Here is a 57,671-nt window from a genome sequence, read left to right on the forward strand (position 1 = left end):
TCTTTTTGGCAGTCAAAAGAAAACCAAACCGCTCGCGCAAATTCAGTGCCAATCACATGTGGTTGGGAGCATAATGTTCCTGGAATGTGAAAATGAGTGCCATTTGGCTAACGCCCAAGCGGCTAATGGGATTTTACCCAATCATTCCTGCCTCCTTGCTTAGCCAATGACGTTCACCTTGGCTGGGCATTCGCAAGTTCAAGCCCAACCTTTTCGCCAAGATGGCAACCTTGATGAGTTCCGTATCGAATCACAGTCTCGCAGCAAGACAAGCGAGCGGACAAGCCAGCGGACATGGCTTCGGGACGATCACAGGGGTATTCACTCCGTGTGTGTTGACGATCCTTGGCGTGATCATGTTTTTGCGTTTTGGATTTGTCGTTGGCCAAGCGGGCGTGGTGGGGACGATTGCGATCGTTCTGTTCAGCAACGCGATCACACTCCTGACGACGCTTTCGCTCTCGGCGATTGCGACCAACACCAAAGTCGAAGGGGGCGGTGCCTACTTTCTGATCAGCCGTAGTTTGGGGGCGGAATTTGGGGGCGCGATCGGGCTCGTCTTCTTCGCCGCCCAAGCGTTGTCGGTCGCCATGTATGTGATTGGATTCACCGAGGCGCTGCTCACTTATTTACCGGAGGGGATTTCACCCACGCTGGTGGCCTCGCTGACAAACGTGGCGGTGTTTGGCTGCGTTGCGATCGGCGCCGGTTGGACGCTGAAGATCCAGTTTCTAATTTTGGCGTCAGTGTTGGTTTCATTGCTTTCGTTTTACGCGGGCGCCTGGAATGCATTTGACCTCGAAACCTTGGCCCGCAACCGAGGTCCCGGTTTCACCGGTGGAGAGACGTTTTGGACGATGTTTGCCTTGTTTTTTCCGGCCGTCACCGGGATCATGGCAGGGGCCAACATGTCGGGCGACTTGCGCAATCCGGCACGCTCGATTCCGCTGGGAACCTTGACCGCGGTCTTTGTCACCGGGTTGATCTATTTATCCGAAGCGATTTTGATTGGAGGTTGCCGTGACCGCGAAGCGTTGATCACGAACAATCTTGTCCTCTCGGACATCGCCCTGATGCCGGTGTTGATTGCGGCGGGGGTCTTTGCCGCCACGATTTCATCAGCGTTGGGCAGCATGATGGGAGCGCCGCGGATTCTGCAATCCCTGGCTCGCGACCGCCTGTTCCGCACCCTGGAGCCCTTGGGCGTGGGCTCGGGAAGCAATTCCGAACCGCGACGTGCCATTTTGGTGACGTTTCTGATTTCGCAAGCCGGCATCCTGCTGGCCGATCTCAATTCGATTGCGCCGTTGATCACGATGGCGTTTTTAGTCACGTACGGGTTATTGAACCTGGCCACGTTCTACGAATCGATTACCAAAAATCCGAGCTATCGACCCCAGTTCAAATTTTGCCACTGGACAACCTCGCTTGCCGGAGCGATCGGCTGCGGCGTGGTGATGTTGTTGATCGATTGGCGATGGGCGTTTGTTTCCATTGCTCTGTTTGCGGCACTGCATTGGTACCTTTCGAAGATCGATTTGTCGGCGGATTGGGGAAACGTCAATAGCGGCTTGTTGTTTGAACGTACACGCAAAAATTTATTAAAACTCGAAGGTGAGCTTTACCACCCCAAAAATTGGCGACCGTTTGTGTTGGCGCTTAGCGGAACTGGGTTTTCCCGTCCCCATCTCGTGGTCTTTGGTTCCTGGTTGACGTCAAAAACAGGCGTTTTGACACTGGGTCAAGTGATCCCCGGCGAGTTGGACGACCGCCACCAACGCCGCATTTCACAAGAAAGGCTGCTGCACACAATGATCGGCGAGCATGATTTGAACGCCTTTCCTGCGGTGGTCGTGGCCAGCGATTATGTGTCTGGGGTGGAAGCCTTGGTGCAATGCCAGGGGCTGGGGCGATTGCGGCCCAACGTGGTGCTGCTTGGGTGTCCCCTTTCGGTCGACCGCATGAAGACATTCGGCGGCTTGCTGCGGAATCTGAAAGGGCTCTCTAGGAGTGTGGTGGTGTTGCGCCGCACCGACGATCCCGACGACGATTGGCAGCCCCCGAGTGGTACCGTGGACGTGTGGTGGCGAGGTCGTGCGAACGGGGAACTGATGGTCTTGCTGGCTCATCTGTTATTGCAAAACGAGCATTGGCGAGGACGGGAACTGCGTTTGCTACGGGTCGTCGATAACAAAGCGGGAATCGAAGAGGTCCGAAAGCACTTGGATGGACTGCTCAAAGAGGCACGAATTCCCGGTGTCACGAAGGTGGTTGTTTCGAAGGATTCCGAGTTGGCGATCCAGACGACCAGCCGCAATGCCGCGTTTGTGTTTCTGGGCATGCAGCCCCCGAATCCTGGCGATGAAGAAGCGTTTTTCTATCGAACCGAAAAGTTAGCAGGCGGGATGTCGCGAGTCGCGTTCGTCCAAAGTGCTGGAGGAATGAGGCTAGAGTCCTAAGTGATGACCGAGCAAACCACGATCAACGAAGATTCCACCATCAATGCGTTTTTGATTCACGCTGCGATGTTATTGCATCGCTACGGAACTCCATCGCACCGTCTCGAACGCGTGATGTCGCACGTGGCTTCGTCCTTGGGCGTGGAAGCGGTGTTTCTTTACACTCCCACGGCGTTGGTGATATCGATCAAGAACGGAGAGGCTGAAAACACCGTGGTGCGTCGTGTGGAAACCCGTGAGATGCACGTTGATAAGCTGTTTCAGGCCGATGATATCTTGGCCAAACTTGAACGCAAGCAAATCACGCTCAAGATCGCTGCGACGCGATTGCGTGAGATTGATCAGGCCTCAGCCACGTATCCGTTTTGGGTTTCCGCCATCGCATGTGCGATCGGTTGTGGTGCAATCGCCGCGCTGTTTCGCGGCTCGCCGGCCGAGGTTTTGGCGGCGGCGGTGATTGGAATGCTGACGGCCGTGATCGAGCGGATCGCCGATCGTTACAGCCGTGAAGCCAGCTTGATTCATCCTGCTGCCGGGTTCGTTGCCGCGATCTTGTCCCTCGCCTATGCGCGTTTTATTGTGCCGATCGATGACCGTTTGGTCACCCTAGCGGGACTGATTGTGTTGATCCCTGGACTGACCTTGACGGTCGCGTTAACGGAGCTCGCCGTCGGCCATCTGTCGGCGGGAGTGGCCCGCTTGGCTGGCGCCGTGGTAACCTTGTTCACGCTGTTGTTGGGAGCTGCGATCGCTTGGCAATTCGCACAAGAGTGGCGAGATATTCCTGAAAAGATCATTGCCCCGGAGTCTTGGATGCAATGGATTGCCCTGCTGGTCGCTCCGATCGCGTTTGCAATCATCTTTCAAGCCCGTTTGCCTCAATGGCCGGTGATCTTCGCCGTTTCAATGCTCGGGATTCTGGTCAGCCGATCGGTCGGTCCCAAGTTTGGTGCCGAAGTCGCATCCTTCTCGGCAGCGCTGGCGGTGGGATGTGGCAGCAACCTGTATGCTCGCATGAGAGGTCGTCCGGCATTGATCGCAATGACTCCCGCCATGATCGTCCTGGTACCCGGTTCGTTCGGTTACCGATCTCTGATTGCGATGTTGGATCATGAAACGATCGCGGGAATTGAGATTGCTTTCTATACCATCATGATTGCCATGTGTTTGGTGGGCGGATTGCTGATGTCGAACGCGGTCGTGCCGCCCCGACGAGTCCTGTGACGTCGCTGGCGTGCTAATCCTGGGGGCGGATCCTGTGGCGATCATCGCAGCTGGAAAGCCGCTCTCGAACTTCATCACTCGCCGAGTACTACGCCCCAATGTCGATGGACGATTTGCCTAAAGACCCCGCTTCGTCGCACAAGCCGATGCGCTGGGGCACGCTTGTCGAAGCGTATCAGCAAGCCGTCTATTGGTGTGAATTGCCCGAGCAATACGTTGCGATCCGAATCGGTCAAATGCATCCAACGCTTGATTCCGCACTGGCTCAACACGCGATTCACGACTGGGCTTACATCACCGCCTACAACCCATTTTCACAGCGGAGCACTCCGCAGCAAAATCGTGCAATGAACCGGCAACTCGCGGATGATCTCGGTCGGCGTGGTTACACGTATTGGCGCGGCAGCGGAATCGACCTGGCAGGTGCTTGGCCGCCGGAGGCCAGTTTTCTCGTGCTTGGGATCGATCGGGTTGTCGCTTGTGATTTAGCCCGAACGTACGACCAAAACGCCATCGTCGCCGGTCACATCGGAGAAGCAGCTGAGCTGATCGTGCTCTCGAACCCATCATCGCCCCACTCGGCTTAAGCGACGATCGGTGCGCTGTTGATTGCCCTCGTCGTTGCCTCAGTCGCGATAGCCACGACATTGATTGGCCCACGGCTTGTACGCCCTCCTTTATCCCGCACATCTCACGACGAATGGTTTTCGATCCGATCCCGATAGGGATTGAGGACCTTAGCCGTAGGTAAACGAAGCGCCCCCTGGGGAAAGCGAGAGTGCGAAATCGATTTCGACCCTGAAGGGGTCGTAGCCCAGTTGTCTGTGACCCCTTCAGGGTCAATTCAGAGGTTAGTTTAGGTTTTCCGGTGGTGTTCGCTACGCTCAAACCACCGGCTAATTGCTAAAATCCCTAGCGGGATTGGACTAAAAAAGGAAGTGTTAGATAAAGAGGGCGTAAGCCGTGGGGAAATCTTTCGTCGCTATCACGACGGAAGATGTGGGTAAAGACAAGCGGACCATGCCTCCCCGACGAGGCTGCGCCCGTCGACCCTCCCCAAACTTCGTTGGGGGAGGGTAAAGACATCGGTCGAGGCCGCCCGACTTTGCCGTGCTCACTCCACCGGAACCAACTGGGCGTCCACGCCGAGCGTTCCCTTCGCAGCCGATCCGCTATGGTCCAACACGAAGGGACCAAATTGGCGATCGAGGTGCATTAGCAATACGGTATCCGGCTCGGGAGCGAGTCGTCGTAGCGGTTTAAAGTCGGACGAGTAAATCGCCTGCTTCGTCACTCGGACTTCATCGATCTTGCCCAGGAAGGCTCGAGTCGGTTGCCCCTGAGTATCGGGATCGGCTCCGATGAACAATGGCAGCTTGTTTGTCGTGCGTTTCCCGGTCGCTTTCTTGGTGCCTACCAACGTTCCGTTGATATACAACTTCACTGCCGATCCGTCGTAGACGCCGGCCAAGTGCGACCATTGATCCACTGGCAAGACGTCCGTCGCCTTGGCGCTGTGATAGCGGTCAGCCAAGTGAACATCAAATTGAGGGACCCCTTCGTCCATAAAGAAGGCGAATTCGCTCCGCTGTGTTTTTGCGATCAAACCGCGGTGGCCAGCCACTTGGGCTGGATTGACCCATGCTTCCAAGGTGAACGGCCCATCGGGCAATGCCAATTCCGAGGAATCAATGCGGACGGTCGAACGCTCTCCCGTCACTTCCAAGCATCGATTCTCTTTGCCAGTGAAGTAGTCCGCCGGGACGGCGGATAATTTCATCGCCACCGGGGTCGAGCTGGGAGGCAAGTTGATTCGTGTCGATTTGCCGACGTAGTGCAAATCCAATCGCAAGCGTGGGTTGGTTAATTCGGTTTCGAGGTCGACGCTGCGTTGCAACGCGAACGTGAGCTGCTTGGTTTCACCAGGCGGGATCGTCAAGTGTTGATGATCAAGCGTCGCAACCCAGTCGCGGTTGACGGGATCGAGCGATGCTGTGGCATCGATGGGTTGCTGCGACGTATTGCTCAGCGAGAAGACAAGTTCGCCCGTAGCGGATCCATCCATTTGCAACGTCAAACTATTGTCAACCTCGACGGGCCGGATGCTTCGAGCCTTGTTCACATCGGCAAGAAACTCAGGGGTGAACTCCTTAGGATCGATCACCGATCCCACGGGCAACGCCGCCACCGTGACGCTCTCTTTTCGCACCGTCACGACGTTTAAATGATGCAAGTATCCAGCCCCGGGAATGTCAGCCGACAAATGGCCGCCCGTCGTTGCCAGCGTGTAGTAAGCAATGCCGTCCTTGGGGCCATCAAAACGCATTTGATGAATGTGCCCCGCAAACACAGCGCTGACATTGCCCGCATCCTTTAACATCGCATGGACTTCGTCCCAATTGCCCTCGCCATAACCTCGGCCGATCCAGCGTGGGTGATGCAGAAAAACGAAGACGTGCTCCAGACCTTTGTGCTTTTCAAGTGACTGCTTCAGAAAATCAAGTTGCTCAGGACTCATCTTTTGTAGACGAGGTTCACTAAACCCCTTCTGGTTCGTGGCGTCGTCTCCTTCGTCGCTGTAAAGCACGATGAAGCCAGCTCGCTTGTGCTGGAATGTGTACCACAGTGGGCCGAAGTGCTTTTCGTAATTCAATTCATGATGACCTTCGGGAGCTTTCCCGGTGCCTCGCCAATAGACGTCATGATTGCCGGCAACGGGAAACCATTGCATCTTCAACCGATTCATGATGTCCTTGTACTCTTGCATCTGATCGAGCCACTGAGGCGCTTCGTTATAGCCTTGGATCAAATCGCCTACGGTCATGACCAAATCGGGGTCGAGCAAGTTGGTGTCGGCAACCGCTTGATCGAGCACCTTCAAGCCTGCCGGAACACCACCGGTGCGGTCACCATAAACGACAAAGTGGAAGACATCCTCCTCTTTGGCGAGCGGCAAAACGCGTCCCGCTTCACGCGTGGTGAAAAATTTAGGCGAGTCGTCGTGGGCATGTTTGTGATCGTGACCGTGAGGGCCTTCATGAGCAAAGGTGCTCGCCACGATCATGCACATCAAAGCACAAGCTGAGCTGTTTACAAAAAATCGGAACATGGGGGATCGTCGTGGGGGGAAGGGGGAGGAAATGAAAAGGGGAACGGTGGGGCATCAATGAACCGTTCCATAATACTTTAAACCGAGGTCGTACATCGGCGTTTCCCCAGGAGTGGCTTGGTGCGTCCGTCACGGTCTCGCCGAGGGGATGTTGGCGAGAGAGCAAAATCAGCGTTCTGGTGGATGTTCCGAAGGCACCGCTGCCCACGGAGGCCGCATTCCAATGGAACGCCTTGACCGTGCGTTTAGGTAGGCCGTGCTTCGGAACAGGATGGGCTTCGGAGTAGGCTGGCCTTCGGAGTAGGGCAGGGCAGGGCAGGGCGATAACGCGCGTTGCGGGGTTACAAGGAAGCCTTCGTCGAGCCGTCGCTGCGAAGGTCAAAATCGAATTGCGTTTGCGAGCTCGACACATTCACTTTCAATTCGGATTGCTTGTTATAGGTCGCGGGAAAACGCTCCGTCGGTTTGGCATTGGGAGCGTTCGACTCGCTCTCACTCTCGCCATCGTCTCCCTCGTCGCCTCGTTCTCCGGTACTGGCAACGGTGCTGATGCGAACGGTCTTTAGACCTTTGGTCACCCCGTTGACTTGGCTATTGAACTTCAACTCGTAGTAACCCGTTTCATCGGTGGTACCATAGGAAAACGTGCGGTCATCTGCTTCAAAAAAGACGACGGCACCTTCGATGGGCGTTCCGTCGATCGCGACCGTTCCCGAGACGGGAACTAATCCGATGTTGGAGTAGTCCGCGTGGAGCGCGTTGTTGCACCCCAGAGTGGACAAGGCGAGCACGATGCACAACGTCGTCACGATCGCCGTGGCTTGTAGGTGAGGTTTCATGGTTGTATTTCGCAATGCTAGATAGGGAAACGCTAAATTGGGAAACGCTAAGTAGGGACGTGCTCAGTAGGGACGTTGGACGTAGAGGCCGATTGCCTCTGCGTTCCGAGGGGGTGTTTGTGATGCAACCGCAGGGCAGGGGCGAATGGTGATTAGAATTCGCTGACGACCTCGCCACCGTTTCTGGATCCCAGAGCGTTGTAAGTTTGCATGTCGATCGAATCGGAAAGGAAGCGAACCGCACCATCGCCCATTGAAAAATGAGCTCCGCCGATGTGGTAACTACCAAAGGAGAGTTCCATCATGTAGCCGCTGGTCGTCGGGGCGGTGCGAATCGCGTTGATCTTTGCGATCGTCGTGCCGACGACCTCCGAGAACTCGGTTCCGCCGGTACCGCCATCGCAGCGACACGGATCGGTCTGAGGCGAACCGATGTACCAGTAATCCATCCCCTGGCCGTCTTTGCCAAAATTAGGATCGGTGTACGATTCGCCGACCATGATCGTGTTGGAGGTTCCGTCGATGATGTCGCGAAACTTGGTTTTGCTACAGGCATAAAAAATGCCGTCTTGGATGAGGTGCTCAAGCGACTTGGTCCCAGCCGCGGCGGTACTCGCATCGTCCGAACTCGATTCGGTTCCAGCGCTGCCTCGGTAACTTCCCGGAACTCGCTCGGCGATCCCGTTGAAGTCCATCTGCTCGGGAAGCGCCATGCTTGGGCATCGATAGGTACCGATCACAGTACTAACCGCTGCTTGATTCGGAGAGCCATCGGCACCCCAATTCCCAAGACCACTCTCTTGGAAAATCAGAGTTTGATACAGATTGGCTTGTTCAATTTGAGGAAGAATATGACCGCTCCACGTCATTCCACGAGTATCCCAGCCATAGGGGAAGACGCGAAATGTATCGTGGTAGGTATGCAGCCCCAAACCGATTTGTTTTAGATTGTTACCGCACGACATTCGTCGCGCTGCTTCGCGGGCGGATTGCACGGCGGGAAGCAGCAAGCCAACCAAGATACCAATGATCGCGATCACGACCAAAAGTTCGACCAGAGTGAATGCACCGCGGGGCGAACGGGGCGAACGGGGTGAGCGATTGGCGGTGGTTCGATTCCACAGCATGTTTTCGATTCCGTATTGGGATACTTCGATAAAAACGAGTCAGCTGCTGAGTTGCAACTTTTGGGTTTCTGATTCCGATCACAGTGAAGTGATCGGCGGGAGAATAGAGAAACGCGATGAGGTTTTCGTCAACGAAATGTGAAGGATTGATGTGGCTGGTCGCAACGATCGGTGATCCCCCCGACAGCGAAAAAGGGGGCAAAATCAAGTGCGATTCCAGGCCACGCTAAGCAGAATGCTAGGTGGAAATTGTGCCCGATAGCAGGCCGTTGGTTTCTATCGAGGGGGAGCCGAAACGCCAAAGATATTTTGCGTTTTTTACGCCCGACTGAGCCTCATCGCTGAAATGGAGGGGCGACGGCAAAACGCAAACTTCAAAACGCAGTGGGGGGGCACTTTCCGCGTCGATCGAGCGTGCTCGCGATGCTCAAGTTGGAACCCGTCGTCATCAGCGACGTCATCAGCGTCGTCATCAGCGACGAACGACAGCGTCGAGCACGTCATCGATCTCTCGCAGCGTGGCATCGTCGAGCTCGACTCCGACGGCGGCAACGTTCTGGTGAATTTGCTGCGGATGCGTGGCGCCGATGATGGCCGAGCTGACACATTCCTGCTTGAGCACCCAGGCCAGCGCTAGCTGAGACATCGACAACGAAAGTCGCTCAGCGATGGGGCGAAGGCGTTGGACCGACTCCAGTACGCGATCCTCGGTGAATCGCCGGATCCCTCTCGCTGCGGCTCGCGAGTTGCTCGGGGGACGCTCGTTCGGCGTATACTTTCCCGTCAAAACCCCTTGCGCCAAGGGAGACCACACAATCTGGCCGATGCCAAGTTTTTTGCACAGCGGAAAGACTTCGGGTTCCGGCTTGCGGTACAGCATCGAGTACTGCGGTTGGCTGGAAACGAAACGCTTCACGTGCTCGATGGCATTGGCGGACTTGATCCGTCGAGGCGACCATTCGCTGAACCCGATATACCGCGCCTTGCCCGCATCGACGACCTCACTCATCGCCCGCATCGTCTCTTCGAGCGGCGTGTCGTAATCGAAGCGATGGCATTGATACAAGTCAACATAATCGGTTCGCAATCGCTGCAGCGACGCATCGATTTGCTTATGTATCTGCGCGCGTGAGAGTCCCTGGTCGGTGTCGGACATGGGGAAATAGACCTTCGTCGCCAAGATGTACTGATCACGCTTGTAGGGTGACAGCAATTCTCCGAGCAAAGATTCTGCGGCGCCGCGGCCATACATGTTGGCGGTGTCAAAAAAGTTGATTCCCAGCTCAAAGGCGCTCTGGACACAGTCACGCGTTGCTTCGCGATCGACTGAGACGCCATACGTCAGCCACGATCCAAGTGCAATCTCCGAGACGTGAAGGTCGCTGTTACCGAGTTGTCGAAATCGCATTTACAAACCATTGCCTCCGCTTGTGTAAAGCAAAAGATGCACCGGTCCCGCGGCCGCAAAGGTCCATTCCGAACTGCGGGGGATCGACCTTCGGCTTAGACGCATTTTAATTTTGATGTAGCTACCGTCGCGGTCGCGGTGGACCACGTTCTGGCGAACGTAGCATGCGGTATGCTGGCCACGTCATTTTTCAAAATGCATCTCGACCCTAAACAAGGCACTCCTAATCTTAATCGTACTCTTATTCCCGTCTGCGCAAGCCCCGCTGGACCGTAACCAACCGAAGAAGATTAAGGTTAAGATTGAGATTAGGATTACGATTAAGAAACAAAAGAAGGCAAAGCCATGCGACCGTTTCGATCCGAGAAACGGGATATCGTCATTCAACTGAAATCGTCAGTTGCGTTGAGATGCATCCGTGTCAACGTGGCGTGAATCCGCAGGCTCATCGTCCTTCTTCTCCAAGATTCTCGCTTGTTTAAGCCCTAGATGCGATTGACGCCGGACTCTTTCACCCGCTCGTTCGCGACGTCCTTCAATGTCGCGTAGATCGTGCCGTCATACTCGGTACAGATGGGAGGCAAGGGGCGGCGTTGCCAATAGTTGACTAATAACGTCAATCGCAATTCCTCCGCTTCCTGTTCCGCCTTCGGGTTGGGGATGACACCATGGCGCAGCGTTCCGGGGAAAACGACATAGTGATTGGGCACGGCGTCCACTGATTTTCCGAATTCCGCTTTTTCGGGAATCATTGACTTGCCATCGGGTGCCAGGACTTGATCGAGAATCAGGGTGGGACTCGATGGAAACGAATTCAGATAAAGAACGCTGGAGAGAATCGGATGAATGGATTGATCGGTTTTTTTCTTCAGAGCCAGATCTTGGTCAAAGTGCAATCGCAATTCTTTGCCATAACCCAACCGTCCTAGCCACCATTCCATGCCAATGCATTGTGGACCAGGGTCCACCTGTTCTAAGAGTGCCACAACCGCTTCTTCGGCGACGTTGGTGGGTTCCGCATCTCGCGGGAACCAGAATGTCGTCGTGTAGCTACCGTTACCCTTCATCCGCTCATAGCCCAGTGCACGAACGGCGTAGGCGAGGCGCGTAAAAATTGCATCGGGCAAGGCATCTTCAATCAAACCGATTTCAGCGACGGGGGCCGAGTTTTGAGGTTCACTCATCTGGTTGCTCTCCGTGGAAGTGCCTGGTTTCTTGCCACTGATGTTACCCCTCTGCGGTGCGGTGTGCCAATGGTTTTTAAGTAGAGGAAGCTAGAAATGAAGCAAAAAAGGAGAGCCCATCGGCAGCCAAGGGGACCGAGATCGCTCGGCGGGGAACCACGGCTAGGCGCGGATATTTCCTAACCCGACGCGTAAGTTTTGACGTTGCGCTTTTGTATTTAGGGGCAAAGCCCCGGAAGTTTGCCTAGCCCAGCCCAACGGGCTGGGGCCGAGAAAACCAATGAATTGAAGGGCCAACGGCCCGGTCGATAGTTCGCATCCATCGCCGGCGCCTAGCAATCGGCCGGGCCGTTGGCCCTTAGGTTCGTGTGCATCGAAGACCTGGCCCGTTGGACTAGGCTGGGCAAATTGCTGGGCCTTCGGCCCGGAGAGACTCCGCTGGGTTGCTTGCCACGGATCTTGTGGCGCCAAAGTAGATGGCATTGGGCTAACGCCATGCGGCGAGAGCATTTTTAATTTTGATGTACATCGTGTCGCCCGACGGTGGACCGCGTTCTGGCGAACGCAGCTACGGTTTGAATCCCACGTCATTTTTGAGAATGCGGCTAATTTTGTAGACAGACTTCTGCCTAGGCATTTAGGCAAGCTCGATGTCGTCGTTTGCCCGGCAGACGCGGTCATGGAATTCACAAACGCCTGTCACTTGTCGCGAGACGCGATGAATGGCCCCAATCGCTTTGACAAAACGACAGGCTGCGTAGTTTGCCGCGGTGGCTTCATATTTTTCGACCCAAGCGTGGCGGACGGGAATCTGCGTTTGTTTGATTGGCCACACGCCCGGTCGCGGCTTTAAGTGGTCAACGATACCGATTCGCCAAGGCTTTGCGGTGAGCCGAGCGCGAAAACAGTTTTGCTTCTGACACATGACCGCATAAGTACGATCGACACCGAGCGACTTGAAGGCCGCGTCAACTTGGGAAGACCGGGGATCAAAGGTGGCGTGCATCGCCAAAACTCGAAATCCATTGGGCGTTCGATAGATCCGCAGATGCCATTCGGGATGGGTGCGGGTGAAGTGATCGAATCGTCGCAACGCAATCGGCTCGTGTCCGCCCCTGAGCGTGATCGAGATTCTGTGAATCCAGTGCAGCAAGAGATGGATCGCCGTGGCAGCGATCGGCAACACTAAAATTCCCTTTGCGAGACTCTCGAGTTGCAAGCCAACTGCGATCGCGACCAAAATGGAAAAGCCCATGCTGATCAAGAATGTCGTGCAGGAATCGGGTTCGGTCGCTTGGAAATCGACATCGGCAAAGAAGACATCGGGCGTGTTCAAGCACCTCGCGCCGTACGAGTTTCGGCTGACGACGTGTTCGCCAAAACGTTCAATCACCTCCTCGCGAATGGGAAGTCCATCGGCTCCGTTGTAGCGTACTTTCAATTCCCGACGCGGTAATGTTTCACCGCGAACAATTCGATCCAACGCATCTCGGACGCGATCGTCCGCGTGTCGCTGAGCCTCTTCAACACTGGTGTTGGACCAGCCAAATCGCCGCACCGTGATTTGGCGTTCGGAATCACGTTTCTGAATACGTGACTCCGCCCAAAATTCAGGAACAATCATTCCATTTTCTTTTCTAGAACATTTTGAAAAATGAAGTGGGAAGCATACCGTAGCTGCGTTCGCAAGAATGTGGTCCAACGTCGGGCGACGGTAGCCACATCAAAATGAAAGAGGCACTGATTCCAAGGGGACGGGACTCCAAGAAGCGGAAGCCCAGTTCGAGGTTTACGGCGAAATCAACGCGACGGGCGGCGCCTCCCTTTTAACATAGCCCCGATCGCGAATCTTGATACCACACCCATCCTTGCTTCGCTTCCTTATTCAGCCCCTCGCCCATCCCCCTCGCCCAGCACAGAGGGATCGGCACGCGGGGCACCGAGTCTGCCGCTACGTTTTTGCCCCAGTTCTGGGCGTTCAACATCGGTTACAATGCTCGACATGAATGCCGAACGTCCCATGAGGCGACTTCGAGGGCTGAGGGCTGGACCACATTACTTGGATGCGAAAAGTGAAAATGATGAAATCTGCTGCGGTTGTGAACTTTGCTCCCGAGAAGGGGTGCGTCGAGATCCGTGAGATTGATCGTCCGGTGATCGGGCCCGATGACGTGCTGTTGGAGGTTGCCAACGTCGGTGTCTGTGGTAGCGATTTGCATCAATGGACCGCGGATCATTCTTGGCCGGTTAACTATCCAGTGGTGCTGGGGCACGAATTTGGCGGTCATCTGGTTGAGTTGGGCGCGAATGTCCAGGGTTGGGCCGAAGGCGACCGCGTCGTCAGCGAGACCGCCGCGATCATAGACCCGCAAAATCCCATGTCACGCCGTGGACTCTACAACCTCGATCCCACTCGCAAAGGGTTTGGTTATGGGGTGAACGGTGCGATGACGAAATATGTCAGCGTGCCGGCGCGGATTCTGCATGCGGTGCCCGATGCGTTGCCGTTTGAACATGCCTGTCTGACCGAACCCTGTTGTGTCGCCTATAACGCCGTGGTCAAAAACGCTCACATCGAACCAGGCGACCGCATCGTCGTGCTTGGCCCCGGTACGATTGGGATCCTGTGCGCGGCGATGGCGCGACTGTGTGGCGCCGAGGTCGCACTGGTAGGACTCGAGTCGGATCGCCACCGCTTAGAGATCGCTAAACAATATGGTTGCGAAGCGATCATCGGTGACGCCAAGCCGTGGGCGCTCCAGCGAGATGGACTCGGGTGCGACGGAGTGATCGACGCAGCCGGGGCCAGTATCACGCTGCAGATCGCGATGGACTTGGTTCGCCCGGCGGGTTGGATTTCCAAGGTCGGTTGGGGCCCGCAACCTCTCGGCTTTAATCTCGACCCGTTGGTGCAAAAGAACGTGCGACTACAAGGCAGTTTCAGCCACAATTGGCCGATCTGGGAACGCGTGATCGCGCTGCTGACCAGTGGCCAATTGGACGTCAAACCGATCATCGGCGGCGTGTGGCCGATCACCCAGTGGCACGAAGCGTTTGAGAAAATGCACCGCGGCGAGGTCGTCAAATCGGTGCTGAAACCCGTTTAACCCTTCGTTCCATCATCACGTTGACTTCACCCTAGTCCCGCGAGCGGAATCGCGGGGCGATCAATCGGATCGACCATGCCAAAACTTGCTGCCTTTCCCAAAGCGTTCATGCAGGCCCTCTGTAAAGACGGCACGATGACGGTGTCACAGTGGATTGAACTCGCCGTGAAACTTGATATCCAAGGACTCGAGTGGTACGCCGGTTTTCTAGAGATGGCCGACGAAGCAAATTGGCCACGGTTTCGCAAGCAGGTCGAAGACCATGGCAAGGTGATTCCGATGATGTGTTGCTCACCCGACTTTACCCACCCCGATGCGGCGTTTCGGGAGCAAGAGATCGTTAAACAGAAACGCTGGATCGAGATGACCCACGCGCTCGGCGGGTCGTATTGCCGTGTGCTCAGCGGCCAACGGCGACCTCAGCTGACGATTGACGAAGGGGTCAAGTATGCGGCCGATTCGATCGAAGCTTGTTTGCCATTCGCCGAGCAACGCGGCATCACGTTGATCATCGAGAATCATTACAAGGATGATTTTTGGGAGTACCCTGAGTTTGCACAAAAGATGGATGTCTTCTGTCAACTCGTCGACCGCATCGACCACTCTCACTTTGGCGTCAATTACGACCCCAGCAACACGTATCTCGCTGGAGAGGACCCGCTCGAGCTGCTCCGCCGCGTTTCCGATCACGTTGTCACGATGCATGCCAGTGATCGCTATTTGAAGGAAGGCACGCTGGAGGACTTGCGCCGCGAAGAAGGGGGGGCGACCGGTTATGCGAAGCGGCTCAGTCATGGCGAAATCGGTCAAGGGTTGAATGACTACGATGCGATCTTTAGTGAACTGAAACGAGTCGGCTTCGATGGTTGGATCAGTATCGAAGACGGCGTCGACGGCATGGACCAACTCGCCCGCAGCGTCGAGTTTCTGAAACGAAAGATCGCCCAGTATTGGCCCACTTAACGCAACTCGCGTTCGTCACGCAACTGTCGATCCCATCAGCCGCAGGCGCGTTAGCGTCCGGTTCCCCCCGCTTGCGCCCTGTCGTCCATCGTGAATCCGATAAATCGCAGTAAATCAAACGCCGCTTAGGAACATCACCATGATGCAACGTCGCTCCTTTTTGCAAGCTAGTCTGGCGACAACGCTTGCCACGTCATTAGGAAAAACGGTCATAGCAGCTCAGGGCGGGCGCCCTCAAATCCTGCTTCGCTCGTCGTGGCAGGTGGCTAACATTGGTGACATCGCGCATACGCCGGGAGTGTTGGCGCTGCTGGAAAAACACCTTCCCAATGCCGACGTCGTCCTCTGGGCATCTTATGATTTGACGGAGGAAGTGGCCGCGATGGAGCATCGACGTTTTCCAACACTGCGAATCGTCAAAGGGGCAATCGGTGCTGGCGGAAACGCATCCAACGCGGAGCTACAAACCGCGATTGACGAGTGTGATTTTTTGTTGCACGGTTCGGGCCCGTCGTTGGTCGCCGCACGCGATGTCGCTGCGTTTGTGCAACATGTTGGGAAACCGTTTGGCGTGTATGGGATCACGCACGGTTCCTTCTTTTCTGGCGATGACAAGGAGTTGCTCAGCCAAGCCGAATTCGTTTTCTTTCGCGACTCGGTTTCGCTGGAGTTCGCCAAACAGCAAGGAGTCCAAAGTCCGGTGATGGAGTTTGGACCCGACGGCGCGTTTGCTTGCGATTTGCGTGACGATGCAAAAGCGGCCCAGTTCCTCCAAGCCAACGAGCTTGAAACTGGAAAGTTCCTCTGTTGTTTTTCGCGTTTGCGCTACACACCGTACTGGACCATCCCAAGCAAAAAACGCAAGATCGATGCGGCACGGCACGCGCGTAACGAAGCGATGAAAACGCAGGATCATGCGCCGATTCTCGAGGCCATCGTGCGTGTGATTCGCGAAACCGATTTGAAGGTGCTGTTATGCCCCGAGGACATGACTCAGATGACGGTGGGCAAAGAGAATCTGTATGACAAATTGCCCGGCGATGTCAAACCGCGAGTCGTGTGGCGCGAAAACTTCTGGCTGACCGACGAAGCGCTGAGCGTCTACGTTCGTAGCGCTGGGGTGTTTGGTAGCGAGATGCATTCACCGATCATGGCGGTCGGTAACGGCATTCCCGCGATCGTTTGCCGCTTCGCCGAACAGACGAGTAAGGGGTTCATGTGGCAAGACATCGGGCTGGGAGATTGGTTGTTCGATCTCGACGCTCCAGAGCAAGCCGCTCGAGTGCCCGATGCGGTGGTCGCGATGGCCAGCGACTTTGCAGCGGCGAAAGCCAAGACCGAAACGGCACGGCAATTTGTGCACAAGCGGCAACGTGAGACGATGCAAGTGCTGGCGGATCAGTTTGCATCCGATTGAGCCGCGGGCTGTAGTGCACCGGAGTACGCAGGCGATCGGGCCATCCGCAGATGGCCGTCCCACTTATACCGGAGGACGCCCCGTTTGTATCCCGACAGGGGATTACCGAGATTAGCCGGGGGTCGCTGCGCAGTAGCGCATCCCCGGTTTTCGAAACGAATGAAACGCCGACCCCGACCGGGGTCGTGGACGGTCTGTGCCTCTTACTCGAGGGCAATGCCAGTGGTGTTCGATCCACGGCGATGAGAACTTCAGCACACTGAGGCGGACCGCACTGAGCCTGCTGAAGCACGAGAAGACAGCCAAGTGTGGAGTGAAGAACAGCCGAATCACTGCCCGATGGTACCAATCGGAGGTGCCCTTCGTTCGGACGCAGCTTTGAGTCCTGCGCGGGAGTCGTACGAAATGCTCGGAGGGGCCATTCGTGGCTGGCACCTTGGGGGCGACTCATTACAATTCAGCGCAAGGCAGTTTGCGTGGATGGATCTGTATTCCAATCCGCTGAATCATTTCTGCCAGAACTTGGCAATTGAAAATAAAGAGACTTGTGTGGACTTTCCGGTAATCGTAACAGCAATCTTCGGAGCTTTTGTCGTCTTTGGAGGAGTGATGGGCTATGTCAAAGCGGCAAGCAAGGCTTCATTGATCGCAGGCAGCATCACTGGCGGACTCCTTCTGCTCTCAGCGTTTCTGATTGCGAGAGGCATCACAGCAGGGGCAGTTCTAGGGATCGTTGTTTCGCTACTGTTGATTGGCCAGTTTGGCCCTTCGTTGCTGAAGAAGTTCAAGATCATGCCCAACCTGCTAGTGGTCGTCCTGGGAATCATCACCGTCGGCACGCTCCTTTTTAGTTTTTTCAAATAGGTTCCGAGAATCAAAGCGGACGGCGGTCGTAGTTGGTTCCATGCGTCCATTCAAGGCCCCGTCCCCTTGGGGCGTCCTTCAATGGCTGGCACCAATCGGAGAGTCGTTGGGGCGGAGATGTGACGGTCTGTTTTAGGCCCAAGGGGCCGGCGTTAGGTCAGCCCAGGGCAACGCCCTGGGTTTGACGGAGACCCAATCCAGCCAAGCCCCAACGGGGCGGTCCTAATCCATCGGCGTGGCTTCACGGTTGTCGAGGCGACGCGTTAACGTCCCGCCTCGCTGACCCGATGTTGGTAGGTGCTGCCTTCAAAAAGCTCTGGCAGCCATCGACCTCCGATTCCCGGCTCGTCCGAGGCATGCGCGTAGCCTGCTTCGACCTGAATCGTTCCGGAAATCAGCTTGGGATAGATCATCCGAATTTGCGATCTGACGGTCTCCTGCCATGCGACATTCGTCGTCGCGGTACCGACCTGCAGTCCCGACAGCAATGTCAACGGTCCGGTACAGTCGTGCATCACGACCGGCACATTGTAGCTCTGTGCCATATTGCAAATGCGATGAGTTTGCGAAATGCCGCCGACCCAAGTCGGATCGATCATGATGTAATCGGCGGCACGCTTCTCCAGGACCAGGCGATAATCTTCCATGCCGATCATCATCTCACTGACAGCGAGTGGCACATCGGTTTGCCGCCGGAAATCTGCGATGGTGTCAACGCAATCCGGCCGGATGACATCTTCGAGCCACAACGGATCGATCTCACGCATGGCTTTCGCGATCCGCACTGCGGTGGGCAGTTGAAAGAATCCGTGCCCGTCTAACATGATTTCAATCTGATTGCCAAACGCATCTCGAATCGCACGCATGGGACGCAGCCCGACTTCGAGATCTTGCTTCGATAGATAAAGAGGACCGCCGTGCTTATGCGCGGCAAAGTCCAGTGTCCACATCTTCACCGCTCGATATCCCTCGTCGAGCAATTCCTGGACATATTCGGTAGGTCGATTGACGACGGACCAGTAGTCGTTCAAAGGCCCTTCGTGTCCCACGCACCCATGGCCGGGCCACACATGCGAATCGTGCGGCTCATTGGATTTTCCAGCGTAGCTGGGGCCGGCGCTGCTATTGTAAACGGGAATTTTGTCCTGGCTCCTGCCGCCCAGCAATTGCCAGACGGGTTGATCGCAAACCTGACCCAGAATATCCCACAGCGCCAAGTCGATTGCAGAAATCGCACGCAACTCACAACCACGCGAGCCGAAGTTGGTCGTCCGCTCGTAAAGAAAACGCCAATGACTCTCGATCTCTAGCGGATTGGCCCCCAACAGCCGCTTGGCCATCCAATCATGAATCGTCGATGCCACGGCTTCGGGAACATAATACGTCTCACCATGGCCAATGTGGCCTGCGTCCGTATGGATTCGTAATGCCAGTAGCCCCGGCATGATGTCGCGGGGAATGACGGTTTCCAATTTCGTAATTTTCATGTCGCTTCGATCCTGCACTTGAGCTGGGCAGCGCCAGTTTGATGAGTCGATCGTTCGTAAGACTTAGTCTGAACGAGACTTATCTCGCTTGACGCGAGAACCAATAAGAAGCGCCCCGCCGTGTGCGAATGGTTTCACGAAACCACGGAGGGTCGCTGTAATGTCCGTGCAGGATACCGCATCGCTGGGAGGAATGCTTGCGCAGTCACTCGCCTTTCTTGCTTCGTGTTTTCATGGCGCCAAAGGTCGACGACGGTTGGCAGTCGATGGGGCAGACGGATCTGCTGATCGCGCGGCCCATCGACGTCCGGGCCTGGTTGCTCAGACGCTGCCCCGCCGCATGACGACCAAGCGTTAGGGCCGCCCCGTTGGGGCGGAGATGTGACGGTCTGTTTAGGCCCAACGGGCCGGCGTTAGGTCAGCCCAGGGCAACGCCCTGAGATTGACGTGACCCTATCTAGCTAAGCCCCAACGGGGCGGTCCTAATCCATCGGCGTGGCTTCACGGTTGCCACGACCGAAACCATCGCTGATGGCGAGGCGTCTCGCCGGAGATCAAGCGAAATCGGGCCGATGCCCGCGCATTTTAGCATTGGGCTCTGTCTCTATGGTGACGCTGGCCCCATGGTGATCATTGATTCAGCGTCACCGAGCCCTCCCCGGAAATCTCGCTGAAGGCTCGATTTCCGACCCTCCCAACGCAAGCTGGAAGGGTGAAGCAAGGGTTGCTACCGCTCACGCCAAGATTTCGTGGATCACGTGGCCTTCGACGTTGGTCAAGCGTCGCTGGACGCCGTTGTGCTCGAACGTCAGCCGTTCGTGATCGAGTCCCAATAGATGTAAGATCGTGGCGTTAAAGTCGTACAGCGGATGGATGTCTTGCACCGCTTTTTGACCGATTTCATCCGTCATCCCGTGGCTGACGCCGGGTTTCACTCCCGCGCCAGTCATCCAGCAGGTAAAGCCATCGGGATTATGGTCGCGGCCCAATGCCCCTTTTTGAAAGAATGGCATGCGGCCGAACTCAGTGCACCAAACCACCAAGGTGTTTTCCAGCAATCCACGCGCCTTCATGTCTTTGATCATCGCGGCGGCGGGTTGGTCTAAGATCGCAGCGTGTTTGTCGTATTGTTCTTTCAGCTTGCTATGGCCGTCCCAATTCAGCTCTCCGCCGCTGGCGTAGGCACCATTAAAGAGCTGGACAAAACGTACCCCGCGTTCAATCATCCGCCGCGCGAGGATGCAGTTGCGAGCGAACGCGGCTCGCGTCGGATTCGATTCATCGTCGGCACCGTAGCTTTTCAGGATATGAGCCGGCTCGGAGCTGAGGTCGGTGATCTCCGGTACGCTCAATTGCATCCGCGCCGCAAGCTCGTAGCTGGCGATCCGAGCCGCCAATTTGCCATCGCCGGGATGCTGTTGCAGATGCCGATCGTTCATGTTTTGCAATAAGGACCGCGTCGCTTCGTCCGCCGCCGAGCTCACTCCGGTGGGGCGGAGGTGGCGAATCGGGGCTTTCGAGGACAGCGGGGTGCCTTGAAACGCGGCGGGCAGAAAACCAGGGCCCCAGTTGTTGGATCCGTTTTGGGGGACGCCGCGGGGATCGGGGATGGCGACGTACGCGGGCAGGTTTGCGTTCTCGCTGCCGAGCGCATAGGTGGCCCAGGATCCGAGGCTGGGGAAGCCGTCCAAAATGTTACCAGTGGACAGAAAGTTTTCGGCGGGACCATGCGTGTTGCTGTTGCTGGTCAACGAGTGAACGAAGGCGATGTCATCGGTCAATTCCGCGAGATGCGGAATCATGTCGCTGACCCATTTGCCGGTTTGCCCACGCTGACGAAATTTGTATTGCGGTCGCGCCAGGTTTCCAGCCGGGCCCTGAAATGTCACCGCCGGGCCGCCGGGCAGTGGTTTTCCGTCGAGCGGGATGAGATCGGGTTTGTAGTCCCAGGTCTCCAGTTGGCTGACCGCGCCGGCGCAGAAGATGACAACGACATTCTCCGCTTTTGCGGGGTAGTGCGGCGCTCGAGCAATGAACGGTCGTGCGGGATCGATCGCCGGTTGCGAAGCATACGAGCGGTTGCCCCCGAGTAGATCGAGGAGTGCAACCGAACCGAGGGCCGTGGCGGTGTTGGAGAGGAAACCGCGTCGATTCAGTTGGTCAAAGCCAACGATCGGTAGTGATTGATCATGAATGTTCATGGTTCCGAAGGTCCTAGGGCAAAAACAAGAACTCGTTGCTGTTATAGAGGGCTCGGCAAAGCGTCGCTAAGCCGTGCTCGTGGACGACGCTTTGAGCCTCGGAAACTTCGTCGGCTTGAGGATCACGGTTCAGAGCGATCTGGTAGACGCGTCGAATTTGTTGGTCGACATCCTCGGCAATCTCGGTTTGCACACGGCCCGCAAAGGCGGCGGATTGTTCGAGAGTAAAAACACTGTTGAACAAATTGAGGGCTTGGATCGGCGTGGTCGATTCAATCCGGCGAGCGGTGCTCTGGCCACCATCGGGACAATCGAAGGCGCCAAAGACCGCATCGCGTTCACGGCGAACCTTGTGAGCGTAGATCATTCGCTTGAGTCCCTCGCCGCTGAACGATTCAACCGGTGTGAAACCGGATAGCCCCCCGCGTTGATTGAAGAGATCGAAGCCCCGGCCTCCCATCGTTAGGTCTAGTCGCCCGGCGGTCATTAGCATTGAATCGCGAATCGTTTCGGCGTCGACCCGTCGCGATGGATAACGCCAAAGCCAACGCACGTCGGCATCCTTGCTGGCCGCGGCGGGGTTGGCTTGAGTCGATTGTCGGTAGGTGGCCGATAACACGATCATGCGATGCATCTGTTTGATCGACCAACCCGACTGAGTGAATTGTTGGGTCAACCAATCGAGCAATTCGGGATGCGAAGGGGGAGTTCCCATGCGGCCAAAATCGCTGGCCGTCTCGACGATTCCCATGCCAAAGTGGCTTTGCCAAATGCGGTTCACCATCACCCGCGCGGTCAGCGGATGAGAGGGACTTGCGATCCAGTCCGCCAAGGCGATCCGCCGCTGTTGTTCGTTAGCGTCCGCAGGAAGCGAGAGGTCGTCGAAGGAGCTGAGCACGGCGGGTTGGACCCTCTCCTCGGGTTGCTCGGGGTCGCCGCGGTTAAGCAGATGAATGGCATCCGGTTTGCGGAAGTTTCCTGCAAACGCCTTCGGAATCTCAGTGATTTTGGCAAGCTGTTTTTCGAGTTCGTGTTGGCGGTTCAACAACGTCTTGGCCCTGCGAGCTTCATCGTCGCTCAGACCGTCGTAGGAAAAGGGAACCGGGGTGTTCTTATTCGGTACAAATTCGGCCCGATCCGAGGCATCGGCCACCTTCGTCCATTGTCCCTCGAGGTCGGCCACTTCGATCGTGTAGTCGATCGCCAACCGGTCGGCAAACTTGCCCTCTCGATCCCGCCCCCACGCGACACGCTCGATCTCATGCGTCTCATCAAACTCGAGCACGACCCAACCTTTGCCGGTCTCGTTGGACATCCAACTTTGTGAATTGCCGTAGTTACCATCGTTGATCAATCGCAATTCATGGCGGTTGGCGACGGTGGTATTGCCCGACGAGGTGACTTTCGTCCCTAGGCTGGCAAGAGCGACATTGCGACCGCCAGTGTCGAAAACTTCGAGTTCGTCAATGCACGGTTCGAGTTTGTTGGTGGCGTGGATCGTGAAGCGGACGCGTTTGGATTTCTGCGCCGCGAAACGATCGGAATTCATCCGCGCATTGATCGGCGGTCGCTCGATGCCGACACCGGCCAGCGGTGTGAAAAGAGCGAGTTGCTGGTGGACGTCGGCCAGTTCCTTTTTTAACTCTAGAGCCTCGATTGCGCGTGCTTCTGAGTCGTGTGGCTTGAGCTCCCGGTCGGCATATTCGACTCCCGACACGAACGCCTGCATCGCGTAATAGTCGTGCTGGGAAATGGGGTCAAATTTGTGGTCGTGGCATCGCGCACATCCAACGCTCAAGCCAAGAAAGGTTTGCGTGATGTTGACGACAATCTCGTCCAATGCGTCCTGGCGGGCGAGTCGGATCGAGGGGGCATCTCTTCCGATCTGTCCCGGCAACAGCACCGAGGCGGTGATTAAAAAGCCGGTGGCGGCGTCGGCGCCCACGGCATCGCCGACGATTTGTTCGCGGATGAAGCGATCGTACGGGATGTCGTTGTTGAAGGCCTCAATCACATAGTCGCGGTAGGGCCACGCATTAGGGCGTTCGGTATTGACCTCAAACCCATGGGTGTCGGCGTAGCGCACGACGTCCAACCAATGTTGGGCCCAGCGTTCGCCGTAACGAGGCGATTGCAGCAGCCGGTCGACGACGGCCTCGTAAGCGTTGTCGTTGTCAGCTGCGTTGGAGTGCTGCAAAAACGCGGTGACCTGTTCGGGCGTGGGTGGCAATCCGGTCAAATCCAACGTCACCCGGCGCAGCCACGTTACCGCATCGGCGGGCGGTGATGGCGTTAATCCCTCACGTTGGAGTTTGGCCAGTACAAATGAGTCGATGGCATTGCGTGTCCACGTCTCGTCGGATACCGCCGGAGGCAGCGGTTGGGTAACCGGTTTGAAGGACCAATGGTCGAGTCGGTCTTCGAGTTCGGCGAGGTCGACGCCATCGGGCCAGACGGCGTTTTGTTCGACCCACTTTGTCAGCGTGTCAATCTCTGCGGCAGAGAGCCCAACGCCCTCTGGAGGCATCCGGGAGTCTTCGTCGTCGGTGGTGACCAATTCCAATAAGGGACTCTCCTCGACGTTGCCCGGCACGACGATCGGCCCATAGCCGGCACCGCCTTTGAAGGCCTCGGATTTAATGTCCAATCGCAGATCACTTTTTTGCTTTGCTTCCCCGTGACACGAATAGCAGTGTTTTTGGAAAATGGGCCGCACGTCGCGAACGAAATCGATCGTCGCGCCGTCGACTCGGGCCACCAGAAGGCTCGCAAGCAGGGCGAAGGCAAACGCTTTCTTCATGGGGCACCTGAGACTCGATCGAGGGCATGAGACGCCATTGACACGTCGGTTGCGGGGGCATGGGCTAGGGAGTGGGCTTTTTATCTTACACGTAATCGAGGCCAGGAGCGTGAGATGCGAATCCGCGTCGGATCCTCCGCCCCCGTGTCCCTGCCCAAAAATCTCGCGGAAATCTCGATTTCCAACCCTCCGGGCTGTGCCACGGATGCCCATGCTGCGTGGTTTCTCTTAATCGATGGGATAACCCGCATGATTGCTACTACACGACTTGTGGATGTCGGACGCTACTCGTGTGCTAGCTTTCAGTACTCACTCTCGGTGTGTATTTCAATTTTGACGATGGATAGCGATAGCGGACGATGATCGAAGTTCAACATTTGCGAAAGATTTACGACCGGCATTGGGCCGTCGATGGCGTTTCGTTTCAGTTGCAGAAAGGTCAGGTGTGCGGGGTCGTTGGCGAAAACGGTGCCGGAAAGACGACCGTGATGCGGTGTTTGGCGGGATTGATTCCAGCCTCTGACGGATCGATTTGCGTCGCCGGATATGACGCGAAGCTTGATTTGATTGAGTTGAAACGTCGTTTAGCGTACGTCCCTGATGATCCGCCGCTGTTTGATGATTTGACGGTCGGCCAGCATCTAGAAATGATCGGACGTTTGTATCAAGTCGAAGATTTTTATCCCAAAGCGACTCAACTGCTGACTCAGTTTCAATTGTTGGACAAGGTCGATGCCGGCGCGACGACGTTGTCGCGTGGTATGCGTCAAAAGTTAGCGGTGTGTTGTGCCTACTTGTTCGATCCCGCCGTGTTGTTACTTGATGAACCGATGACGGGACTCGACCCACCGGGGATTCGTGAACTTTTGGCTTCGGTTCGCGAGCGTGCTCAAGCGGGAGCCACGGTCATGATCAGCAGCCATTTGTTGCCGATGATTGAAGGGATTTGCACCCACTATCTGGTGATGAAGCGGGGGGAAGCGAAGTTCTTCGGCACGGCGGAAGATTTGAGATTGGCCTATCCGGGGAACGCTTCGTTGGAGGATGCGTATTTTGCGGCAAGTGAAAATGAACCGATCGCGGTTGCTGCCGTGGCGATGCCAACCTCAACCACGATGGAAGGGGTTGTATGAGCCGCGATGCAACCTCATCGATGCCCGGATCATGTTGGGACCCGTCTCGCATCCACCGTCATTTGCTGTGGTTGACTTGTGCGCGTAGCCAATTGCGATTGCGACGAACATGGGATCGGATTCGTTCTCCGAGACGCATTTTGGCGACACTCTCGGCTGGTTTGTTTCTGATCGCGTATGTCTTGTACGGTATCTTTGTCCTCTCGAACCGTGCTCCGGCCTCTCCCGATCATCTTCGCGATTGGCTCTCCGGCGGCATGGTGTTGTACGCCCTCTACCACGCGGTCCGCTGTGTATGGACCGAGACGGTGGTCGACTTGGAGTTAACGCCGGCCGAACGGCTTTGGCTTGGCGGGGCGCCGCTGCGCCGATCGAGTCTGGCGACGTATCGCATCAGCAACATCGTGGCGGCCACCGCCATCAAAACAATGTTGTTGACGATCGTGCTCGTCGGTGACGTTCCGCGCGTGGAACTCTTGATTCTCGGGGTGTTCAGTTCGTTGTTGCTGTTGGACTTGGTCCGTCAAATCCTGGTCCGTGTGGCCAGCGGGCTGAGCGAAACGAATCGCAAGCGAGCGAAGGTCGTCAGCGTGTTGTGGGTCAGCGCGGTAGCGCTGCAAGTGATCGCGAATGTGGCGTCGATGACCCCACTAGGGTCGCCGACGTGGTTGTATGGGATCCACGTTCTTTATGCCGTCGGTGACGTCGCGCAGAGCTTTGTGATCCAAGTGCTTGCGGTTGCCTGGATCCCGATGGCCCAGGTGGCTGTGGCGCCGGCTTACTCCTTGTGGACGCTGCTTGCGATCGTCTGTATTGCAATCACGATTCGCGTTGCTGTGGGAGTTTTGGTTTGGGTCGATGCGTGGGCATTGCACCAGAATTTCAGGCATGAGCAAGCACTGCTTCGCCAACAACCGAGCGGGCGTTTCCAGGGTGATGTGGTACGTCGCTGGGGGCACGACAACGCGAATCCGCAGGGCATTCCGTCTGGATATTCACGTATCGCTGCGACCAAGGCGCTGTGGACGCGGCAATACCAAAGCGTGCGGCGGTATCGCGGAACGATCGGGTTTAGTTTTCTGATCCCGACGCTGTTGTGCTTGTCGCCGCTGGTTACCAACCAGGTGTTGGAGCAATGGTTCTACGTCGTCAGCGGGATTGCATTGTGCACGATGTTGTTGGCTCCTCCGGCACTGCGTCTCGATTTTCGACGCGACCTATTGCGGATGCAATTGTTGAAATCCTTGCCCGTCAAACCGCTGACAATGGTGCTCGGACAACTGGCGTTGCCGATTCTGATCACATGGATCTTTCAATGGGTGACGTTGGCGACCGCCGCTGTGATTGTGCAGCCCAGTATGGGCCAGTGGTTGTTGTGGACGTTCGTGCTCGCCGCGTTGGCGGTGTTCACGTTTGCGACCGAGAACGCCCTGTTCTTGGTTTATCCGCATCACGCACATCAACAAGGCTTGGGGATGATGTTGCGAGCCAAGCTAACGTTTTTGGGCAAAGCGGGCGTGATCGCGGCATCGCTCGCATTGCTGGTGCTATGGGGGACGGTTTGCAAGAGCGTCTTGCCTGAGAATTGGCACGCCCTTGGGTTCGTGGGCGGCGCGATCGCAGCGACTTGGTTCGTCGCAGCGATCAGCGTGCTGGTGACCACCAGCTGTTGGCGGCGATTCGATTTGTCGTTCGATGTGCCGCCGCAATAGCGATGTGCCGCCGCAATAGCGGAGCCGCGTCAAGAGTCGGCTCCGCTTGCATGGCACGCACGCTAGGGAGATTACTTCTCGTCGTTTTCGCTTTCTTTATCGGGCGTCAATTCATCGAGAAACAATTGCATTCGTTTCTTTTGACGATCATCGCTCAGCTCGACCGATTTTTGTTGGAACGCGATCGCTTCATCCAGCTTGTTATCCACTTTGGAAAGTTGTGCCAAGATGTGGTAGACGAGAGGTTGTGCTTCGGGGTCAGCCTTGTCGGCGATCGGAGCCAATGCGGCGACGGCTTCGGCAGCCAACGGGCCGACCTTGCCACCTTGTTGAACCACGGCGGTGAGCGAGTAGCCGAATTGGCCTAGCGACATCCAGTTACCCTTCATGTCGGCCAGACGTTCGCGATAGTACTGCACCACTTCATCGGTGACGTGCCCCGCCGAAAGCATCAAACTAGCGCGGAAATCTTTCAGGTTGCCGATCAGCGATGGGTCATCGGTCAAGGTGATTTGTTTCTCGACGAGCTTGATCGCGTCGTCGAACTTGCCAGCTCCGGCCAACTTCGAAATTTGTTCGATGGCGGCTTCAAGCTGTTGCTTGGCTTCCATCGCCTTCTTGAACGCTTCGCGATCCCAAGCGTCGTTAACCACTTTTTGCAGAGGCTCTTCCATTTCCATGGGGTGCCCAATCCATTCAACGTGGGCATCTTTGCCAACGATAAACGAGGTCGGGATGCCCTGTTGCTTCGCTGCGTCCATGTAGTCTTTGTAGACCGAGCGATCGGGATCGGTGGTCAAGCAATACGCCGAGGTGATTTGCTCGAACGTTTGCTTCAATTCTTCGTTCTCACGGGCCAAAAACTCCTTGACCTCTTCGACTTCTTCGTCCGAGACGCTGATGATTTGAACGTTTTGGCCTCGGAATTGATTTTGCAGTTCGGCGAGATGCGGCATGCTCATCACGCACGGGCCACACCAAGTTGCCCAAAATTCAATGACATAGACTTTGCCCTTCTCGAACTTAGTCACTGGTTTGAAGAATCCCTTGCCGTCCTGCAACCAATGCTCGACATCGATTGCGGGGGCGGGTGATCCGATGCCCAGGGTGGCATCGGCCTTGACCGGTGATGGCATCAGCGTTGCAAAAACGCATGTCGCTGTGAGAAGGAGAGACGATTTGAGTGAAAGGGGCTTCATGTTAGGGTGCTTGATTTTAGGAGAGAGGTAGGGCCCGGAAAGCGAACCATCGGGCCGATCAGGGGGATGGCCGATTGGTAGGAGGTTTGAACGCCGAAATCGGCGAGAGGTTACAAGTGAAAATAGTCGGAAGTGGCTGGCTTCCGCCAGTCGATCATGGAATTTAAGCGTGGTTTTGGCTTTTCATAGGCGCATTTTGACGAGGGAAAACGCAGGGTTTCCAAGATCATCGCTCAAACGCTGACGTCGAGTGTAGTGAATGTCGCGGAGACTTTCCGCTCGGACCAAGCATTTTCGTGCCAAAATCGACTCCATATTACCGATCCGATCGAGCCCATTCGCCAGTCATTCTACAGGCATGACACTCGAAAACGCTGGTTTAGCCGGGGGAAATGATCTCGCCTTGGCCGCCGACCGCAAAGTCGCCCCGTATCGATTGGTAACCCTGGTCGGCAATCTGCTCGACCAATTGACTCGCTTTTTTGCAAGCAAATGCTTGGTAAGGTTGCGTTTTATCCGCTGCAGAGAGTTCCTTGGCGAGCAGCGCGAAGAACGGCGATTGGGACTCGATCGGAGGGCTGAATCGAGTGCGGCTGGTTGTCGGGAGCGCGTTTAGGATTAGCGTTCCGCGTCGCATCGCGTAGCCGCAGTTGCCTACGACATCGCCAGCAACCACGATGGTTCCCGCGATCGTGTGGCTGGCCAAAAAGTCGCCTGCCGAGCCTTCGACCACGATTTCACCGCGACGCAGGCGATGGCCTGCGTAGTGGCCGACCGAGCCATGCACCCTGATTCGGCCCGCGGACATGCCGCTGCGATAGGCATCGACCGGGGCGGCGAGAAAGTCACCCGCCGATCCCGAGACGAGTAATTCGCCGCCGGACATCATCGCCCCGGCGTAGTGGCCCACGTCCCCTTCGACGACGATTCGGCCCACGCGATGTTGGATGCCCAGTCGGTGGAATCGTTTCAAATTTCCGCAGATCCGCAATTCATTTTTGGCAGTCGATTTTGAAACCGAAAACAGTTCGCCCACGTCTCGCGTCTGATCACCACACCGCAGTTGGATTCGGTTGACTTGATCGGCATCGTGGCAAGCCGCGAGATCCAGCAGCGTTAATGGAGAGGCATCGACGTCTTGGTTCACTTCGTTGCGTAATTCTAAAAGCCAGCTGTTCACTTTAGAATCTCCGCTAGGTGAAAATGATGGCGTCCGAGTTTGCCTCCATAATTGCCCGCGGTGATACGCAGCAATCCGCCCTCGGTATCGGCATGGCATGCCGCTTCGATTCCGGCTCGCATCGCGGTGGCGATCGCCTCGTCCGACAGCCCGTCGATCACAATCTCCATGCCGACCGATTCATCACGCATCAATTCCGATGACGTAGCGCAAGTACGCAGCGTAGGGCAAAAGGCGTCGTTCGTTGAAGCCGACAGGGCAGGGTACTTTGAACCGACTTTCGAACCGCTGCGTGTTGCGCCGCCTGGGAACGGAGTGATGCTGCCTTGGAGTGGCCGTATCGCGTCGACGGCGGCTCGACATGCGGTTGAAACGGCTCGGGTGGAATTGCCCAGCATGATGAAATTTCCGCCGCCAATGCCATCGATACGCGGTACTTCATGGTCGCAAACAAATTCACCATCCATGACTGGAATACGCCAATAACGTCGTCCACGGATCATCTTGCTGATTTGATGACCGTCCCCGAAGTAGCGGAGCGATTTTCCCAGCGGGATGCGTTTGTCGGACTTGGGGTCGGTTTCCTCGATCCCGGCGTAGAGAGCGGTGGTGGGACAAGTCAAAATGCATTGCCCGGCGCGGCGCGAGATCTGTTTCTCCATGTCCTTTCCCGAAACGGTAAAGGCCAAGATCGCGACACCCGGCCGTCCATCGGGTGTGTGGGCGGGCGCGAGTTCGCGTTCGACCGCGATTTCGATCCCGCAGCCAATCACGCTGGTGCCGAACCCCGTCATCGCGGCGGCGGCGGCGGACACCCAGTAATGATCCTCCGCCGTGACGACCAAGCGAGTTGCCTTCATATCGAACGCTTCGGCAAAGGTGGCGTCGATACGAATTCCGTTGATTTGGAAGCCTTCATCCATGTTGACTATTTTCCTGAGCGGACCGCTGCGTGTTTTTCTAGCTTGGTCCCTAACACGCCTTCCATTTCATCGTCGCTGATCATCAACCGCTGCATCGCCATGGTTCCCTGTTGAGCGTAGCGCTGGGCTAATCCGGGAATCGCGTTGGCATCGAAGTGGACGTCGGCGGTGTGGGTCGTGGCTGGGATCGTCGCCGCATCGACGCTGCCGCAGCCACGAACAACGCTTCCGCGGCGAATCACATACTCGGGCTCGGCGAACATCCGTTCCAAGTTGTCCTGTTTACGGTAGATCACAATATCGGCATGGCAATCGGGGCGGAGGCTGCCGACTTTGTTCAACCCCAGCAGGGCCGCCGGTGCCGATCGGGTCATGGTGGCAATGTCATGCAAGCTGTATTCACGTGACATCCCCGACAATTGGCTAGCCGCAGCGGCTTCGGGCTCAATTTCCGCCAGCGCGGTTTCGCGATACGAGCGGTCACCGAGCAAGCGAATCAGATGCGGATACGCGGTGAACGGTCCGCCGTTGGGGTGGTCGGTTGTTAAGAAGACTCGCTTGGGATCGTCGATCATCAAGAATAATTCCAAGCCAATCGCCCATTGCAAGCTGTGTACATATTTCTTGCGATGGTAGCGAAACGGGACCACGCCACAGCCCGCTTCGCACTCCACGTCGACCAACACCGACTTTCGCGGTTTGGCGCGCGTGTGGTTGTCGTATTGGTGCATTGAATCGGCGCTGATCGTGACGGTTTGGCCGAACATGACTTGGCCCACATCTATCGTCACGTTGGGATGGGCTTGCAGGGCGCGAGCCAAAGGCTCCGCCGCAGAGGACATCTTGTACGTTCCCGCATTACCGTAGCTGTGGAATTGAGCGTGCGTCAGATGGATCGGTAAACCATGAGCGGCCTCGATCGTGGCCAGCGTCGAGGCGATGTTGCCCGGCACCCCAAGGTTGCTGCAATGAACGTGCAACGGATGAGCCAAACCGATCTCGTGAACCGCTCGGCATAAGCGGCGAATGATGGTCGACGGCGTCACTCCATACTTGGGATGAGGCGTGTTGACGTCAAACGTTCGCGTGTTGAACTTGAACGCACTGATGCCGCCGGGGTTGACGACTTTAACCGCAATGCACTTCGTTGCGGCTACCATCCACGCAACGTAGTCATTGATGATTGCTTGGGGCGAATCTTCGGATAGCAGTTGCAGCAGCACATCATCGTTGCCGAGCAAGCAATACCCTCCGGTATCAATGCCGTTGACATCCGCCATCTCGGCGTGAGCCGAACGCGCGTTACAGGGGATGACGGCGGGTTCGAAACAGGTTGTGTAGCCCATGTCGAGATAGCGTTGGCCGACGACGCTCGCGGCGGGCAAGAATTCGCTCGTCCGCTCGCTGCCACGCGGGAATTGGTCTTGGAGCAGCAGTCGTGCCAGCGTGAGTTTGCCGCCGCCGATGTGCGTGTGCATGTCGATGGCACCCGCCATGACCACGCAGCCCGTGGCATCAATCGTATGATGGGGCGGCCGATCATTGACAGGCTCAACGATCGTTTGGTCACGGATCCATAGATCGCATCGGCCATCGATTGCCGAAGCGGGATCGATGACGTGCCCTCCCTGAATGAGCGTCAACATAGACGTGCCTGTGAATTCATCGTGCGGGAGGGCTTCTGCAATGTAACGCAAGGCGAATCGCGTGTTTGGTACTCTTTATTCAACGGCCGCGGGTTGCTTTTCTTCGGCTTCGGCTTGCTTGTTGCCACGGTCACGTCGCGATTTACGACGGCTGCGAGGATTCTCGTCTGCATTCTCCTCGCCGTAAACCCGGTCGGTCGTGATCGTGATCCGTTCGGCTTTGATTTTGGTTTCGTTCGAAGGTTCGTAAAAGCCGCTAACCGAAACGGGATCGCCGGGTTGGGCCAGCGACAGATTGTTGATCCGGAGTTCAAAGCGAACGTCTTCGGCTAGGTGACATTGAACGGGAGTTTTGCCCGCTTGCACGAGCATCACCCCGGCGGGCGAAATGCCCATGGGAATACCAACGACGTCATACTTGGCCGGGGCACCTCGTTGTTGAGTTTTCGCATGCGGATCGGCATAGACGCCGGGGACAAACTTGTCTCGCTGGTTTCCCTTGAGTTGTTGCGGGGGCACCGGTTGGAAGATTTCGACACGTTCGATCCTGGACAATGGATTGCCCGCTCCGTCAAAGACCCCTGCGAAACGCACCAGCATTCCGCGACCGATGAAGGCCGGTTTGGCTTCGGCGACGAAGGCAAAATTAGGAAGATCATCCGGCGGTTGCACGAACATCTCGGTGCCATCATCCCGGGTGACGACCAGGGCTCCGGGTTGCGAGCTCTTCAAAGTGCCTTTGAATTGGGTGGTCATGTTCGCCCCTTGGGCCGCCGCGGTGGAGGCAAACGCCAGCGACAGCAGCAGGACGCCCAGCGCCTGGGCCGGGACGGTTGGGGCTGTTGTCATTGGGGCCGTCTTCTCGCCAGCCAACGATTTCTCGCCAGCCAACGATGTCGTTCTCAGCGATGCCGCCCGGGGGCGAGCCAGCAGATGGGGTGGGGCCAGCAGATGGGGTGGGGCCAGCGGATGGGGGACCGGCAAGAAGGTCGCTAAGAATGATGCTTTCGGTTTCTTCATGGATTTATCTTCCCAAGTAAAGTCGTGGCCTCGATCAAGCCATCCCCGCTGGACTTCTTGTATTGTACGGTTAGCTTGAACGCTTGTATTGATCCCTAAACGATTCGTTCCTTTGAGCCCCAAGACGCGTCGATGTCACCTTCATCGCCCTCTTCATCGTCCTCTTCATCGTCGCGAGTGACCACGCGATCGCTTCAGCGAATGCGTGAGGATGGAAAAACCATCACGATGTTGACCGCTTACGATTTCCCCACCGCCGCTATCTTAGACGAAGCGGGAATCGATATTTTACTTGTGGGCGATTCACTTGCGATGGTTGTGCAAGGCCACGAGACCACGTTGCCGGTCACGATGGACCAAATGCTCTATCACGCCGAGATGGTCGGCCGCGCGGCACAGCGAGCGATGGTGGTGGTGGATTTACCGTTCCCCGAAGGGCAGCGTGAGATTTCACGCAGCGTCGATTGTGCCGCCCGCGTGCTGAAGGAAACCAAATGTCATGCTGTCAAGCTCGAAGGAGGCGCTGAACAAGCCGAGCGAATCGAGACGTTGGTCACGGCCGGAATTCCGGTGATGGCGCATGTGGGGCTGCGGCCTCAGAATATCCATGTCGATGGCGGTTACCGAGTGCATCGTGACGTCGATTCGTTGGTCGTCGATGCCGTGGCTGCTGAAAAAGCGGGCGCCTTCGCCATCTTGATCGAATGTGTCACCGTGGCAGCCGGAAAAGCGGTGACCGAAGCGGTCTCGGTGCCGACCATCGGGATCGGCGCAGGGCCGCATACGACCGGTCAGGTGCTCGTCACCAACGATTTAATCGGTTTGACCCAGGGGTATACGCCGAAGTTTGTGCGGAAAATCGCTGATGCATCCACGCTGATTCGCGACGCCGCGACGACGTATCGTGACGCCGTCGACGACGGATCCTTCCCTGGTGCAAGTGAATCGTTTTAGCCAGTGAGAGCCGTGGGAAGGGTTCGACTGTAGCGATTGCGAGGAGATGGCGTCACAAACGCCCCTCGTACTTCCCCCCCGTTTTGCGAATGGGTAAAGCCTTGGGCAATCAATTGCCGAAGTCGGTTTTGATATCATTAAGTCCCGTTCCCGGCTGAATGCTTAAAAACCGGCTGAATGCTCGAAACCCCAGGCGAACCCAAGAGGGGGACGCCTTTGCTGCAAGGCTTGCAAACATGGATGGAATCACAGGCAACAAGCTCGACTTGGCGAAGCCGTTGGTAGCACTGGTTCGGTGGCTGGCACCGTTTCGTTGCTCGTTTCGTTGGGCATCCTTTCGTTGCTCCTTGGCGATGCTTGCGTTGGTCGGTTCGCTGCTGTCCTCGCTTGCTATGGGCGGCGACGGTCAGCGGGAATTCAATGCACCGGATGCCGATCGCCCGCTCAACAATTTTGACAAGTTCGATTTGCCTGGACCGCATCGGTTTGAGCCTCTTTTTGGCGTCGATATCGGCGGTCTAGCGCTAAAACGCTCCGGGCCCGATGCGTTCCCGTTGCTGTACACCGATTCAGCGGAGTTGGTGGAGACAAGCGACCAAATCGATCCGGAAATGAAACTCGGGGCGCGTATTTCGGTGACACTTTTCAATTTGTCGCGGTATGCTCCGGGGTTCGATTGTGACTTGGTGTTTTTGTCGGTCGATGACACCGTGGCGGAGACGAGGTTCGACGCGGGCAATTACACCACGACCAATTTGAATCCACTGTTTTATGGCGGTTCGCCACTCAGTCCCGATCCAAGTTACACGATGTTTCTCGATTCGGATCTGGATTCGGCCGAATGGATGATCGGTTACCGGCCGATCCAACGGATCCGGTTGACCGCCGGGCTTCGCTGGTTTCGTTTAAACGAGACGTTTGACGTGATTGAGACCGCGTCGTTGGCCACCACGACTCGATCGGGTTTCTTTTCGAGCGCATCGAACAAGGCGTTTGGATTTCAAGTCGGTGGCGAGGCGACGTTATGGACTAACGGTCGATCGCGACTGTATGCACGTGGCAAATATGCGGCGTTGAATAATGAGGTTCGCGGTTCCGCTGTGGCTCTGAACACGTCGTTCGCTTATGAAGGCGAAACGGATTCGTCGCTATTCGATGTCGAGCTCGGCGGATCGATCTGGCTGTGCAGCTGGGCTTCGCTGCAACTTGCCTACCAGGGGCTTTGGTTAGAGGACGCGGTGGGGGCGCTTGAGCAATCCAATCGCCAATCCTTCTTTGACACCGCAACACAAAAACCAGCTTTCCACGATCTCAATTGGAATGGCCTGAATTTTGGATTCAGCATGGTCTGGTGATTGTGGCTCGGTAACGAGTCAGTCGCCGACGCCGATATCATCGTCGAATGCTTCGAGAATGAGCTTCAATTCGGCTTCTTCGTGTGTGGCAAACGCACGCAAAAACGTGTCGTAACGAACAATCACGCGCGAGATCCGATCTTCATGCTCGGTGGTTAGCTCGCTGGCCGATTCGGTTAAGTGTCGAATCGCTTCAAACAACGACGTGTGTTGACTGCGGAGCGCTTCCGCATTGGTGCTTAATTCCGGTGAAGTGTCGATCGCTTCATCAAAATAGCCAAAGGCTTCTTCGAGTGAAAAGTGAAGCGCAAGCTGGTCGCGGAGCTCCGCAAACAACTCGACCAGCTCGGTCCAATGGTTCGCTGCGATTTTGGGATGCGATACCATCGGGCCAATTTTATCAATCAGCACTTTGAGATGATGGTTGTCGTCTTTGATATCTTTTAGAAACGCCGCGTTGACAGCTAATCGTCGAGTCGATGTTGCATTGTTGTTCATGTCGACTACTCGCATTACGTGAATTAAGAGACTCTCATTCTAGCAAGTAACGAATCCCGAGTGTGACGGGATCGGATGTTTATCAGGCTAGGCTAAGTTTACGCGATTTCGATCGGAAACGGTATCACTTTCTCAATCGAACTCGACTTCGTTCTGAGCATCAAGAGGCGGTCAAATCCGAGTGCCACTCCCGTGCTGGCGGGGAGTCCGACCAGCATCGCTTGGACTAGAGAGGAGTCGACAGGCAGCGGTTTTTCGCCACACGCCATCCGGCGTTGGTTGTTGATTTTTGTCCGCTCGATCAGGATCTCAGGATCGAGCAATTCGTCGTACCCGTTCGCCAATTCGATGCCTTGCATGAACATTTCAAAACGAGCGGCACAATCTTCATCGTCCTCGGCCGCGCGAGCGAGGGCAGCTTGGCTCAATGGATAGTTGCGTACGATCACGGGTACCTCGTTTCCCAGTTCCGGTTGGACGCGATACGAGAATAAAACATCCAGCATCGCGTCGCGATCCTGCGCGATACGGTTGGCCAGCGGAGCATCGATTTTACAGGTTTCCCGGTGCAGGCGCGCGATCGGTTCGGTGATCGGATCGAAGCCGACGGTTTGCGAGAATGCTTCGCGGTAAGTCGTGATTTCGAATCGCGGGGTGTGCAAGATGTGGCATGCGAGTTCCCCCGTCAAGTTGATTCCCGCTTGGATATCGGCCCCAACATCATACCATTCCAACATCGTGAACTCGACGTTGTGTTGATCGCCACGTTCGCCGGCGCGGAACACAGGACCGATGCTGTAGATCGAAGGAGCCCCCGCGACAAGCATTCGTTTCATCGCCAATTCGGGCGAGGTTTGAAGGTAGAAATGTTCGGGGAGGTCAGGCTCAGACAACGCGAGTTGTTTTGACGAAACCGTCAATGGATTGATATAGGGGTCGACAATGCAGTCGCGTGAAAGGCAGGGAGGTTGCACTTCGAGGAAGCCGCGATCGTCAAAGAAACCACGGGTCTTGCGCAGCAGCGTGGCGCGATCGCGAAGGCGTTCAATGTTAGGGGTGGGGTTGCATGACATCGTGTAGATCACCGAGAGTGGCAGACGAGAGCATTTTTAAGGTTGATGTAGCTACCGTTGCCAGACGGTGGACCACGTGCTGGGGAACGCAGCGACGGCTTGCATCCCACGTCATTTGGCAAATGGCTCTAGGTATCCGAGCTGCGAAAGAGTTTTTGCAGAATCGCGACATCGACCCAGCGATCATGCATGCGGCCGATCTCTTTTTGAATCCCCACCATTTCATATCCGTGGCGGTAGTGAAACGACAAACTGGCTTGATTGTCGGCAATGATTCTGGCCACGGCGTGGTGCAAGTTACAATCGAGGCAGTGTTGATCGATTCTCTGTTGCAAGCGAGCGCCGATTCGCAGCCCACGGGCGTCGGGGGCGAGATAGATTGCGGTCTCGCAAGAAAAACGATAGCCAGCACGGTCGCTATAGCGGCGCGCCGATGCCCAGCCAACAAGTGATTGCCCGGTGTCGGCGACGTACCATCCATCGGGTACTTTTTGTTTGATTCGCTTTCCTACCATCTCGGAGGTGAGATGCACCCGGTCAAAGGTGGCTCCGCCGACGTCCACGTAGTGGTTGTAGATTTCCGCGATTCGCTGGGCATCGGTTTCTTCGGCATGACGAATGCGAAGGAGCATTTCAGATGGCGGCATGGAATCGACTAAGGAAGAGGGCGGATCGAGAGGTTGGATTGTTCGCGCAGCCAGTGGACGGCTTCGCGTACCAGCGGCAAATGTTGTTCGTCCATCACACCGTCATGACCGAGTGATTTTAGTGGCACGAGCGTTTGCGGTCCGGCGTGAGCATCGCGAACCTGTTGCTGGAGTTCAGGCGGGACGAGCGAGTCGTTTTGACATTGCAGGAAGATCGCCGGTTGCGTCACTTTGGACGCGCTGTAAATCGCGTTCATCGACGGAGCCAATTGGTCGGCGACCGGATGGATCAGCTTGCCCAACGGATAGCGGCGGGCGACATGTTTGACGACCAAATCGACGGGCGGTGGGTTGCGTAGGATTAGTCCGCGAATCGCCGTCGAGCTTTGTGGAGCGACTGCGGCGACGTGCAACGCGGTGGCACACCCCAGACTGTTACCGCACAACCACACCGGTGGCAGTGGAGCGTCGTAAAGTTGTTCGTAACGCTGGATCGATGCGTTGAAAAAATCAATCGCTGCGGCGGCGATGCGGCGCAGCGTGGGGCGTCCCGCACTATTGCCATAGCCAGGCGGGTTCCATGTCCAAACGTGGGTGCGGGTATCACGCATCAAGTCGGCAGGAAACGAGGACGAACGCTCGGCTCGTCCCGCGGTGCCTGGGAACTTCAGCAGTAATAGATCCGGAGGATCGGTTGCGACGAAGTCGGATGCAGCGAAGTCGGGCTGAAGGAAGTTCGGATCGGGAAAGTTGGCCAAGCCAAACGTTTCGAGCGGCCCAAATCGTGACGACAAAACCAATCGTTGCTGCATGCCATGGTCCACACGATCACGCGTGGGCCGGAGCACGAGCTTATCGAGCAAGAAGCTTCGGAAGTGATTGATCGGGCGTCGCAACATCGGGTTTAGTGAACACGTTGGCCTGGTTGGGCGCCTTCATCGACACCAAGAATAAACACTTCAGCGCCACCTGGACCGGAGGCGGTTACCATCCCCTCGCTTAAACCAAAACGCATTTTGCGTGGTTTCAGATTAGCGACCATCACGACCAAGCGTCCAATCAGGGCTTCGGGTTCGTAGGCGGCTTTGATGCCCGCGAACACTTGGCGTCGCTCTTCGCCACCGAGGCTGAGTGTCAATTTCAGTAGCTTGTTTGCTTCGGGTACATGCTCGGCATTGACCACGCGCGCCACTCGTAAATCGACTTTGGCAAAATCATCAATGGTGATTTCATCGGATAGCGGTTCATCTTTGAGCGGTTGGTCGCTGTCGTTGAAGCTTGGCAAGGCGTCTTGCTTTGTCTCTTCGGCGGACAATTCTTTGCTTTCGTCGATCATCTTCTTCAAATCCTCAGGTTGAACTCGGTCCATCATTCTTTGGAACTTGGCCACGGCCGTTCCAGTAATCGGGGTCTTACTCTGGTCCCACGATGTGATTTTTTCGCCCAGCAACTCGCCGCATCGGTCGGCAAGATCCGGTAGCACCGGTGCAAGGTAAATCGCCAATTGTCGGAAGAGATTTAGGGCCACCGTGCAAACGTCACGCAATTCGTCTTGGCGGGCAGCATCCTTTTTCATCTCCCATGGCTTGGCGTGCTCGACAAAGGGATTCGCAGCGTCGGCGAGTTCCATGATCCGGCGCATCGCACGCGAGTAATCACAGGATTCGTAGGCAGCGGCGATCTCGTCTCCCGCAGCCGCGGCGGTGGCAAAGAGTCCGCCGTCCTCGGGGTAGCTCGCCGACAACCCCGTTGCGCTGGCGAATTTGCCGACCCGGCTGGCGAGGTTGACCACCTTGCCCACCAGATCGCTGTTCACTTTGTCGGTGAATTCGTCGATCCCCAGATCGATGTCCTCGACCCGCGGCGTCAATTTTGTAGCGTAAAAGTAACGTAAATACGAAGGTTGGGAATGCTTTAAGTACGTTTCGGCGGAAATCATCGTGCCGGTCGACTTGCTCATCTTCTCGCCCGTCACGGTCAAGAAACCGTGGATGCGGACCTTCGTGGGCAGATTAAAGCCGGCCGTTTTTAACATCCCAGGCCAAAACAGAGTGTGGAAATAGGTGATGTCCTTGCCAATGAAATGATGGATCTCGCAATCGTCCGATTTCCACCAATCCTCTAGCGTTTCACCCTGGGCGTCGCACCACTGTTTTGTGCTCGCGATGTAGCCAATCGGGGCATCGAACCAAACGTACCAATAGTTCCCAGGCGAATCGGGAATTTCAAAGCCGAAATAAGGGCCTGGGCGGCTGATGTCCCAATCACGCAGTGAGTTGGCCAGGAAGTGGCCTTTCAAGTAGTTGGCGGTTTCGCTTTGCAATGCACCGCTGCTGTCGATCCAGCCGGCCAAGAAATCGTGAAGTTTGTCGAGTTCAACGAACAGATGCCGCGCCTCGCGAAGTTCCGGAGTCGCTCCGCTGAGGGTGCTTTTGGGGTCGATCAATTCGGTGGGACTGTACGTGTGCCCGCAAACACAATTGTCACCGGGTTGGTCGGTGCGTCCGCACTTCGGACAGGTCCCCCGCACGAAGCGATCGGCGAGGAAGGTTTCCGCTTCGGGATCGTAGAGCTGTTGGATATCACGCTCGGCGATCAGGTCATTGTCACGCAGCGATTTCCAAAATTGGCCGCACAGCTCGCGATTTTCCTCACTGTGGGTGCTGCCGTAATGATCAAATTCGATGCCGAAGCCCGCAAAATCGGCCTGATGCGATTGGCTCATCGCGGCGATCAATGCTTCTTCGCTGCGTCCCTCTTTGCGGGCGCGGATCATGATCGCGGTGCCGTGCGTGTCGTCGGCACAGACGTAGACGCAGCGGTTCCCACGGAGTTTTTGGAAACGCACCCAAATGTCGGTTTGGATGTACTCCACCAAATGGCCGATGTGGATCGGGCCGTTGGCGTAGGGCAGGGCGCTGGTGACAAGGATTCGGCGAGTCATCGAGATTGATTTGGGAACGTTGGGATGGGAGATGCCAAGATCGAACAGTCGATCGTTGCGGGCATGGAGTCACGGACAAGGAGTCAGCTGGAGACCATCAAGGGCGGATTGTAGCTTTGAAACCCGTTTTCGACGACGCGGGTGAACATTCTGTACACCTTTTTGCTTCGCATTTGGAATGACTTCTTCAAAAAAAAGAACCGGAAATCTCAAAAAAGACTCAAGTTTCATGCCGATCACGTTCATTGATCTTGCCACAGGGGATCAAGATCACGCACGATGATCACCACCAAGCGACCAGCATCCAGCAGGGACGTTGGAACATTCATTCGGTCGCTCCGCGTTAGGTCGGCCCGAATTTGGTCGCCCGCAATGACCACTCACGTCCATGGAGGGACGAGCGTGATGAAGATAATGTTCGCGATCGCGGTTGCTTTGATCTCGGCAACGAATTGCTTCCATTGTGCCGCCGCTTCGGCGGCCGGTTCGATTCTGATCGATTTTTCATCGTCGAATTGCCCTCCGTGTCGGGCGATGCAGCCCGTGATCGATCAACTCGAACAAACTGGCGTGCCCGTTCGGCATGTCGATGTCGACTCCGAACGCGATCTGGCTCGCCGCTACGGCATCCGTCAAACCCCCACCTTTGTGATCGTATCAGGCGGAAAAGAAGTCACCCGCTTGGTGGGAACCCAGTCCCTCGCTCAGCTCCGCGATGCACTCGCCATCAATCCCAGCGGTCCGTTGGTCCAAACCGGATCGATGTCGGCTTCGCAAAATGAGTTTCCTAGGCCGCAAACGCGGTTGGCACCCATGGGGCGATTGCCGGTGGGACAAACACTCGCCTCGGCGGCAAGTCGTGCAGCCGAACCGATGATCGAGCCGATGCCAAGTATGAGTAAAGCCGACGCGATCGAACGAGCTCGCGCCGCGACCGTTCGCTTGCGAGTTCACGACGGTAAAGGCTACGGCGCTGGAACGGGAACGATCATCGACACCCAAGGCGAAGAGGCTTTGGTTTTGACTTGCGGACACCTGTTCCGTGAAACCAAAGGCGAAGGAAAGATCGAAGTCGATCTGTTTGTCGGTGGACAAGTGCAAACCGTGCTCGCACAACTGCTTGATTACGATGCCGAGGATCGTGACATCGCTTTGGTCGTCATTCGTCCTGGAGTCGCGATCGAGCCTGTCGAAGTGATTTCCTCGGTCGACCAAGTTCGCGTCGGGCAACCCGCCTTCAGCTACGGTTGCGATCGCGGTGACGACCCGACGCGGCGTGATACCCGCTTGACGGGAGTGAACAAGTACGACCAACACATCAACGCATCGAATCTTGAAATCGAAGGCGCTCCGATCGATGGACGCAGCGGTGGCGGATTATTTGATGATGCGGGCCGATTGATTGGGGTTTGTAACGCCGCGGATTACAAAGGCGACGTCGGCATCTACGCTGGCCCCGGTGCCGTGCATTGGCAACTCGATCAAGTCAACCTCACCAGTTTGTATCAGCGGGAGCGTCCAGCCGCGGCCCCCGAGCGAATCGCAAGTCTAAATCAGAATGCGGGTATGCCCGCCGCGGCACTTCAGCCCTCGGCGATCGCCCCGGCAGCGTTTCAACCTGCGTCGGTCGCGCAAGGGAACAACCAGGGAGTCGCGAGCAATCAAGAAGTGATTGTGATCATTCGCGACCGAAACAGTCCCGATCGTTCACCGCAAGTGATGACGGTCAACGAACCGACGGCGGACTTTTTGCAAATGGTTCAGCAGCAGGCCCGCTAGAGCATTTTGAAAATTGACGTAGGATTCAAGTCGTAGCTGCGTTCGCAAGAACGCGGTCCACCGTCTGGCGACACGAGCTACATTAAAAATTAAAAATGCGCTAAACACGGTTTCGTCATTTGCGGCCGATGCGAACATGGTTATCTGATTAGCTCCAGATCGTCGTTGCACGCAGAGAATCAAACCGGACGCCAAATGCCAGGTCACGATCCCATGGACCGCATGAGCCGGCCGCTCAACGCATTCCGCCATCCTCCGGAAGGACTTCGCGTTGTGTTGGACGCGGGGGTCTATCACGGTCAATCGGGCACAGGACAAGCTGCAACGTTAAGCGGCTGGAACCGCCACGATTGAACTCTTAACGATTGCCGGTGAGTTGGATCAGATGCGGGGCGATCTCTTCGAGCGGTAACACGCTGCGGATCGCTTGATGCTCAATCGCGACTCGGGCCATTCCAAAGACGACGCTGGTCGCTTCGTCTTGGGCGATGGTGATCCCACCGGCGGCATGGATACGTTGCAATCCCGTTAGCCCGTCGCGTCCCATGCCGGTCATGATGACGCCGGCAGCAGCAGGGCCGAATTGTTCGGCAACCGTGGCAAACAGATGGGTGCCGGAGGGTTGAAAGCCACCGATCGCTGGAGCGTCCGAGAAACGAATGCGCGACGTGCTGCTCACGCCTAGATGGTGACCTGCCGCGCCGACGTAGACGCAACTGGACTCCATCATTTCGAGATCGCGTGCTAGTTTGACTTGGATCGGAACGACGCTATCGAGCCAGCGTGCAAACCCGGGAATGAAGCTGGATACCATGTGTTGAACCAGCAAGATTGGGACCGGGAAATCCGCCGGTAACTGGCCCAGCAACTTGGCGAGCGCTGGAGGGCCTCCGGTGGATGAGAGGATCGAGATGATTTGGATCCGAGCGCGTGATGCGGAGGGTTTGGGCAAGTCGGTCGTTTGGCATGGTGGGGGGAACCGTCGTCGACGGCCAATCACTAGCACGTCGGCCATCGCTTTGACTGTGGCGACGATCTCCTTTGCCAACGCTGCATGATTTGGCGAATGAGGCCCGGTGGGTTTGGGCAGAATCGCCAGCGCGCCCGCGTTGAGCGCTTCCATCGACGCTTCGACCTCCTGAACTCGAGTGCTGGCCGAGACGATCACGATCGGCGTGGGGGCTTCGATCATGATCTCTTGGGTTGCTTCGAGTCCATTCATGACCGGCATGTTGATGTCCATCGTGATCACGTCGGGCCGCAACGCTTTGGCTTTTTCAATCGCCTCTCGCCCATCGTTTGCGAACCCTACGATCTTGAATCCCACCGCTTCCGAAAGGATGGACCGCAACACTTCCCTTGCCGTGGGAGAATCGTCGACAACCAATACTGTGTGCATTTTCATCGGATTACACCAACTGCGCTATCGTGTCGAGAAGGTTTGCTTGGTCAAAGGTGTCTTTGACAATGTATCCGTTCGCACCGACTTGGACACCGCGTTCCTTGTCGTCGTCCGATCCGCGGGCGGTGACTAACACGATCGGAATCTCCGCAGTCGCTTGGTGGTCACGTAGTCTCCGGACCAATTCAAATCCATCGACTCGAGGCATGTCCACATCACTGACGACGCCATCGAAGCGATGTTGTTGTGCGGCAAGCCAAGCTTGTTCGCCATCGGATGTCGCAACCACGTCATATCCCGCAGTTTCGAGGATATTCTTTAGTAACGCGCGTGTGGTGACGGAATCATCCACCAGCAGCAAGTGTTTGCGGGCGAACGTGTCGGATGGGCGTTTTTCAACCGCGGTGCGGTCGGGGGTGAGTCCGAGTGCCGATCGCACGACATTCGAGGCGTTCAGGACCATTGCAATCCGCCCGCTAGGGAGCAGCGTGCATCCCGAGAAATGCCGTAGTCGCCGGAATCGGGGGCCCAGATTTTTTACGAGCACGTCTTGCTCGGCCAAGACATCATCGACTTCGACAACAACCTGTTGTTCGCCCGCCATTAAGATGACCGCCAACCCCTTGGATGATTTACCGGCGATCAGCCCTTTGGATTTCATGCCCAGCGTCGCCGCGAGTGAGGCTAGCGGGGTGGGCGTTTGCTGAAGCAGCAGTGTATCGCGTCCCAGGGAGGTGCGAACGTCATGGATCCCGAAGCGAACCAGACGCTGGACCGCCGTGGTCGGGATGGCGTACATTTGTTCGTTCGCGACCACTAACATGCAGCGGATCGTCGTCAAGGTGAGTGGGACCACGAGCGTAAAACAGGTCCCTTTGCCTTCGCTGAAGCTGACGTCCACGGTGCCGTGCAACGATTCCACTCGCGTTTGCACGACGTCGAGTCCCACGCCTCGGCCCGAGATATCGGTGATCATTTTTGCCGTCGAAAAACCGGGCGCGAATACCAAACGGGTTTGGGCGCGACGATCTTCGGGGACCTCGATCCCACGTTGTCTCGCGGTGGCACAAATCCGCGGCAAATCAAAACCGGCGCCATCGTCTCGAACCTGCACTTCCACGTGTCCGCCACGCAGCGCAGCGCTAACGGTCAGCGACGCGATCTCCGGTTTCCCCGCGGCCACCCGCGCTGCTGGTTTCTCAATGCCATGGTCGACTGCATTGCGAACCAGGTGAAGCAGCGGATCTTTGAGTCCCTCGAGTACGGAGCGGTCGACTTCGATATCCGCTCCTTCGATATTGAAGTTGACCTTTTTGTTGGTGGACGTCGCGATGTCGCGAGCTGCCCGCTCGAGTCCGCCACAGGCGTCCGCCAACGGGAGCATCCGCACGCGGTAGACCTCATCGTCCAATAGCTTGCAGGTTTGTCCTAGCAAACGGTTGTCGGATTCGAGCCCCATCGACAACGCTTCGATTTTCTTGGTTAGCGTCGCAAAGGCCTCCGATGTTTCTTCCATCCAAAGGGCGGATTGAGCGGAGGCGGTTTCCAAGGCGGCAAGCTCGGATGCCTGTGTCGACTGGCGAAGCTTCCGTTGGGCATGGTGCCACCGATTTTTTAACTCGACGGCCAAGTCACGCAATTCGCTGGCTTCTTTGGCACGTTGCGAGAACCGTCCACGCACCACCAAGAGTTCACCGCTGTGGGTGAGCAAGGCATCGAGCTTTTGGGCGGGAACACGTATCGAAGCCGCTTTCTCCGCAATCACAATGCGTTTCACATTCGATTTGGCGGAAGCACGTTGCGGTGTTTGGCTCGCTTCGCTGGTGGATTTGGCGCTGGCCGATTTGGCAGTGGCCGATTTGGCAGTGGAGGACGCAGACTGAGGCGTGCCCGACGTATCCGCATCCGACGTATCCGCGTCTGAAGTGTCTGCGTCTGAAGTGTCCGCATCCGACGTATCGGCGTTCGGTGATCGATCCGGCTCGCCGGCTCGCGCGGGATCGTGGGGACACGCTGCGGTGACGCCCGAGGGTTCTTCGTGCGGTATCGCGTCGATCGAGCGGTTCAGTTTCGTTACTAGCTTTTGGAACGGTGCCGATTTTAAGCGTTCATTCGCCCTGAGCCGTTGCGCGGTATCGGTAATCGTATTGGCGACTTCAAGGATGCGTGAGACATGATCCGCCGATACTTGGGTAGTGTCCTCATGCAGATTCGACAGCAGCGTCTGCAGCCGATCACAGACCTCGTGGATACCCTCGATGCGGGCCGTGGCGGCGGCCACTTTTAAACTATCCGTGGCCTTGAAAAGCAGGTTGAGTTGCTCGAGCTGCTGTTCCTCGCTACGCGCGTTCTCGAGTTGCAATGCGCTCGAAGCAAGGGTTGCCACGGGCCCGTCGACTTCGTCCAAGAAGGTTTGTACCCCTTGATCGGTTTTGGAAATTGCTGCGTCATCGGAGTGGGTTTCGTCGGGGACGGAGGCGATGTTTGTCGAATCGCGGGGAGGGGACTCGTCCTCCTCATGCGAACCTGTTTCATCTGGGGGCACACGGGATGAATCGGGAGCAGCCAATTCGTTGGCGAATTGTTTGAGTTCGGGCAACATCCCGACCAGGGTCGAGTCGTTGAGATCCTCCTTGGCACGCAAGCGGGCGGCGACGTCTTCGATGGCGTCAATCACCTTTAGCATTCGAGAGGTCATTGCTGCGGGCGCTGCAACTCCCTGGTCTCGATAGAAACCGAAGATGTCTTCTAGATGATGGCACGCAAATTGGATCGGTTCCACGGCGACCGCAGCGGCAGCCCCCTTGAGTGTATGGGCGGCCCGAAAGATGGTCTTCCACGACTCGTCCAATTGCTTCGGCGATTGTTCTTTTTCAACCGCAAGTAACTCATGGCTTAAGGTGTCAAGATGTTCGCGGAGTTCCTGGAGAAAGGTCTCCATTAATAGTGCTGCAAATTCTTGTTCGTCCATTCGTTGCGGTCCTAGTCGTGATGTCACGTCCGTTTGACTCCGCCGTGACGTGATTGCTTAACGCGGCTTAGATCTCCGTCAAGGAGGCAAGTTGGTTGCTGAGTTCGTTCAAGTTTCTGGCGGCCTGTTCGATCTGTTGCACCGCATCGAGACTTTGTTTCGAAACGGTATCGATGTCTCGGATGCCTTCGTTGAGTTGTCGCACTCCGGCGGCCTGTTGATTGGCGGATGCGGAGATCTGGGTTGCCATTTGGGTCGAATGCGCGAGTGTTTGGGCTAGCGTGTTGATCACCTCTCCCGCCTTGGCGGTCACATCGCTGGCCTGGCTGACGGTATGAGTTCCCTGTTCGGTCGACAGAACGGCTGCGTTGGTCGCGGTTTGGATTTCGTTCAAGATCGATCGCACTTGGGCCGTGGCGCGTTTGGATTGTTCGGCCAGTGATTTGACTTCCGCGGCGACCACGGCAAAGCCCTTGCCATGTTCGCCCGCCCGCGAGGCTTCGACCGCAGCGTTGAGGGCGAGGATGTTGGTTTGTTCGGCGATGTCGCTGACCGTGGCCGTGATTTCGCCAATCGCTTGGGCACGCTCCGCGAGCGAGAGCATGTTGTCGGCGATCGACTCGACTTGTCGCTTGACCTCTTCCATCGATGCCACGGAACCTTCGATCGCCAAGCGTCCTTCATTACCGATTTCGTCGGTGTGGCGGGCGGCTTGTGCGACTTCGTCGGCACGCTGGGCGGCTTGCGCCGCGGTTTGGGCGATCTCTTCGGCTGTCGCGACAACCTCCGATACCGTTGCGGCTTGCTCCTGAGCCCCTGTGGATTGTTGGCTTGTGGTGATCAGAATTTGTTGGCTGGCAGAAGCCAGACGCTGCACCGCGCTACGAATGGCATCAAACAATTTCGCCCGTTCCTGTTCGTTGCGTTTGCGATCGGCAATGTCCTGCAGCGTGGCGATGTAAATCTCTTCGCCTGCGTAGCTCATCACCACCACTCGCAACAATAATGGCAGTTCGGATCCATTGTGATGACGTCCCGTTATCTCCGATCCCGATCCGAGCCGACGGACTTCTCCGGGGGCGAGGTTGTGCGAGGGGTGTGGCGACGCATCGGTGCATAGCACGCGACTCAGTCGAGAAGCGCTCTGGCCAATGAGTTGAACTTCGTCGTAGTCAAACATTTCAAGGGTCGCATGGTTGCACGATAAAATGGTGCCTTCGCAGTTCATCGAGATGATCGCATCGGCGGTGGAGTCGATCGTCGCTTGCGTACGTGCTTTTTGATTCTTGGCCTCGGCAATGTGGCTGCGCAAGGCTTGCGTCATTGCCCGAAAGGAAGCGTTCAGTTGGTTGACTTCGCCGACGCCGTGGATCTCGGGCAATTCCTGGTCGAGGTGGCCGCCTGCGATCGCGTCGGCCGTTTGGCTGAGTTGGGCAAGCGGAGCGGCCAAGCGTCCGGCGAAGAAGTAGCCGGTGATAAAAACTCCGGCCAAGACGAAAAAACCTGTCATCAGAAAGCGATTCCGCAAGTCGGTCACGCTTTGCAACGCGGACGCTCCGTGTTCGCTGGCGGTCACTCCCCAGAAACGTGACGTGTCACTGGGGTCGTAGTAGATGCGTTTGAAGGTGCCGAGCATCGATTGCCCGTCGGGACGATCCGAGCCTGAGATGAAGATGGCCGAAATGTGCTCCTGGAGTGGTCTTGTCGTTTCCTTAGGGTGCAGTAGTTTTTCAGCACGAACGGGATGCAGTGTATCAAAGCGATCCGCGCTCATCGCGGTCGCGTCACTGTTGCGACTGCAGTATAGAAACTGCATCGTTTCATCGATGATTTCAATCACCTGATTCGGATTTGCGTTGTCGATCGCACTCGTGGTGGCCGCTTTAGAGAACAATCGATCGCCATCGAGGGAGATCACAAACATGCCCTGAAACGTTTCGGGTCGGCCATCGCCGGACTTCGCATGCACGGGGGTGCAGACATGGAGTATCAAGTTGTCTTGGAGATTCGTTCGGAGCGGCGAAATGTAAACACTGGCATTCGTGAGTTCGCGTGTCTTTAGAAAGTGCCGTTCGTGGGTGACCGCAGCAATGTTGTTGGTTTCCAGTACATAGTCGCCGTTTTGAACAGCCACCCGCATCACGCCGCGTCCTGTGGGATCGTAAAAGACGCATTCAATTCGATCGTCATCCCCACGCAGTTCCGTGGTCACAATCTGGGCCAACCGTTCGATCCAAATTTGGGTGGTCGAACCGGTTTCGAGCGGGTCTTGGCCCGGATTTTGTTCGTTGTTCCAGCAACGAATGATGCCAGGAATTGGCGGATAGCTTGGGATCGCTAGGGTGTCGGCTCGGGCGCGGTCGAGTTCGCTTTCGAGATTGCTGGCGACTTCGTTGGTTTGGGCGACCATCTTTTCGAGCGTCATATCGGTCACGATTTGTCGGCCCTTCCAAAACGCGAATGTGCCCATCAGCCACAGGGCAAGCAGCATCACGATTCCAAGTAGAATCGAGATTTGCCAGCGCAAGGAAAGCTGTTGAGGGTGATCCGCCAAACGCATGCCAAAACCTCACTAATTGCCATTAAATCGATTCACTCACTTTGGTCTACATTCAGCTCGTCGCAGCGCAGCAACGCTTCGCCCGAGAAGACAAGCACCCCGTCTTTGGTGCAACCGAGCATCAAGTCTCGATGACTTCCCGTCACGCCCACCGGGTCGAGTAGTTCGTCGCGACGTAATATCGTCAGATGCTCCATTCCGCTGATGACCATTGCAAATTCAGGCCGCTCTTGGCCGAGTACCAAGACTTGTGTCGGTTGCTCGGACGCGTTGGAGTGATCGGCGTCCGGCGGGATCTTGAGCAACTTTCCTAGATCGATGATCGCGGTGACCTCGCCACGCAGATTGGTCACCCCGACAAAATGAGGCGGTGTCTGAGGGATCGGAGTGGTGGCGCTAAGGTAGGTCAATTCAAGCACATATTCCGACGCGATGGCGAATTCTTCTCGGCCAAGCCGAAATCGAACGACCTCCATCACTTGCCGGTTGTCGAGCGCTTGGGCAGGCACGCATGCGAGTTGACGGGCTCGCTCTTGGAGCACCTGTTGGGATTGTTCGGGCGTAAGTTGCTCGGCATCCAATAACGATCGACGCCCCTTCTCTAGCCGCTGTTTCGCATCGGCCCAGTCGAACAGGGGAGGGTTGTGGTTGGGGGGAGCAATCATGGTGACTTCGCCAATAAATCGCAAATTTTCTTCATTTCGGATTCGGCAGCGGCTGCCGTGGCTGCGGCAGTGTCCCGTTTTGAATAGGGAATTAATGCGTGGGGATCTTGTTGAGTGCAGCCTTTGAACGCGTTTTCAAAATGACGGTAAGCGATCTTCCATTGTCCCCGTCGCAGTTGGATCGAGCCAGACAAAAATTGGACCATGACCGCACTTCGGTCTAAAAACAACGCTCGTCCAATCGCTCGAAGTGCCTCATCCAATTGATTTCGATCCAACAGTAAGCTGGCGTGCAGGTAGTGCAGTTCCGTTGCCAAGGGGTGTCGCGCCACGGCATCGGCACAGGATTCAATCGCCGCTTCCGTGCTGATCCGCGCTTGGCTGCGAACGTGGATCGCACAGGCATCGGCATGTTGCAAATGACCTTCGGTCATGCGAATCGCTAAGTCGTAGTTGCCGGACGCGAGTGCCTCGCGTGCCGCCGTTATCGTGCGGGAGGGGGGACGCGTGTGAGACGGCGGAGCGTGGTCTTGGGTAACGTGGTCTTGGGCAGCTTGATCTTGGGTAGCGTCGCCGGGCAACGTCGCTCGCGAGCCGCGAACGGCGTCCGCGGGGCTTGTCGGCTTGCGGGCGTCCTCGGATGTGTGAGGGTCGCGGGGCGTGTGGGTGTCGCGTGGGGTAGGGTGGGGTGGGGATTCAAACGCCGAGTGCGGTTGCGTTTCGTCGTTGGCGAACGCCAGGTGGCGTTGGTAGAACGTTCCATACTCCGTCGTGATCGTGTCCACGTTCGCTTGCGGGGTCAGTGGCGGATCGCCCGACGCCGTGATTAGCCAACCTCCTGGGGCGAGACTCTCGTACAAACGCGGAGCGATCGCATCGATCGTTCCGCGGTCAAAGTAAATTAGAACGTTGCGGCACAGTATCAAATCAAAGTTGTCGATGCCGGCTTGGCGATCGGGATAAGTGTTGGAGGCAAGATTCCGAAGTTGAAAGTGGACACGCCGTCTCAGCCGCTCGCTCAACTCGTAACGCTTTTGATGGTGGGGCAAATGGATCTCGGTGAAATGGTTTTGCACCATCGCCATCGCGCCTCCACGAAACGACCACTCTCGGTAGCTCGCTCGACGCGCTTGAGCAATCGAATGAGGCGAAATGTCGGTGCCTAGCAAATCCACAGGCTGGGACATCTGGTCACAGAGGATCGCCAATGAATACGCTTCTTCGCCCGATGCACAGGCGGCGGACCATGCGCGCAATGGGAGCGACGCTCCGCGACGTGCACGCCATCCCGGGATCACTTGGCGGCGGATAAATTCAAAGTGTTTGGGTTCGCGAAAGAAATAGGTTTCCCCGATCGTGATCTCGTTGACGAGTTGGTTGTAGACGTCGGGGTCCTCGTCGATCGCAGAGACAAAGTCATCCGGATTGTCGAGGTCCAACCGCCGCATCAATTGAGTGAGCGTACGCTCGATTGAGAGCAGTTGATCGCTGCGATAGAAAAGGCCGGTGCGTTGCTGGATCGCGATCAGTAACCGGTTTCGTTCGCTTTCGTTCACCACCACGCTCCATCACAAGTTGAGCGCAGGGGTGAGTTGCGTTGCGGTGGTAGAGGTCGCGATGGCTAAGATCTCTTTCATGGCATCCCCACGGAACCACTGGGACGGTGCGAGCACCTGGACGACGCCCAAATGGGTCTTGGCCACCGTGCGGACGAGACGCGGCGCTGTATCGGTAAGTTGTGGCGGCGCCTCTGAGTGTGGCGGTTTTGTGAGCGGCGGTGGTGTTGTGAGCGGCGCTGAGCCAGCGAGGTGCTCCCCACCTTGGTGGCCGTATTCGGATGCGTTGTCTTGCTCGATTGACAACAAATCGATCGCTTGATCAACGTGCAATGCCATCTCGCAGGCCCCCGCATCGACGACAATCAAGTGATCGCTGTGTCGAAGGGAGGAGGCTCCGAGCCCCAGCAATTGCTGGGTGTCCAGTACGGTCAAAATGCGGCCACGTAGGTTCACCAGTCCCATGACCACGTCGGGAGCCTGTGGCACGGGAGCGAGGGCGACCGCACGGAGCACCCCGCGGACGCATTGGGCGTCGACACCAAAATGACGTCCACCACATTCAAAGACAAGAATTTCAATTTCCATCGCTGTCGACTTATAATAAAAACGACCCAGCGCTGAGCAAGTTGATGCGATCGACAAGTTGGTGCGATCGTACGCCACTTGATCAAAAAGTGCCCGCACACCCCATTCTATACCCCGGCGTGCTTGCTTGCGCTGATAGAATTTCAGCTAGCGATGTGAAATGACGTGGTGCACGGTTCGAATCACACCCATGGGCGACTGCTATGAAAGTCTTGATTGCAGATGACGATCCCGTTTCTCGGCGGTTGTTGCAGAGCTATCTGGAGAAATGGGAGTACGACGTCACGATCGCCATGGATGGAAGCGAAGCGTGGCAATTTTTTCAGCATGATGACTTTTCGCTCGTCATCTGTGATTGGATGATGCCGGGGATGGATGGCCCCGATTTGATCCGGCGGATTCGTGCCTCCAGCCCCCATGGTTACGTTTACACGCTGTTGTTGACGGCGAAAACAAAGAAGTGTGACTTGGTCGAAGGGATGGAGTCCGGCGCCGATGATTTCATTAGCAAACCCTTCAACCATGATGAATTGCATGTGCGGCTACGGGCGGGCGAGCGGATCATCAAACTGGAAAGGTCGTTACGCGAAACTCAAGAAGCGTTGAGGAAGTCGCAAGGTGAGTGATTTGTTGTCAACCGAACTTCGTGATCCACGCGGCAAGGCGCTGCGGATGAATCTGGATCCCCAGCGTTACGGTGCGTTCGCCGAGATCGGTGCCGGACAAGAGGTGGTGCGGTGGTTCTTTCGTGTCGGGGGCGCTGCGGGAACGATCGCCAAAAGCATCTCGGCATATGACATGTCGGTCAGTGATAGTATCTACGGCGCCTGTGAACGTTACGTTTGTCGCCCGCGTCTGCAAAGCATGCTGGATTGCGAATATCAATTGTTGCTCGATCAACTTGGCCCCACGCGAGGCGAGGATACCGCCTTCTTTGCCTTCGCGGACACCGTCTCGGCTCGCAACTTTAAGGGCACCAATGAATGCCATGGTTGGATGGGAATCAAGCTGCAAACGGTCCCTCGGGAACAACCCAGCCAAGTGATCATCCACGTGCGGATGCTCGATGGCGAGAATTCACAACAGCAAGAAGCGCTCGGGATGGTGGGCGTCAACTTGGTCTACGCCGCCTGCTTTCTCAAACACGATCCTGATCAATTTATTCAATCGTTGTTAGATGGTTTGAGTGTGGACCGGATTGAAATCGACATGATCGAGTTTTCGGGAGTCGCGTTTCGTCAAGTCGACAATCGCATCATGAGTATGAAATTGGTGCAGCTCGATCTGAGCAACGCAGCGATGTTCGCGGCCGATGGCACAGTGTTGCAACCCTCGGAAGTCCTTTACAAGAAACCGATTCTCGTCGAACGCGGCAGCTTTCGTCCGGTCACCCATGTCAATATGGACATGCTCCGTTGTGCCCATGAGCAATTTGCCGCCGAGCTCGGAGCGGATGCGGGCGAGATTGTGCAGTTGACCGAAATCACTCTGAAAAGTTTGTTAACTAATGGTGAAGCGGATTATGCCGATTTCCTCGCACGCATCGAGTTGCTTGCGTCCGAAGGGATGATGGTGATGATTTCGGATTACTTTGAATATTATCGCTTGGCGGCCTATCTGGCTCGCTACAGCCGAAATCGGATCGGCATTACAATGGGAGCGGCAAGCTTGCGTGAGCTGTTCAACGAAAAGTACTACACCGAGCTTCAAGGCGGAGTGTTGGAGTCGTTTGGGCGATTGTTCAAGAGCGAGTTGAAGCTCTATATCTATCCCCATCTGGATCCAGAAACGGGGGATTTTACGGCGGTTCAAAATCTGGAAGTCGCGCCCAATCTTCGCAAGCTTTACGAGTACCTCGTCGAACGAGGCTGTATCGACCAACTGAGCACCTTCAACGATGCCTACCTATCGATCTTCTCACGCGACGTCTTGAAGAACATCAAAGATGGCGATGCACGCTGGGAAACGATGGTCTCGCCGCATGTCGCGGCGATCATCAAAGAGCGAGGGTTCTTTGGTTACCAAGGGGAATGACCCGGGATCATTGCCCGCCGCTCTAACGGGGTGAGTGAGGCAAATCGCGGCTGATGGCGTTGGCGGCCCAGTTCGTTGGCGGTCTAGTTCATTTGCGGCCCAGTTCATTTCGATGTGAATCAAATCGGGGCGGCTTGCTCGTGGATTCGCGCCGCGATCGCGCGGGCCACCAACGCATCGGGGCCGAGATAAGACGACAATCGAATTTCGGCGTCGGGGAATTGCCTTTGCACGGTGGTGACCGTTTTTTGGATGGCTTGAAACAAACGGCCATCAAACAGCAGATGAGGGTGTACGAGGATTTGGCCACCCCGTTGGGCGAGTTGCTCGAGCGTTTCCTGCAGACCTGGTTTCGCCATCGCATAGAATGCGGTCGACCGGTGGGGGAGGCCAAGTCGATACGAAACCAATTCACTCAGCACACGCATGTCCGCTTGCGCACAGGGATCGTAGCTGCCACGCCCGACCATTAGCAGCGAGATTTCGTGATCGGGGTTGGTGAACCCCGAGCGGGTTTGTCGGAGCAGCCCGCAAACCAATTCCACGATCGCCATGTGCCGAGAAATGGGGCGGGTGTGAACGTAGGCGATGTGTGGCGTTTTCGCGTGGCACGTTTTTACCAAATCAGGGATGTCCTGCTTGGCGTGTCCGGCGGCAAATAGCAGCAGTGGAGCGACGCGGATTTCCGAAACGCCCTGCTCGACCAAGCATCGCCAAGCGTCCTGGATCGTGGGCGATTGGAACTCCAGCAAGCAGGGCTGGATTTGCATCGAGGGGATTTCATCGCTCAGTTTGTCGGACAACTGAAAGAATTGCTTGGTTCCTTCCTCGTCGCGAGTCCCATGCCCGACCAACAAGACGCCAACTTGCTTGACGTCTTGCGCCGCTTGTTTGGTCTTCACGGCTTGCTTGGGCTTCACGGCTTGCCGGGACTTCACGGCTTGCTTGGACTTCACGATGGGTGCATCGCTCACCTAGTGTACGACGTCCGATTTTGCGAAGCCTTCTTTTTCCAGATCGCTAAGCGCTTGGCGGACGTTGAAGCCTGATTGGTAATGCACAACGACTTGTCGATTGTCGATGATGCCTGCTTCTTTCTGCTCCGCCAATTCAACGGTTTCGACAGCCTCGCTGTTCTCCAACAGCTCCTTGACTCGTGGGTAGCAAGACACGGAGCAGTGCATATCGGGAACGGCAATCGTGAGCGTTCCGGCATCGCGGGTCACTTCGCTGGCTACGGTCGTGGTCGAGGGCGACGCGGAGTCGGCTTGGGAAGACTCACTCGGCATTTTGGCAACGGCCACCATGATAATGACGGAGGCGAGGGCTGCGATCGCATAGGCAATTCCACGCATGAAGATTTCTCTTGATTTAATGAGGAAGGAAACGGGATGAATGGACTGTAGCGTGCTCGCTGCACGCGGCAAGATCAACTGTTCGTTTTCACGCCTGGATCATCGGCGACATTGACCCACACATGAACGTGCGGTGCACCTCGATAGTGCCACACAAACGCGGGACCTTCAAGACGCCAATTGTCCCAGACCTTGTCATTGCCAAGATCGTGGTCTTGGTAAAACGACAATTGACAGGTTTCCAACCCCCCCTGGCTCTGCAGGCAGCGAATCACTTCGTCGCGATCGCTTTGGCGATACGGTTCGACCAATTTTTGCAGCACCGTTTGCAGATGGGCTTGTTGGTCCGCGGACATATCCGAGACCGGTAAACCAGTCCGTTTGCCTTGTTTGCCTTGGAAATGGACCGCTTGTTCTCGCGGGGTTGTAGCGACCAAGGCTTCCTTTTGTTGACGCCCATCGAGCATTTTATACAAGTCGTTCGCCGCGATCGCTTGCTCCCAAAATACGTTGTCGATGTGTCGTGGGCCCTCGTTGAACTCAGGGGCGTGACCATAGAAAATGGGACCGCCGAACGCGACATGGTCGGTGGAGTCACCGTCACAGCGCAGCGTCATGTGTCGCCCGGTCATCACCATTTCGAACTTGCCTTGCCCCGGCGTTCCGAAGATCGCAATCGATTGCTCGTTTCCGAATCCACCCGCGTCATCTTCGAGTTGTTGGTAGTAACGTTCGTGCCAATCGGGATGAATGATCGACTCAAAGGTTTGTTTAATCAAATCGCGTTGCGCGTCGGAGTAGAAGTCGTCGTTGATTTCGTGTTTGGTGATATTCCAATTGTTGGCAACGAACGTTCGTAGCAGACCGCGTTTGGAGTCTTGGTGGTCCCACGCGAAGCAGATATCGGCGCGTTGTTTTTCGTTGAGGGTTTCGTAGAGACGTCCGACTAACGATTCCGCGCTCGGGGACGCTTCGGCCGCCTGAGTTGCCGAGCAAAGCAGTGGAGCGGCAGCGGTGCCCGCGACCACTGCGGAGGTTTGCTCAAGAAATTGACGCCGATTGATTGAATGCCGATCGTTCATTGCGCGGTCCTTCAGTCGTGGGATGGATCAAAATGGATCTGAATACGAAAGTCGCTCCGCAGGTCGGGGCCTCGACTTGATACTCCAAGCATGGAGTGTGGGATTGAAATTGGGCAGGATTCGAAACCGCCGATATTATAGGAGTCTCCGCCCCCGAGTGGGGAAATAAAGTCGATTCGACTTTTTTAAAAACGCACAAAACGCGGAGCCAGATTCGGCCTGCAAATGCCATCGGCTTGTCGGTGCCCGCGACACAAAAACTCCGTACGCGATTCGAATCGCGTACGGAGTCCAAGTGTTGCATGGCAGGAGGTTGGGGTTAGCTCTTGGCTCCTTTTCGCATTTCGATTTGATACCCTTGGCGATAGGGGCGAGCCAAAAAGCCATTGGCTTCGTCGTCGCCGATGATTTGTTCGGTCGCGTTGTCCCATTTCAGATCGCGACCCAACCGCGCCGAGATGCCCGCCAAGTGGCACACGTTGAGCATTTCCATGTGCGTGTGGACGTCGGAGATGGGATCCTTTCGTTCGCGGACGCAATGCAAGAAGTTTGCCCAATGTTGCTTGCGTTCGTTGTGCTCCATCGGCATGCCTCGATAGACCTTGGCAATGGCATCCTCGGGAAGGGGATTGTCTTTCAGGTCGTCGACCGGTTGTCCCACCAATTTGCCGCGATTGACGAAGATTTTACCTTCGGTTCCCGTGATCAAGACACCGTTGTCGGTGTCGTTGCGAATGATCATTTCCGTTCCGCCAGGATATTGGACGTTGAAATGGAATCCAGTCGCGGTGTTGTAGCGATCGTTTTGAATCGGGAAGCCATCCTTGAAATCAACGGGATGTTTCGCCGTTCCGCCGATGGAAACCGGACCTTCGGTTTGGCCGTTTAGTTTCAGTGCCCAGTTGCAGATATCCACGTGATGGGCACCCCAATCGGTCAGTTTTCCGCCCGAGTATTCGTACCACCAACGAAACTCGTAGTGACCATTGGTGAGGGGGCGTTTGCCTTTGCCATCGTCTAGGAATCGGTAGTCGACCTTGGGTGCGGGACCGAGCCAGCGGTCCCAATTCAAGTTGCCCGGGACTTCCGCGACGGGCAGCACGGGGCTGGAGGGGGCACCGCCAATCGCCGCTTGGACCTGGGTAATCTTTCCCAGTCGCCCTTCGGCAACGATCGCCATCGCTTTGACGAACAAGGGAAACGTGC

At 56.4% G+C, this 57,671-nt stretch carries 44 protein-coding genes (1 of these 44 only partly in view); 15 read left to right on the forward strand and 29 right to left on the reverse strand.

All coding sequences use genetic code 11. The annotated features are described in order from the left end of the window. The first annotated feature begins 233 nt into the window (after nucleotides 1-233). The 3 genes from Pla52o_RS20085 (at nucleotide 234) to Pla52o_RS20095 (ending at nucleotide 4,270) form a co-directional block, all read left to right on the forward strand. A complete protein-coding gene (locus tag Pla52o_RS20085) occupies nucleotides 234-2,459 on the forward strand; it encodes an amino acid permease (protein WP_231612497.1) in 2,226 nt (741 codons plus the stop codon). A gap of 3 nt (nucleotides 2,460-2,462) precedes the next feature. After that, the gene (locus tag Pla52o_RS20090) at nucleotides 2,463-3,683 is read left to right on the forward strand and encodes a threonine/serine exporter family protein (protein ID WP_146596425.1); all 1,221 of its coding nucleotides are present in this window, start codon (nucleotides 2,463-2,465) and stop codon (nucleotides 3,681-3,683) included. Between the two features lie 104 nt (nucleotides 3,684-3,787). Next, the gene (locus tag Pla52o_RS20095) at nucleotides 3,788-4,270 is read left to right on the forward strand and encodes a DUF3293 domain-containing protein (RefSeq protein ID WP_197169385.1); all 483 of its coding nucleotides are present in this window, start codon (nucleotides 3,788-3,790) and stop codon (nucleotides 4,268-4,270) included. Between the two features lie 527 nt (nucleotides 4,271-4,797). Here the strand turns inward: Pla52o_RS20095 and Pla52o_RS20100 are convergent. The 6 genes from Pla52o_RS20100 to Pla52o_RS20125 all read right to left on the reverse strand — a co-directional run bounded on the left by Pla52o_RS20100 (nucleotide 4,798) and on the right by Pla52o_RS20125 (nucleotide 12,974). Beyond that, nucleotides 4,798-6,792 (reverse strand): LamG-like jellyroll fold domain-containing protein, encoded by a 1,995-nt coding sequence (locus Pla52o_RS20100; RefSeq protein WP_231612498.1) that lies wholly within the window; start codon nucleotides 6,790-6,792, stop codon nucleotides 4,798-4,800. 341 nt (nucleotides 6,793-7,133) lie between these two features. After that, nucleotides 7,134-7,631: a carboxypeptidase regulatory-like domain-containing protein gene (locus tag Pla52o_RS20105; protein WP_146596427.1), complete on the reverse strand. Its 498-nt coding sequence runs from the start codon at nucleotides 7,629-7,631 to the stop codon at nucleotides 7,134-7,136. A 152-nt stretch (nucleotides 7,632-7,783) separates the two neighbouring features. Then, a complete protein-coding gene (locus Pla52o_RS20110; protein WP_146596428.1) occupies nucleotides 7,784-8,758 on the reverse strand; it encodes a DUF1559 family PulG-like putative transporter in 975 nt (324 codons plus the stop codon). A 472-nt stretch (nucleotides 8,759-9,230) separates the two neighbouring features. Next, nucleotides 9,231-10,166, reverse strand: coding sequence for an aldo/keto reductase family protein (locus tag Pla52o_RS20115; protein ID WP_146596429.1), 936 nt, complete (start codon nucleotides 10,164-10,166; stop codon nucleotides 9,231-9,233). 485 nt (nucleotides 10,167-10,651) lie between these two features. Next, the gene (locus tag Pla52o_RS20120) at nucleotides 10,652-11,350 is read right to left on the reverse strand and encodes a hypothetical protein (RefSeq protein ID WP_146596430.1); all 699 of its coding nucleotides are present in this window, start codon (nucleotides 11,348-11,350) and stop codon (nucleotides 10,652-10,654) included. Nucleotides 11,351-11,987: 637 nt separating this feature from the next. Further along, the gene (locus Pla52o_RS20125; protein ID WP_146596431.1) at nucleotides 11,988-12,974 is read right to left on the reverse strand and encodes a hypothetical protein; all 987 of its coding nucleotides are present in this window, start codon (nucleotides 12,972-12,974) and stop codon (nucleotides 11,988-11,990) included. Between the two features lie 457 nt (nucleotides 12,975-13,431). On the opposite strand from Pla52o_RS20125, the gene Pla52o_RS20130 reads away from it, so the two are divergent. The 4 genes from Pla52o_RS20130 (at nucleotide 13,432) to Pla52o_RS20150 (ending at nucleotide 17,701) form a co-directional block, all read left to right on the forward strand. After that, nucleotides 13,432-14,457, forward strand: a complete 1,026-nt coding sequence (locus tag Pla52o_RS20130; RefSeq protein ID WP_146596601.1) for a zinc-binding dehydrogenase — start codon at nucleotides 13,432-13,434, stop codon at nucleotides 14,455-14,457. Nucleotides 14,458-14,532: 75 nt separating this feature from the next. Then, entirely contained in the window at nucleotides 14,533-15,420 is an 888-nt protein-coding gene (locus tag Pla52o_RS20135) for a sugar phosphate isomerase/epimerase family protein (protein WP_146596432.1), read from the forward strand. Nucleotides 15,421-15,559: 139 nt separating this feature from the next. Then, a complete protein-coding gene (locus Pla52o_RS20140; protein WP_146596433.1) occupies nucleotides 15,560-16,837 on the forward strand; it encodes a polysaccharide pyruvyl transferase family protein in 1,278 nt (425 codons plus the stop codon). A 480-nt stretch (nucleotides 16,838-17,317) separates the two neighbouring features. Beyond that, nucleotides 17,318-17,701 carry a TMEM14 family protein gene (locus tag Pla52o_RS20150; RefSeq protein WP_197169386.1) on the forward strand — a complete coding sequence of 128 codons (384 nt, stop codon included), beginning with the start codon at nucleotides 17,318-17,320 and terminating at the stop codon, nucleotides 17,699-17,701. A gap of 263 nt (nucleotides 17,702-17,964) precedes the next feature. On the opposite strand, the gene Pla52o_RS20155 is transcribed toward Pla52o_RS20150, so the two are convergent. From Pla52o_RS20155 to Pla52o_RS20165, 3 genes are all read right to left on the reverse strand, one after another. Further along, nucleotides 17,965-19,188: a mandelate racemase/muconate lactonizing enzyme family protein gene (locus Pla52o_RS20155; RefSeq protein WP_146596436.1), complete on the reverse strand. Its 1,224-nt coding sequence runs from the start codon at nucleotides 19,186-19,188 to the stop codon at nucleotides 17,965-17,967. A gap of 734 nt (nucleotides 19,189-19,922) precedes the next feature. Beyond that, entirely contained in the window at nucleotides 19,923-21,389 is a 1,467-nt protein-coding gene (locus Pla52o_RS20160) for a DUF1501 domain-containing protein (protein ID WP_146596437.1), read from the reverse strand. Between the two features lie 13 nt (nucleotides 21,390-21,402). Further along, complete coding sequence (locus Pla52o_RS20165) at nucleotides 21,403-24,189, reverse strand: PSD1 and planctomycete cytochrome C domain-containing protein (RefSeq protein ID WP_146596438.1); 2,787 nt, start codon at nucleotides 24,187-24,189, stop codon at nucleotides 21,403-21,405. A 359-nt stretch (nucleotides 24,190-24,548) separates the two neighbouring features. Between Pla52o_RS20165 and Pla52o_RS20170 the strand changes: the two genes are divergently transcribed. Then, nucleotides 24,549-25,322, forward strand: coding sequence for an ABC transporter ATP-binding protein (locus Pla52o_RS20170; RefSeq protein WP_146596439.1), 774 nt, complete (start codon nucleotides 24,549-24,551; stop codon nucleotides 25,320-25,322). Next, nucleotides 25,319-27,034 carry a hypothetical protein gene (locus tag Pla52o_RS20175; RefSeq protein ID WP_146596440.1) on the forward strand — a complete coding sequence of 572 codons (1,716 nt, stop codon included), beginning with the start codon at nucleotides 25,319-25,321 and terminating at the stop codon, nucleotides 27,032-27,034. The genes Pla52o_RS20170 and Pla52o_RS20175 overlap by 4 nt, the downstream gene beginning before the upstream one ends. A 71-nt stretch (nucleotides 27,035-27,105) precedes the next feature. Here the strand turns inward: Pla52o_RS20175 and Pla52o_RS20180 are convergent, their stop codons facing one another. The 5 genes from Pla52o_RS20180 to Pla52o_RS20200 all read right to left on the reverse strand — a co-directional run bounded on the left by Pla52o_RS20180 (nucleotide 27,106) and on the right by Pla52o_RS20200 (nucleotide 33,002). Further along, nucleotides 27,106-28,170 (reverse strand): redoxin domain-containing protein, encoded by a 1,065-nt coding sequence (locus Pla52o_RS20180; protein ID WP_231612500.1) that lies wholly within the window; start codon nucleotides 28,168-28,170, stop codon nucleotides 27,106-27,108. 442 nt (nucleotides 28,171-28,612) lie between these two features. After that, a complete protein-coding gene (locus tag Pla52o_RS20185; protein ID WP_197169387.1) occupies nucleotides 28,613-29,413 on the reverse strand; it encodes a formylmethanofuran dehydrogenase subunit C in 801 nt (266 codons plus the stop codon). After that, nucleotides 29,410-30,336 (reverse strand): formylmethanofuran--tetrahydromethanopterin N-formyltransferase, encoded by a 927-nt coding sequence (fhcD, locus tag Pla52o_RS20190; protein WP_146596443.1) that lies wholly within the window; start codon nucleotides 30,334-30,336, stop codon nucleotides 29,410-29,412. Before fhcD ends, Pla52o_RS20185 begins: the two co-directional genes overlap by 4 nt. A 5-nt stretch (nucleotides 30,337-30,341) precedes the next feature. Then, nucleotides 30,342-31,982 (reverse strand): formylmethanofuran dehydrogenase subunit A, encoded by a 1,641-nt coding sequence (locus Pla52o_RS20195; RefSeq protein WP_146596444.1) that lies wholly within the window; start codon nucleotides 31,980-31,982, stop codon nucleotides 30,342-30,344. Nucleotides 31,983-32,057: 75 nt separating this feature from the next. Next, nucleotides 32,058-33,002 carry a hypothetical protein gene (locus tag Pla52o_RS20200; RefSeq protein WP_197169388.1) on the reverse strand — a complete coding sequence of 315 codons (945 nt, stop codon included), beginning with the start codon at nucleotides 33,000-33,002 and terminating at the stop codon, nucleotides 32,058-32,060. A 132-nt stretch (nucleotides 33,003-33,134) separates the two neighbouring features. On the opposite strand from Pla52o_RS20200, the gene panB reads away from it, so the two are divergent. Both panB and Pla52o_RS20210 read left to right on the forward strand, forming a co-directional pair. Continuing rightward, nucleotides 33,135-33,956 carry a 3-methyl-2-oxobutanoate hydroxymethyltransferase gene (panB, locus tag Pla52o_RS20205; RefSeq protein WP_146596446.1) on the forward strand — a complete coding sequence of 274 codons (822 nt, stop codon included), beginning with the start codon at nucleotides 33,135-33,137 and terminating at the stop codon, nucleotides 33,954-33,956. A gap of 236 nt (nucleotides 33,957-34,192) precedes the next feature. After that, the gene (locus tag Pla52o_RS20210; RefSeq protein WP_146596447.1) at nucleotides 34,193-35,311 is read left to right on the forward strand and encodes a hypothetical protein; all 1,119 of its coding nucleotides are present in this window, start codon (nucleotides 34,193-34,195) and stop codon (nucleotides 35,309-35,311) included. 18 nt (nucleotides 35,312-35,329) lie between these two features. Here the strand turns inward: Pla52o_RS20210 and Pla52o_RS20215 are convergent, their stop codons facing one another. The 5 genes from Pla52o_RS20215 to metG all read right to left on the reverse strand — a co-directional run bounded on the left by Pla52o_RS20215 (nucleotide 35,330) and on the right by metG (nucleotide 40,473). Further along, nucleotides 35,330-35,809, reverse strand: a complete 480-nt coding sequence (locus Pla52o_RS20215; RefSeq protein ID WP_197169389.1) for a hemerythrin domain-containing protein — start codon at nucleotides 35,807-35,809, stop codon at nucleotides 35,330-35,332. A gap of 98 nt (nucleotides 35,810-35,907) precedes the next feature. Continuing rightward, complete coding sequence (epmA, locus tag Pla52o_RS20220) at nucleotides 35,908-36,882, reverse strand: EF-P lysine aminoacylase EpmA (RefSeq protein WP_146596449.1); 975 nt, start codon at nucleotides 36,880-36,882, stop codon at nucleotides 35,908-35,910. 128 nt (nucleotides 36,883-37,010) lie between these two features. After that, the gene (locus Pla52o_RS20225) at nucleotides 37,011-37,529 is read right to left on the reverse strand and encodes a GNAT family N-acetyltransferase (protein WP_146596450.1); all 519 of its coding nucleotides are present in this window, start codon (nucleotides 37,527-37,529) and stop codon (nucleotides 37,011-37,013) included. Between the two features lie 8 nt (nucleotides 37,530-37,537). Next, nucleotides 37,538-38,392: an alpha/beta hydrolase gene (locus Pla52o_RS20230; RefSeq protein WP_146596451.1), complete on the reverse strand. Its 855-nt coding sequence runs from the start codon at nucleotides 38,390-38,392 to the stop codon at nucleotides 37,538-37,540. Between the two features lie 41 nt (nucleotides 38,393-38,433). Beyond that, complete coding sequence (gene metG, locus Pla52o_RS20235) at nucleotides 38,434-40,473, reverse strand: methionine--tRNA ligase (RefSeq protein WP_146596452.1); 2,040 nt, start codon at nucleotides 40,471-40,473, stop codon at nucleotides 38,434-38,436. Between the two features lie 405 nt (nucleotides 40,474-40,878). On the opposite strand from metG, the gene Pla52o_RS20240 reads away from it, so the two are divergent. Both Pla52o_RS20240 and Pla52o_RS27080 read left to right on the forward strand, forming a co-directional pair. Then, nucleotides 40,879-42,252: a trypsin-like peptidase domain-containing protein gene (locus tag Pla52o_RS20240; protein ID WP_231612501.1), complete on the forward strand. Its 1,374-nt coding sequence runs from the start codon at nucleotides 40,879-40,881 to the stop codon at nucleotides 42,250-42,252. Nucleotides 42,253-42,447: 195 nt separating this feature from the next. Further along, nucleotides 42,448-42,606 carry a hypothetical protein gene (locus tag Pla52o_RS27080; RefSeq protein ID WP_197169391.1) on the forward strand — a complete coding sequence of 53 codons (159 nt, stop codon included), beginning with the start codon at nucleotides 42,448-42,450 and terminating at the stop codon, nucleotides 42,604-42,606. 4 nt (nucleotides 42,607-42,610) lie between these two features. On the opposite strand, the gene cheB is transcribed toward Pla52o_RS27080, so the two are convergent. The 6 genes from cheB to Pla52o_RS20270 form a co-directional block, all read right to left on the reverse strand. After that, nucleotides 42,611-43,657 carry a chemotaxis-specific protein-glutamate methyltransferase CheB gene (cheB, locus tag Pla52o_RS20245; RefSeq protein WP_146596453.1) on the reverse strand — a complete coding sequence of 349 codons (1,047 nt, stop codon included), beginning with the start codon at nucleotides 43,655-43,657 and terminating at the stop codon, nucleotides 42,611-42,613. A 4-nt stretch (nucleotides 43,658-43,661) separates the two neighbouring features. Continuing rightward, complete coding sequence (locus Pla52o_RS20250; RefSeq protein WP_146596454.1) at nucleotides 43,662-46,625, reverse strand: hybrid sensor histidine kinase/response regulator; 2,964 nt, start codon at nucleotides 46,623-46,625, stop codon at nucleotides 43,662-43,664. A gap of 67 nt (nucleotides 46,626-46,692) precedes the next feature. After that, nucleotides 46,693-49,185 (reverse strand): methyl-accepting chemotaxis protein, encoded by a 2,493-nt coding sequence (locus Pla52o_RS20255; RefSeq protein ID WP_146596455.1) that lies wholly within the window; start codon nucleotides 49,183-49,185, stop codon nucleotides 46,693-46,695. A gap of 32 nt (nucleotides 49,186-49,217) precedes the next feature. After that, nucleotides 49,218-49,850, reverse strand: coding sequence for a chemotaxis protein CheW (locus Pla52o_RS20260; RefSeq protein WP_146596456.1), 633 nt, complete (start codon nucleotides 49,848-49,850; stop codon nucleotides 49,218-49,220). Beyond that, a complete protein-coding gene (locus Pla52o_RS20265; protein WP_146596457.1) occupies nucleotides 49,847-51,406 on the reverse strand; it encodes a CheR family methyltransferase in 1,560 nt (519 codons plus the stop codon). Before Pla52o_RS20265 ends, Pla52o_RS20260 begins: the two co-directional genes overlap by 4 nt. A gap of 12 nt (nucleotides 51,407-51,418) precedes the next feature. Continuing rightward, nucleotides 51,419-51,994, reverse strand: a complete 576-nt coding sequence (locus Pla52o_RS20270) for a chemotaxis protein CheW (RefSeq protein WP_146596458.1) — start codon at nucleotides 51,992-51,994, stop codon at nucleotides 51,419-51,421. Between the two features lie 203 nt (nucleotides 51,995-52,197). Here Pla52o_RS20270 and Pla52o_RS20275 point away from each other — a divergent pair, with 203 nt between their 5' ends. Both Pla52o_RS20275 and Pla52o_RS20280 read left to right on the forward strand, forming a co-directional pair. Next, nucleotides 52,198-52,620: a response regulator gene (locus tag Pla52o_RS20275; protein ID WP_146596459.1), complete on the forward strand. Its 423-nt coding sequence runs from the start codon at nucleotides 52,198-52,200 to the stop codon at nucleotides 52,618-52,620. Nucleotides 52,621-52,624: 4 nt separating this feature from the next. Then, nucleotides 52,625-54,028 carry a TonB-dependent receptor gene (locus Pla52o_RS20280; RefSeq protein ID WP_390620909.1) on the forward strand — a complete coding sequence of 468 codons (1,404 nt, stop codon included), beginning with the start codon at nucleotides 52,625-52,627 and terminating at the stop codon, nucleotides 54,026-54,028. Between the two features lie 119 nt (nucleotides 54,029-54,147). On the opposite strand, the gene Pla52o_RS20285 is transcribed toward Pla52o_RS20280, so the two are convergent. The 4 genes from Pla52o_RS20285 to Pla52o_RS20300 form a co-directional block, all read right to left on the reverse strand. Continuing rightward, on the reverse strand, nucleotides 54,148-54,984 hold the full coding sequence (locus Pla52o_RS20285; protein WP_197169392.1) for a sirohydrochlorin chelatase: 837 nt from the start codon (nucleotides 54,982-54,984) through the stop codon (nucleotides 54,148-54,150). Nucleotides 54,985-55,002: 18 nt separating this feature from the next. After that, nucleotides 55,003-55,383: a hypothetical protein gene (locus Pla52o_RS27085; protein ID WP_197169393.1), complete on the reverse strand. Its 381-nt coding sequence runs from the start codon at nucleotides 55,381-55,383 to the stop codon at nucleotides 55,003-55,005. A 74-nt stretch (nucleotides 55,384-55,457) separates the two neighbouring features. Further along, nucleotides 55,458-56,465 carry a DUF3500 domain-containing protein gene (locus Pla52o_RS20295; protein WP_146596463.1) on the reverse strand — a complete coding sequence of 336 codons (1,008 nt, stop codon included), beginning with the start codon at nucleotides 56,463-56,465 and terminating at the stop codon, nucleotides 55,458-55,460. Between the two features lie 319 nt (nucleotides 56,466-56,784). After that, nucleotides 56,785-57,671: the 3' portion of a Gfo/Idh/MocA family protein gene (locus tag Pla52o_RS20300; protein ID WP_146596464.1), read on the reverse strand. 535 nt of this gene lie beyond the right edge of the window; 887 of the gene's 1,422 nt are visible here — the last part of the coding sequence; its start codon lies off the right edge, out of view — the gene reads right to left on this strand; its stop codon occupies nucleotides 56,785-56,787.

The organism is Novipirellula galeiformis (genome assembly GCF_007860095.1).
Classification (GTDB): domain Bacteria; phylum Planctomycetota; class Planctomycetia; order Pirellulales; family Pirellulaceae; genus Novipirellula; species Novipirellula galeiformis.

What these genes read in the sequence shown, in the direction of transcription:
- Pla52o_RS20225 (WP_146596450.1), bottom strand. Translation starts at nt 37,529, where the DNA reads ATGCCGCCATCTGAAATGCTCCTTCGCATTCGTCATGCCGAAGAAACC.
- epmA (WP_146596449.1), bottom strand. Translation starts at nt 36,882, where the DNA reads ATGTCATGCAACCCCACCCCTAACATTGAACGCCTTCGCGATCGCGCC.
- Pla52o_RS20135 (WP_146596432.1), top strand. Translation starts at nt 14,533, where the DNA reads ATGCCAAAACTTGCTGCCTTTCCCAAAGCGTTCATGCAGGCCCTCTGT.
- Pla52o_RS20250 (WP_146596454.1), bottom strand. Translation starts at nt 46,625, where the DNA reads ATGGACGAACAAGAATTTGCAGCACTATTAATGGAGACCTTTCTCCAG.
- Pla52o_RS20215 (WP_197169389.1), bottom strand. Translation starts at nt 35,809, where the DNA reads ATGAACAACAATGCAACATCGACTCGACGATTAGCTGTCAACGCGGCG.
- Pla52o_RS20150 (WP_197169386.1), top strand. Translation starts at nt 17,318, where the DNA reads ATGGATCTGTATTCCAATCCGCTGAATCATTTCTGCCAGAACTTGGCA.
- Pla52o_RS20200 (WP_197169388.1), bottom strand. Translation starts at nt 33,002, where the DNA reads ATGAAGAAACCGAAAGCATCATTCTTAGCGACCTTCTTGCCGGTCCCC.
- Pla52o_RS20110 (WP_146596428.1), bottom strand. Translation starts at nt 8,758, where the DNA reads ATGCTGTGGAATCGAACCACCGCCAATCGCTCACCCCGTTCGCCCCGT.
- Pla52o_RS20105 (WP_146596427.1), bottom strand. Translation starts at nt 7,631, where the DNA reads ATGAAACCTCACCTACAAGCCACGGCGATCGTGACGACGTTGTGCATC.
- Pla52o_RS20085 (WP_231612497.1), top strand. Translation starts at nt 234, where the DNA reads ATGAGTTCCGTATCGAATCACAGTCTCGCAGCAAGACAAGCGAGCGGA.
- Pla52o_RS20275 (WP_146596459.1), top strand. Translation starts at nt 52,198, where the DNA reads ATGAAAGTCTTGATTGCAGATGACGATCCCGTTTCTCGGCGGTTGTTG.
- Pla52o_RS20090 (WP_146596425.1), top strand. Translation starts at nt 2,463, where the DNA reads ATGACCGAGCAAACCACGATCAACGAAGATTCCACCATCAATGCGTTT.
- Pla52o_RS20175 (WP_146596440.1), top strand. Translation starts at nt 25,319, where the DNA reads ATGAGCCGCGATGCAACCTCATCGATGCCCGGATCATGTTGGGACCCG.
- Pla52o_RS20165 (WP_146596438.1), bottom strand. Translation starts at nt 24,189, where the DNA reads ATGAAGAAAGCGTTTGCCTTCGCCCTGCTTGCGAGCCTTCTGGTGGCC.
- panB (WP_146596446.1), top strand. Translation starts at nt 33,135, where the DNA reads ATGTCACCTTCATCGCCCTCTTCATCGTCCTCTTCATCGTCGCGAGTG.
- Pla52o_RS20140 (WP_146596433.1), top strand. Translation starts at nt 15,560, where the DNA reads ATGATGCAACGTCGCTCCTTTTTGCAAGCTAGTCTGGCGACAACGCTT.
- Pla52o_RS20115 (WP_146596429.1), bottom strand. Translation starts at nt 10,166, where the DNA reads ATGCGATTTCGACAACTCGGTAACAGCGACCTTCACGTCTCGGAGATT.
- fhcD (WP_146596443.1), bottom strand. Translation starts at nt 30,336, where the DNA reads ATGGATGAAGGCTTCCAAATCAACGGAATTCGTATCGACGCCACCTTT.
- Pla52o_RS27080 (WP_197169391.1), top strand. Translation starts at nt 42,448, where the DNA reads ATGCCAGGTCACGATCCCATGGACCGCATGAGCCGGCCGCTCAACGCA.
- metG (WP_146596452.1), bottom strand. Translation starts at nt 40,473, where the DNA reads ATGACTCGCCGAATCCTTGTCACCAGCGCCCTGCCCTACGCCAACGGC.
- Pla52o_RS27085 (WP_197169393.1), bottom strand. Translation starts at nt 55,383, where the DNA reads ATGCGTGGAATTGCCTATGCGATCGCAGCCCTCGCCTCCGTCATTATC.
- Pla52o_RS20240 (WP_231612501.1), top strand. Translation starts at nt 40,879, where the DNA reads ATGAAGATAATGTTCGCGATCGCGGTTGCTTTGATCTCGGCAACGAAT.
- Pla52o_RS20180 (WP_231612500.1), bottom strand. Translation starts at nt 28,170, where the DNA reads ATGCCATCACCGGTCAAGGCCGATGCCACCCTGGGCATCGGATCACCC.
- Pla52o_RS20125 (WP_146596431.1), bottom strand. Translation starts at nt 12,974, where the DNA reads ATGATTGTTCCTGAATTTTGGGCGGAGTCACGTATTCAGAAACGTGAT.
- Pla52o_RS20155 (WP_146596436.1), bottom strand. Translation starts at nt 19,188, where the DNA reads ATGAAAATTACGAAATTGGAAACCGTCATTCCCCGCGACATCATGCCG.
- Pla52o_RS20170 (WP_146596439.1), top strand. Translation starts at nt 24,549, where the DNA reads ATGATCGAAGTTCAACATTTGCGAAAGATTTACGACCGGCATTGGGCC.
- Pla52o_RS20260 (WP_146596456.1), bottom strand. Translation starts at nt 49,850, where the DNA reads ATGATTGCTCCCCCCAACCACAACCCTCCCCTGTTCGACTGGGCCGAT.
- Pla52o_RS20160 (WP_146596437.1), bottom strand. Translation starts at nt 21,389, where the DNA reads ATGAACATTCATGATCAATCACTACCGATCGTTGGCTTTGACCAACTG.
- Pla52o_RS20130 (WP_146596601.1), top strand. Translation starts at nt 13,432, where the DNA reads ATGAAATCTGCTGCGGTTGTGAACTTTGCTCCCGAGAAGGGGTGCGTC.
- cheB (WP_146596453.1), bottom strand. Translation starts at nt 43,657, where the DNA reads ATGAAAATGCACACAGTATTGGTTGTCGACGATTCTCCCACGGCAAGG.
- Pla52o_RS20270 (WP_146596458.1), bottom strand. Translation starts at nt 51,994, where the DNA reads ATGGAAATTGAAATTCTTGTCTTTGAATGTGGTGGACGTCATTTTGGT.
- Pla52o_RS20195 (WP_146596444.1), bottom strand. Translation starts at nt 31,982, where the DNA reads ATGTTGACGCTCATTCAGGGAGGGCACGTCATCGATCCCGCTTCGGCA.
- Pla52o_RS20210 (WP_146596447.1), top strand. Translation starts at nt 34,193, where the DNA reads ATGGATGGAATCACAGGCAACAAGCTCGACTTGGCGAAGCCGTTGGTA.
- Pla52o_RS20100 (WP_231612498.1), bottom strand. Translation starts at nt 6,792, where the DNA reads ATGTTCCGATTTTTTGTAAACAGCTCAGCTTGTGCTTTGATGTGCATG.
- Pla52o_RS20120 (WP_146596430.1), bottom strand. Translation starts at nt 11,350, where the DNA reads ATGAGTGAACCTCAAAACTCGGCCCCCGTCGCTGAAATCGGTTTGATT.
- Pla52o_RS20095 (WP_197169385.1), top strand. Translation starts at nt 3,788, where the DNA reads ATGGACGATTTGCCTAAAGACCCCGCTTCGTCGCACAAGCCGATGCGC.
- Pla52o_RS20295 (WP_146596463.1), bottom strand. Translation starts at nt 56,465, where the DNA reads ATGAACGATCGGCATTCAATCAATCGGCGTCAATTTCTTGAGCAAACC.
- Pla52o_RS20255 (WP_146596455.1), bottom strand. Translation starts at nt 49,185, where the DNA reads ATGCGTTTGGCGGATCACCCTCAACAGCTTTCCTTGCGCTGGCAAATC.